At 65.1% G+C, this 56,556-nt stretch carries 54 protein-coding genes and 2 tRNA genes (1 of these 56 only partly in view); 35 read left to right on the top strand and 21 right to left on the bottom strand.

Going from position 1 to position 56,556, the window contains the following annotated elements:
• Positions 1-556 precede the first annotated feature (556 nt).
• The 6 genes from QQS38_RS03805 to QQS38_RS03830 all read left to right on the top strand — a co-directional run bounded on the left by QQS38_RS03805 (position 557) and on the right by QQS38_RS03830 (position 7,896).
• Complete coding sequence (locus QQS38_RS03805) at positions 557-3,712, top strand: Rne/Rng family ribonuclease (protein ID WP_479644012.1); 3,156 nt, start codon at positions 557-559, stop codon at positions 3,710-3,712.
• Positions 3,713-3,918: 206 nt separating this feature from the next.
• Positions 3,919-5,034, top strand: coding sequence for a GTP 3',8-cyclase MoaA (moaA, locus tag QQS38_RS03810; RefSeq protein ID WP_479644013.1), 1,116 nt, complete (start codon positions 3,919-3,921; stop codon positions 5,032-5,034).
• Between the two features lie 16 nt (positions 5,035-5,050).
• Positions 5,051-5,677 (top strand): molybdenum cofactor guanylyltransferase MobA, encoded by a 627-nt coding sequence (gene mobA / locus QQS38_RS03815; protein WP_479644014.1) that lies wholly within the window; start codon positions 5,051-5,053, stop codon positions 5,675-5,677.
• 102 nt (positions 5,678-5,779) lie between these two features.
• The gene (gene moeA / locus QQS38_RS03820; RefSeq protein ID WP_479644015.1) at positions 5,780-7,075 is read left to right on the top strand and encodes a molybdopterin molybdotransferase MoeA; all 1,296 of its coding nucleotides are present in this window, start codon (positions 5,780-5,782) and stop codon (positions 7,073-7,075) included.
• A 63-nt stretch (positions 7,076-7,138) separates the two neighbouring features.
• Positions 7,139-7,414 carry a hypothetical protein gene (locus tag QQS38_RS03825; protein ID WP_479644016.1) on the top strand — a complete coding sequence of 92 codons (276 nt, stop codon included), beginning with the start codon at positions 7,139-7,141 and terminating at the stop codon, positions 7,412-7,414.
• On the top strand, positions 7,414-7,896 hold the full coding sequence (locus tag QQS38_RS03830) for an N-acetyltransferase family protein (RefSeq protein ID WP_479644017.1): 483 nt from the start codon (positions 7,414-7,416) through the stop codon (positions 7,894-7,896). Before QQS38_RS03825 ends, QQS38_RS03830 begins: the two co-directional genes overlap by 1 nt.
• An 84-nt stretch (positions 7,897-7,980) precedes the next feature.
• Here QQS38_RS03830 and QQS38_RS03835 read toward each other — a convergent pair whose 3' ends face one another.
• From QQS38_RS03835 to pncB, 5 genes are all read right to left on the bottom strand, one after another.
• On the bottom strand, positions 7,981-9,471 hold the full coding sequence (locus QQS38_RS03835) for a DNA recombination protein RmuC (RefSeq protein WP_479644018.1): 1,491 nt from the start codon (positions 9,469-9,471) through the stop codon (positions 7,981-7,983).
• The gene (locus tag QQS38_RS03840; RefSeq protein WP_479644019.1) at positions 9,468-10,457 is read right to left on the bottom strand and encodes a 2-hydroxyacid dehydrogenase; all 990 of its coding nucleotides are present in this window, start codon (positions 10,455-10,457) and stop codon (positions 9,468-9,470) included. The genes QQS38_RS03835 and QQS38_RS03840 overlap by 4 nt, the downstream gene beginning before the upstream one ends.
• Before the next feature lie 16 nt (positions 10,458-10,473).
• On the bottom strand, positions 10,474-11,931 hold the full coding sequence (locus QQS38_RS03845) for a sodium:proton antiporter (RefSeq protein ID WP_479644101.1): 1,458 nt from the start codon (positions 11,929-11,931) through the stop codon (positions 10,474-10,476).
• Between the two features lie 70 nt (positions 11,932-12,001).
• A complete protein-coding gene (locus QQS38_RS03850) occupies positions 12,002-12,673 on the bottom strand; it encodes a LutC/YkgG family protein (protein ID WP_479644020.1) in 672 nt (223 codons plus the stop codon).
• 87 nt (positions 12,674-12,760) lie between these two features.
• A complete protein-coding gene (gene pncB / locus QQS38_RS03855) occupies positions 12,761-13,957 on the bottom strand; it encodes a nicotinate phosphoribosyltransferase (RefSeq protein WP_479644102.1) in 1,197 nt (398 codons plus the stop codon).
• Positions 13,958-14,208: 251 nt separating this feature from the next.
• Between pncB and fdxA the strand changes: the two genes are divergently transcribed.
• From fdxA to QQS38_RS03895, 8 genes are all read left to right on the top strand, one after another.
• The gene (gene fdxA / locus QQS38_RS03860) at positions 14,209-14,532 is read left to right on the top strand and encodes a ferredoxin FdxA (RefSeq protein ID WP_479644021.1); all 324 of its coding nucleotides are present in this window, start codon (positions 14,209-14,211) and stop codon (positions 14,530-14,532) included.
• Between the two features lie 137 nt (positions 14,533-14,669).
• Positions 14,670-14,745 (top strand) — tRNA-Asn (locus tag QQS38_RS03865).
• A gap of 74 nt (positions 14,746-14,819) precedes the next feature.
• Positions 14,820-14,895, top strand: a tRNA-Asn gene (locus QQS38_RS03870).
• 219 nt (positions 14,896-15,114) lie between these two features.
• A complete protein-coding gene (locus QQS38_RS03875; protein ID WP_479644022.1) occupies positions 15,115-15,606 on the top strand; it encodes a CreA family protein in 492 nt (163 codons plus the stop codon).
• A 30-nt stretch (positions 15,607-15,636) separates the two neighbouring features.
• Positions 15,637-16,533, top strand: a complete 897-nt coding sequence (locus QQS38_RS03880; protein WP_479644023.1) for a helix-turn-helix transcriptional regulator — start codon at positions 15,637-15,639, stop codon at positions 16,531-16,533.
• A 295-nt stretch (positions 16,534-16,828) separates the two neighbouring features.
• Entirely contained in the window at positions 16,829-17,620 is a 792-nt protein-coding gene (locus tag QQS38_RS03885; protein ID WP_479644103.1) for an AzlC family ABC transporter permease, read from the top strand.
• On the top strand, positions 17,617-17,940 hold the full coding sequence (locus tag QQS38_RS03890; RefSeq protein ID WP_479644024.1) for an AzlD domain-containing protein: 324 nt from the start codon (positions 17,617-17,619) through the stop codon (positions 17,938-17,940). Before QQS38_RS03885 ends, QQS38_RS03890 begins: the two co-directional genes overlap by 4 nt.
• 269 nt (positions 17,941-18,209) lie before the next feature.
• On the top strand, positions 18,210-18,983 hold the full coding sequence (locus QQS38_RS03895) for a DUF4088 domain-containing protein (protein ID WP_479644025.1): 774 nt from the start codon (positions 18,210-18,212) through the stop codon (positions 18,981-18,983).
• Between the two features lie 27 nt (positions 18,984-19,010).
• Here QQS38_RS03895 and QQS38_RS03900 read toward each other — a convergent pair whose 3' ends face one another.
• Positions 19,011-21,119: an ATP-dependent helicase gene (locus tag QQS38_RS03900; protein ID WP_479644026.1), complete on the bottom strand. Its 2,109-nt coding sequence runs from the start codon at positions 21,117-21,119 to the stop codon at positions 19,011-19,013.
• A 236-nt stretch (positions 21,120-21,355) separates the two neighbouring features.
• Here QQS38_RS03900 and QQS38_RS03905 point away from each other — a divergent pair, with 236 nt between their 5' ends.
• From QQS38_RS03905 to fumC, 4 genes are all read left to right on the top strand, one after another.
• Positions 21,356-21,577, top strand: a complete 222-nt coding sequence (locus tag QQS38_RS03905; RefSeq protein WP_479644027.1) for an RNA-binding S4 domain-containing protein — start codon at positions 21,356-21,358, stop codon at positions 21,575-21,577.
• Positions 21,578-21,752: 175 nt separating this feature from the next.
• On the top strand, positions 21,753-23,141 hold the full coding sequence (locus QQS38_RS03910; protein WP_479644028.1) for an MATE family efflux transporter: 1,389 nt from the start codon (positions 21,753-21,755) through the stop codon (positions 23,139-23,141).
• 336 nt (positions 23,142-23,477) lie between these two features.
• Positions 23,478-25,052, top strand: a complete 1,575-nt coding sequence (locus tag QQS38_RS03915; RefSeq protein ID WP_479644029.1) for a phospholipase D-like domain-containing protein — start codon at positions 23,478-23,480, stop codon at positions 25,050-25,052.
• 92 nt (positions 25,053-25,144) lie between these two features.
• Positions 25,145-26,542, top strand: coding sequence for a class II fumarate hydratase (gene fumC / locus QQS38_RS03920; protein ID WP_479644030.1), 1,398 nt, complete (start codon positions 25,145-25,147; stop codon positions 26,540-26,542).
• Between the two features lie 125 nt (positions 26,543-26,667).
• Here fumC and QQS38_RS03925 read toward each other — a convergent pair whose 3' ends face one another.
• From QQS38_RS03925 to QQS38_RS03940, 4 genes are all read right to left on the bottom strand, one after another.
• A complete protein-coding gene (locus QQS38_RS03925; RefSeq protein ID WP_479644031.1) occupies positions 26,668-27,171 on the bottom strand; it encodes an acyl-CoA thioesterase in 504 nt (167 codons plus the stop codon).
• A gap of 98 nt (positions 27,172-27,269) precedes the next feature.
• On the bottom strand, positions 27,270-28,322 hold the full coding sequence (locus QQS38_RS03930; protein WP_479644032.1) for a GlxA family transcriptional regulator: 1,053 nt from the start codon (positions 28,320-28,322) through the stop codon (positions 27,270-27,272).
• A gap of 20 nt (positions 28,323-28,342) precedes the next feature.
• Positions 28,343-29,593, bottom strand: coding sequence for an MFS transporter (locus QQS38_RS03935; RefSeq protein WP_479644033.1), 1,251 nt, complete (start codon positions 29,591-29,593; stop codon positions 28,343-28,345).
• Between the two features lie 143 nt (positions 29,594-29,736).
• Entirely contained in the window at positions 29,737-29,877 is a 141-nt protein-coding gene (locus QQS38_RS03940; protein ID WP_479644034.1) for a hypothetical protein, read from the bottom strand.
• A gap of 159 nt (positions 29,878-30,036) precedes the next feature.
• Between QQS38_RS03940 and QQS38_RS03945 the strand changes: the two genes are divergently transcribed.
• Together QQS38_RS03945 and QQS38_RS03950 are read left to right on the top strand one after the other, a co-directional pair.
• The gene (locus tag QQS38_RS03945; RefSeq protein ID WP_479644035.1) at positions 30,037-30,759 is read left to right on the top strand and encodes an ArsR/SmtB family transcription factor; all 723 of its coding nucleotides are present in this window, start codon (positions 30,037-30,039) and stop codon (positions 30,757-30,759) included.
• A 130-nt stretch (positions 30,760-30,889) separates the two neighbouring features.
• On the top strand, positions 30,890-33,406 hold the full coding sequence (locus QQS38_RS03950) for a DUF6600 domain-containing protein (protein WP_479644036.1): 2,517 nt from the start codon (positions 30,890-30,892) through the stop codon (positions 33,404-33,406).
• Between the two features lie 123 nt (positions 33,407-33,529).
• On the opposite strand, the gene QQS38_RS03955 is transcribed toward QQS38_RS03950, so the two are convergent.
• Together QQS38_RS03955 and QQS38_RS03960 are read right to left on the bottom strand one after the other, a co-directional pair.
• Entirely contained in the window at positions 33,530-34,501 is a 972-nt protein-coding gene (locus tag QQS38_RS03955) for a thymidylate synthase (protein WP_479644037.1), read from the bottom strand.
• A 125-nt stretch (positions 34,502-34,626) separates the two neighbouring features.
• A complete protein-coding gene (locus QQS38_RS03960) occupies positions 34,627-35,997 on the bottom strand; it encodes a sigma-54 dependent transcriptional regulator (protein WP_479644038.1) in 1,371 nt (456 codons plus the stop codon).
• A 521-nt stretch (positions 35,998-36,518) separates the two neighbouring features.
• Between QQS38_RS03960 and QQS38_RS03965 the strand changes: the two genes are divergently transcribed.
• The 9 genes from QQS38_RS03965 to QQS38_RS04005 all read left to right on the top strand — a co-directional run bounded on the left by QQS38_RS03965 (position 36,519) and on the right by QQS38_RS04005 (position 45,004).
• Entirely contained in the window at positions 36,519-36,935 is a 417-nt protein-coding gene (locus QQS38_RS03965) for a hypothetical protein (RefSeq protein WP_479644039.1), read from the top strand.
• A 38-nt stretch (positions 36,936-36,973) separates the two neighbouring features.
• Complete coding sequence (locus QQS38_RS03970) at positions 36,974-37,480, top strand: hypothetical protein (protein ID WP_479644040.1); 507 nt, start codon at positions 36,974-36,976, stop codon at positions 37,478-37,480.
• A complete protein-coding gene (locus QQS38_RS03975) occupies positions 37,477-38,106 on the top strand; it encodes a hypothetical protein (RefSeq protein ID WP_479644041.1) in 630 nt (209 codons plus the stop codon). The genes QQS38_RS03970 and QQS38_RS03975 overlap by 4 nt, the downstream gene beginning before the upstream one ends.
• 30 nt (positions 38,107-38,136) lie before the next feature.
• Complete coding sequence (locus QQS38_RS03980) at positions 38,137-39,537, top strand: hypothetical protein (RefSeq protein ID WP_479644042.1); 1,401 nt, start codon at positions 38,137-38,139, stop codon at positions 39,535-39,537.
• A gap of 115 nt (positions 39,538-39,652) precedes the next feature.
• Positions 39,653-40,363 carry a C39 family peptidase gene (locus QQS38_RS03985; protein ID WP_479644043.1) on the top strand — a complete coding sequence of 237 codons (711 nt, stop codon included), beginning with the start codon at positions 39,653-39,655 and terminating at the stop codon, positions 40,361-40,363.
• Between the two features lie 5 nt (positions 40,364-40,368).
• Positions 40,369-41,322, top strand: coding sequence for a peptidase C39 (locus tag QQS38_RS03990; protein WP_479644044.1), 954 nt, complete (start codon positions 40,369-40,371; stop codon positions 41,320-41,322).
• Between the two features lie 135 nt (positions 41,323-41,457).
• On the top strand, positions 41,458-42,891 hold the full coding sequence (locus QQS38_RS03995; RefSeq protein WP_479644045.1) for a hypothetical protein: 1,434 nt from the start codon (positions 41,458-41,460) through the stop codon (positions 42,889-42,891).
• Positions 42,892-42,970: 79 nt separating this feature from the next.
• The gene (locus QQS38_RS04000; RefSeq protein WP_479644104.1) at positions 42,971-44,416 is read left to right on the top strand and encodes a sigma-54 dependent transcriptional regulator; all 1,446 of its coding nucleotides are present in this window, start codon (positions 42,971-42,973) and stop codon (positions 44,414-44,416) included.
• 87 nt (positions 44,417-44,503) lie between these two features.
• On the top strand, positions 44,504-45,004 hold the full coding sequence (locus tag QQS38_RS04005) for a dihydrofolate reductase (protein WP_479644046.1): 501 nt from the start codon (positions 44,504-44,506) through the stop codon (positions 45,002-45,004).
• A 109-nt stretch (positions 45,005-45,113) separates the two neighbouring features.
• Here the strand turns inward: QQS38_RS04005 and pmbA are convergent, their stop codons facing one another.
• Positions 45,114-46,484 (bottom strand): metalloprotease PmbA, encoded by a 1,371-nt coding sequence (pmbA, locus tag QQS38_RS04010; protein WP_479644047.1) that lies wholly within the window; start codon positions 46,482-46,484, stop codon positions 45,114-45,116.
• 141 nt (positions 46,485-46,625) lie between these two features.
• On the opposite strand from pmbA, the gene yjgA reads away from it, so the two are divergent.
• Positions 46,626-47,231: a ribosome biogenesis factor YjgA gene (gene yjgA / locus QQS38_RS04015; RefSeq protein WP_479644048.1), complete on the top strand. Its 606-nt coding sequence runs from the start codon at positions 46,626-46,628 to the stop codon at positions 47,229-47,231.
• Complete coding sequence (gene mog, locus QQS38_RS04020) at positions 47,212-47,835, top strand: molybdopterin adenylyltransferase (RefSeq protein WP_479644049.1); 624 nt, start codon at positions 47,212-47,214, stop codon at positions 47,833-47,835. Before yjgA ends, mog begins: the two co-directional genes overlap by 20 nt.
• Before the next feature lie 49 nt (positions 47,836-47,884).
• Here the strand turns inward: mog and orn are convergent, their stop codons facing one another.
• A complete protein-coding gene (gene orn / locus QQS38_RS04025; protein WP_479644050.1) occupies positions 47,885-48,496 on the bottom strand; it encodes an oligoribonuclease in 612 nt (203 codons plus the stop codon).
• A gap of 116 nt (positions 48,497-48,612) precedes the next feature.
• Between orn and QQS38_RS04030 the strand changes: the two genes are divergently transcribed.
• Genes QQS38_RS04030 through QQS38_RS04040 form a run of 3 tightly spaced genes read left to right on the top strand, consistent with a single transcriptional unit; the run spans position 48,613 to position 51,172 of the window.
• Positions 48,613-49,872 (top strand): M48 family metallopeptidase, encoded by a 1,260-nt coding sequence (locus QQS38_RS04030; RefSeq protein WP_479644051.1) that lies wholly within the window; start codon positions 48,613-48,615, stop codon positions 49,870-49,872.
• The gene (gene rsgA / locus QQS38_RS04035; RefSeq protein ID WP_479644052.1) at positions 49,869-50,804 is read left to right on the top strand and encodes a ribosome small subunit-dependent GTPase A; all 936 of its coding nucleotides are present in this window, start codon (positions 49,869-49,871) and stop codon (positions 50,802-50,804) included. Before QQS38_RS04030 ends, rsgA begins: the two co-directional genes overlap by 4 nt.
• Positions 50,805-50,842: 38 nt before the next feature.
• Positions 50,843-51,172 (top strand): putative signal transducing protein, encoded by a 330-nt coding sequence (locus QQS38_RS04040; RefSeq protein WP_479644105.1) that lies wholly within the window; start codon positions 50,843-50,845, stop codon positions 51,170-51,172.
• A gap of 63 nt (positions 51,173-51,235) precedes the next feature.
• On the opposite strand, the gene QQS38_RS04045 is transcribed toward QQS38_RS04040, so the two are convergent.
• The 6 genes from QQS38_RS04045 to rpsP form a co-directional block, all read right to left on the bottom strand.
• Positions 51,236-52,174 (bottom strand): CobD/CbiB family protein, encoded by a 939-nt coding sequence (locus QQS38_RS04045; protein ID WP_479644053.1) that lies wholly within the window; start codon positions 52,172-52,174, stop codon positions 51,236-51,238.
• 114 nt (positions 52,175-52,288) lie between these two features.
• Positions 52,289-52,969, bottom strand: coding sequence for a CoA pyrophosphatase (locus QQS38_RS04050; RefSeq protein WP_479644054.1), 681 nt, complete (start codon positions 52,967-52,969; stop codon positions 52,289-52,291).
• A 103-nt stretch (positions 52,970-53,072) separates the two neighbouring features.
• Entirely contained in the window at positions 53,073-53,453 is a 381-nt protein-coding gene (gene rplS / locus QQS38_RS04055) for a 50S ribosomal protein L19 (protein WP_277431024.1), read from the bottom strand.
• 144 nt (positions 53,454-53,597) lie between these two features.
• On the bottom strand, positions 53,598-54,389 hold the full coding sequence (trmD, locus tag QQS38_RS04060) for a tRNA (guanosine(37)-N1)-methyltransferase TrmD (RefSeq protein ID WP_479644055.1): 792 nt from the start codon (positions 54,387-54,389) through the stop codon (positions 53,598-53,600).
• Positions 54,390-54,391: 2 nt separating this feature from the next.
• A complete protein-coding gene (rimM, locus tag QQS38_RS04065) occupies positions 54,392-55,084 on the bottom strand; it encodes a ribosome maturation factor RimM (protein WP_479644056.1) in 693 nt (230 codons plus the stop codon).
• Positions 55,085-55,177: 93 nt separating this feature from the next.
• Complete coding sequence (rpsP, locus tag QQS38_RS04070; RefSeq protein ID WP_173258456.1) at positions 55,178-55,432, bottom strand: 30S ribosomal protein S16; 255 nt, start codon at positions 55,430-55,432, stop codon at positions 55,178-55,180.
• Between the two features lie 205 nt (positions 55,433-55,637).
• Between rpsP and QQS38_RS04075 the strand changes: the two genes are divergently transcribed.
• Positions 55,638-56,114 (top strand): NINE protein, encoded by a 477-nt coding sequence (locus tag QQS38_RS04075; protein WP_479644057.1) that lies wholly within the window; start codon positions 55,638-55,640, stop codon positions 56,112-56,114.
• A gap of 25 nt (positions 56,115-56,139) precedes the next feature.
• Here the strand turns inward: QQS38_RS04075 and QQS38_RS04080 are convergent, their stop codons facing one another.
• On the bottom strand, positions 56,140-56,556 hold the 3' end of the coding sequence (locus tag QQS38_RS04080) for a PA0069 family radical SAM protein (RefSeq protein ID WP_479644058.1). Its footprint extends 699 nt past the window's final position; 417 of the gene's 1,116 nt are visible here — the last part of the coding sequence; its start codon lies off the right edge, out of view; it ends in the stop codon at positions 56,140-56,142.

The raw sequence follows: 56,556 nt of genomic DNA on the forward strand, positions 1-56,556 counted from the left end.
TCATTGCGGCAGGGACGTCGCCCACAGGCGCGTTCGGTCCGGTCCATGCCGACGGTAACGGAATTTTGGTAAAAAAGAATTCATCAGGTGAGCCTCGGTGGTATCGCGCGATGTCGAGCGAAACCGGGCTCCCGATTGCGAAACCTACGGCGAGCGCCTCATGCATTCCGCGTAAAGCGGAACTTTCGGCGACGTCAAACATTGGCGAGACACGCCGCGCGGCGGTCGAGCATGCATCGGGCTTCGCGCCGCCACACGCGGCGCGGCTTCCGCGGTCCCGCACCGGCATCGAACGATGCGCCGGGGGCGGCGCGGCCACCCGAGCGCTCGGTGCGCGCCCTGTGCAACGCCGTTATTTGAAGCCGTGTTCGCATGCGCCCATGCGGCTCGCGGCCCCGTTCGGCCATCCCGAGCCCTTCCAGGCAATTCTCCCCGCCATCGTTCCCGCTCCAGCGTGCTGTTAAAAACACAATAAGGACGCGGCGCGCTTCATTGCGTCGCTCGTTCGGCCTACACGCCCGACGAGCGCGCAGCGACGCCGCTCTGGAGCCGTTCAATGAAACGAATGCTGTTCAACGCGACGCAGCAGGAAGAACTGCGCGTCGCCATCGTCGATGGGCAAAAACTCATCGACATCGACATCGAAACCGCCGGGCGCGAACAACGCAAAGGCAATATCTACAAGGGGATCGTGACGCGCATCGAGCCTTCGCTCGAAGCCTGTTTCGTTAACTACGGGGAAGATCGCCACGGCTTTCTGCCGTTCAAGGAAGTCGCCCGCCAGTATTTCAAGGACGGCGTCGACATGCGCTCCGCGCGCATTCAGGACGCGCTGCGCGAAGGCCAGGAACTCATCGTTCAGGTCGAAAAGGAAGAGCGCGGCAACAAGGGCGCGGCGCTCACGACCTTCATCTCGCTCGCGGGCCGCTATCTCGTTCTGATGCCGAACAACCCGCGCGGCGGCGGCGTCTCGCGGCGCATCGAGGGCGACGATCGCCAAGAACTGCGCGAAACGATGGCGCAGTTGCAACTGCCCGACGGCATGAGCATCATCGCGCGCACGGCCGGCATCGGCCGCAGCGCCGAAGAGCTGCAGTGGGATTTGAACTACCTCATGCAGTTGTGGCGTGCGATCGAAGCGGCCTCGCAAAGCGGCCAGCCCGGTCAGCCGATGCTGATCTATCTCGAATCGAGCCTCGTGATTCGCGCGATTCGCGACTACTTCCAGCCCGATATCGGCGAAATCCTGATCGATACCACCGAAATCCATGACCAGGCCCGGGCCTTCATGGATATCGTGATGCCCGACAACGTCGGCAAGGTGAAGCGCTACCACGACGACGTACCGCTGTTCTCGCGCTTTCAGATCGAGCACCAAATCGAGACCGCGTATTCACGCACGGTGCCCCTGCCCTCCGGCGGCGCGATCGTCATCGACCACACCGAAGCGCTCGTCGCCATCGACGTGAACTCGGCGCGCGCCACCAAGGGCGCCGACATCGAGGAAACGGCCACGCGCACCAATCTCGAAGCGGCCGACGAGGTAGCGCGCCAGTTGCGACTGCGCGACCTCGGCGGGCTGATCGTGATCGATTTCATCGATATGGAATCGGCCAAGAGCCAGCGCGAGGTGGAGCAGCGCCTGAAGGACGCGCTCAAACACGACCGCGCGCGCGTGCAAATGGGCAAGATTTCCCGCTTCGGCTTGATGGAGCTGTCGCGCCAGCGTCTGCGCCCCGCCCTGTCCGAAGGCAGCCATGTCACGTGTCCGCGTTGCAACGGCACGGGCCATATCCGCGACACCGAATCGTCCGCGCTGCAAGTGTTGCGGATCATTCAAGAAGAAGCGATGAAGGAAAACACCGCGGCGATCCACTGCCAGGTGCCGGTCGAAGTGACCGCCTTTCTGCTCAACGAAAAACGCCAGGAAATCAACAAGATCGAGTCGCGCTTCAAGGTGGGCGTCGTGCTCATTCCGAATAAGCATCTCGATACGCCGCACTACAAGCTCGAGCGTCTGCGCCATGACGATTCGCGCCTGGACGAGCCGCGCGCTTCATGGAAGATGGCCGAGGAAGCCGCACGCGAACTGGAATCGGAAACCGCATACAGCAAGCGTGCCGAAGACGTGAAGCCCAAGCAGGAAGCGGCCGTCAAGGGCATCACGCCCGAGCGGCCCGCGCCGAGCGCGCCGGTACGGCCGCAAGAGCAAGCCGCGCCGGCCGTGGCCGTCGCAACGCCGCGCAGCGGTGGCTTCTTCGGCTGGCTCAAGAGCCTGTTCGGCGGCGAGAGTGCAGCGCCCGCGCCGGCGCCGGCGCCGATCCAACCCGCGCGCACGGCGCGTGCCGAACGCGGCGAACGCAGCAATGAGCGCGGTGGCGAGCGCAACCGCAATCGCCGTGGCGCAGGCGCCGGCCGCGACGGGGCGGCCCGCGACGGCGCGGGTCGCGTCGAAGCGGCTGTCGGCGGACGTGCCAGCGGCCAACAGCAAACGCAACGCCCAGCGCGCGAGCAGCGCGAGCAGCGCGAGGGGCGTGAGGGCCGGGAAACACGCGAAGGCCGGGAAGGACGCGGCGAACGCCAAGAGCGCGCGGAATCTGTCGAAGCTTCGACGCGCGGTGAACGACGCGAACGTACCGAGCGCCCGGACCGCGCCGAACGCGGCGAGCGTGCGGAACGAGGTGAGCGCCAAGAGCGGGGCGAACGCCCCGAGCGCGGCGAACGGCGCAAACAGCAACCTGAAATCGCAGCCGAAGTCACGGCCCGCGCCGAGACGCAGGCGGCGGAAGACGCGGTGGCAGCCGGCGTGCCGGCCCCCGAGCAGGAAGCGGTCGCTCGTGACGGTGAAGAGCGCCGCCGCCGCCGCCGCGGCCGTCGCGGTGGTCGTCGCGAGCGCGAAGAGGATGGCGTGAACGCGACGCTTGCCGCAGACGTAGCCGAAGCCGAAGGCGCCGCTGCCGCGGTGCAGCCGCAAGCCGCCCCGGCGGTTTCGCAGCCGCCCGAGCACACCGCCGAAGTCGCTCGAGCGCCGCTTGCGCAAGCCCGAGACGAAGATGTCGTCGCGACGCCGGTGCCGATGCACACGCCGGCCGCCGTGCCGTTGCAAGAAGCACCGGTGCAAGAAGCGCCGTTGCACGAAGCACCCGTGAGCGAAACGCCGGCGCCCGAAACTGAAGCACCGGCGACCGCGCCCGCGCAACTCGCGTCGGCCCCGGGCGAAACGATCGCCGCGCCGATCGAACGACCGGCAGCCGTGCCGGCCGCACCGGCAGCGCCCGCTCCGGTGGCGGCTGAGCCCGAGTCGACCGTCGCGCATGCGATTCAAACGGCTCCCGAGGCAGCCGAGGCTATCGAGCCCGCGGTGGCCGTAGAACGCGCGCCGCAAGTTGCCGCCGGAGCGGCCGCGGGCGCCATGCCGGCTCCCGTCGAGGCGGCCAGTGCCGCGACGGAAATTACGCAGCGGCCCGCGGCTTTGGAGGTCACGGCCACTCCGGCGAACGTGCACGGCAACGGCCTGTCGATCGGGCAATTGCAGCCGATGCTCGAATCGGCCGGCCTCGTCTGGGTCAACACCGACGCGGACAAACTGCGAGCCGCGCATGAAGCCGCAGCGCAAGCGCCGGCACCCGTGCGCACGCCCCGCCAACGCAAGCCTTTGCCGCCCGTCGATTCCACGCCGATGCAGCAAGTCGAAACGCGCAAAGACGCTTGATCGAGCACAACCCCGACAACGGGCGCCTCGGCGCCCGTTGTCGGCGAACAGCCCGCCTTCCGGGGCGGGCTTTTTCATGCGCATTTCCCCTCCGTTTTTGACGTGCGTCAGAGTTTCAGGCGTTATCCACACCATCCGCGCAGGCGATGCCGTCACGATGCCCAGCGTTCCGTTAGAATGGGTTTCTGCCTGTTTCTTGCTTCATCATGTCCCGACGCATCATTCCCGTCGCCAATCTCAGCGGAGCGCCCGATATCACGGGAGCGCCGGTCGCAGCACGGGGCACGCTCACCGATACGCTCGCGCGGCCGTTACGCGATCTGCGCATCTCGGTCACGGACCGGTGCAACTTCCGCTGCGTCTATTGCATGCCGCGCACGGTGTTCGGCAAGGACTACCCGTTTTTGCCGCATAGTGCGCTTCTCACGTTCGAGGAGATCGAACGGCTCGCGCGGGTGTTCGTCGCGCACGGCGTCGACAAGATTCGTCTGACGGGCGGCGAGCCGCTGCTGCGCAAGGACATCGAGCGGCTCATCGAACGGCTCGCCGCCTTGACCACGACCGACGGGCGCCCGCTCGACCTCACCCTGACCACGAACGGCTCACTGCTCACCCGTAAGGCCCGCAGCTTGAAGGATGCGGGCTTGACCCGCGTCACGGTGAGCCTCGATGCCCTCGATGAGGCCCTCTTCAAACGCATGAACGACGCCGATTTCGCCCCCGGCGCCGTGCTCGACGGCATCGAGGCGGCCCAAGCCGCAGGCCTTGCGCCCATCAAAGTCAATATGGTCGTCAAGCGCGGAACGAACGACCGCGAGATCGTGCCGATGGCGCGCCATTTCAAAGGGTCGGGTGCCGTCTTGCGGTTCATCGAATATATGGATGTCGGCGCCTCGAACGGCTGGAACATGGCCGAGGTCCTGCCTTCCGCCGAAGTCGTTGCACGCATCGCCGAACACTTTCCGCTCGTTCCACTCGAAGCGCACACCGCGTCCGAAACGGCGCAGCGCTGGGGGTATGCCGACGGCGGGGGCGAAATCGGCGTGATTTCCAGCGTCACGCGCGCGTTTTGCGGCACATGCACGCGTGCGCGCTTGTCCACCGAGGGCAAGGTTTACCTATGCCTGTTCGCGACGACCGGTTACGACCTGCGTGCGCTCGTGCGCGGCGGGGCCAGCGACGCCGACATCGCTACGGCTATTGCACGCATGTGGCAAGCGCGCGGGGACCGCTACTCGCAGTTGCGCGGCAGCGTCACCGCCGATGCCGACGCCGCGCGCAACGGCAATGCACGCGTCGAAATGTCTTACATCGGCGGTTAGCCGCGAGCACCCCGCGATGAATTCCGATCTACGCTCGCGCCTCACCGGCCTCGTGCTCGCCGGCGGCCAGGGTACGCGGATGGGCGGGCTCGACAAAGGGTTGCAACTGCTCGGCGGCGAACCGTTGGCGTTTCATGCCGTCAAGTGCATCGCTGGGCAAGTCGGCCCGTTGCTGTTCAGCGCGAATCGAAACATCGATCGATACCGTCTGCTCGCCGAGCGCTTCGGCGCTGGCGTCGTCCAGGATGCATCGAGCGACTTTCCCGGCCCGCTGGCAGGCATGCTGGCCGGGTTGCGCGAAACGACGACCGAGCTATTGCTTTGTGTTCCGTGCGATACGCCCCGCTTGCCGCACGACTTGGCGGCGCGGCTCGTCTCCGCGCTCGACGACGCCCAGGCCGATGTCGCCGTCGCAGCCACCATCGACGCGCAAGGCAAAACAAGCGTGCATCCCGTGGTCGCGGTCCTACGCGCCACGCTCGCCGACGATTTAGCCGCCTTTCTCGATGCGGGCGAACGAAAGGTCCGCGCGTGGTACGCACGCCACAAGCACGTCGAAGTCGCCTTTGAAGACGAGCACGCGTTTTACAATGCCAACTTCTTGCACGAGCTCACCGATCTCGCACGGACATTCGGCGCCTAGGCGCGAACCATAGACCCGTCCCGATCCGAAGCGTCCGCATTGCCTGCGTGCGTTGCTATGCTCGCAAGGCTTACCGGCGCGCTGGGCCGCGCCCCATCTCCGATGACCACCTCCAACGAACTTTCCGCCTCGAAGCCGCTTCCCGTCGAGACCGCCCGCGCCCTCATCCGCCGTGCAATTGCCCCGGTGACCACGATCGAACGTGTCGCACTGCGCACGGCGCTCGGCCGCGTGCTGGCCGAAGATGTCGAATCGCCGATCGACGTGCCCGCCCATGACAATGCAGCGATGGACGGCTACGCATTCGACGGCGCAACGCTATCGGTGGCCTCGCCGGCGCAGCCCACGCCTGTGTCGCGCACGCTTGCCGTAGCCGGCGAAGCCCGCGCGGGCCATCCGTTCGACCGCGTCTGCCCGGCAGGCGAATGCGTGCGGATCATGACGGGCGCGCCGATGCCGGCCGGCTGCGATACGGTCGTGGCGCAAGAGTTCGTCGCTCGCAGCGGCGCGAACATCACGTTCGACGTCGATCGCATCGAGCGCGGCGCGAACTGCCGCCGCGCCGGAGAAGATTTGGCCCGCGGACAAGCGGCGCTCGCAGCGGGGCGCGTCCTGCGCGCGGCCGATCTCGGGCTGTTGGCGTCGCTCGGTGTCGCCGAAGTTTGCGTGCGCCGGCGCTTGCGCGTCGCGTTCTTCTCCACGGGCGACGAATTGCGCTCGGTCGGAGAGCCGCTCGAAAGCGGGTGCGTCTATGACAGCAACCGCTACACGCTTCACGCCATGCTCACGCGCATGGGCGTAGAAGCGATCGATCTCGGTGTCGTGCGCGACGAGCCCCAAGCGCTCGAAACGGCGTTGCGCGCAGCGGCGGAGAGTGCCGATGTGGTGCTGACATCGGGAGGCGTATCCGTCGGTGACGCCGATTTCACGGCGCGCATGACGCAAACGTTCGGGGACGTCGCATTCTGGCAACTGGCGATGCGCCCAGGGCGTCCGCTGGCGTTCGGTCGCGTATGGCCTGGCGAGCGCGGCGACACCGCACGCAGCGCGCTGTTTTTTGGCCTGCCCGGCAACCCCGTTGCCGTGATGGTCACGTTCTACCAACTCGTGCGCGAAGCGCTAAGTTCCATGTCGGGGGCGGACACGGCGCCGCCGCTGCGATTCGCAGCCGAAAGCGGCGTGCCGATACGCAAGCGCCCCGGCCGGACCGAATACCTGCGCGGCATTGCGACGCGCGACGCCGCCGGAAAGTGGCGCGTGACACCCACGCGCTCACAAGGGTCGGGCGTACTGAGTTCGATGAGCGAAGCGAATTGCTTCATCGTCCTCGCTCATGAGCAGGGCGACATCGCCGTAGGCGCCCCTGTTGAAATCATGCCCTTCGATGGGCTCATTTGACTTGCGTTCGTCGTACGGCATCGATTTTCCGGACCGCACAACGTCTCTTAACGAGGCCTCCCAATGAAAAAACAAATTTTGTCGATCGCGCCGGGGCAAACCGCGAAGGCGCTCATCCTCGTCTATTTGACCTTCAGTATGCCGATCGTATTGCTCGGGATACTCGTGGCGTTCATCCGCCACGGTTCGGTTGAACTCAGCACAATTTTCAGCGCGCTACTGTTGAACGCCATTCTCGGCTTCGTATTGCTCTGGATTGCTTGTCACGCCTACAACTGGGTGGCCGGGCGTTTCGGCGGCATCGAAATCGTCTTGTCGGACGCGCCGGAGGAAGCGTGATGGCCGATCTCATTCGCGATGCCGCACCGGACGATGTCCGCGCAATGCTCGGTCTGATGCGCGAGCTGGCCGAATACGAGAAGCTCACCCATTTGTTCGTCGCGACGGAAGATTCGCTACACGAAGCGTTGTTTTCCGCGCGACCAGCAGCCGAAGCGCTCGTGGCCGAGCGCGAAGGCCGTATCGTGGGTTACGCGCTCTACTTTAACAATTTCTCGACGTTCCTCAGCCGCCGCGGCCTCTATCTCGAAGATCTGTACGTTCAGCCCAGCCTGCGCGGCAGCGGGCTCGGCACCGCGTTGCTGCGCCGGGTTGCAGCGATCGCCGTCGAACGGCAATGCGGGCGCTTCGAATGGTCGGTTCTCGATTGGAATCAAAGCGCCATCGATTTCTATACGAAGATGGGCGCGACCGTCTTGCCCGATTGGCGCATCGTGCGCGTGACCGACGAGGCATTGGCGGCGCTCGCCGGCGCCGCCTGAGGTGTGGTGTGCGTGCGCGGCCTTGCACGATACGCAGGCCGCCGCACTTGCATGCATCACCGACTCCATCACCGATGAAACGACTCAGACGTCGGGCTCCTGCAAGGCCCCGTAAGGATCGCCGAGCATGCCTTCCGTCTGGTCGCCTGGCAGCGCCTCGACCTCGCGCAACTTGGTGCTCATCACGCGCGTGCGGCGCTCGGCCGCTTCGATCGAGCGCGTGACCGTTTCAAGCTGCGATTTCGTCTTCGCCAAGACATCGCCGAACTTGCCGAACTCGGTCTTGACAGCGCCCAGAACCTGCCACACCTCGCTAGAGCGCTTTTCGATCGCGAGCGTGCGAAAGCCCATTTGCAGGCTGTTCAGGAGCGCCGTCAGCGTCGTGGGGCCGGCAATCGTCACGCGATAGTCGCGCTGCAACTGATCGGTTAGCCCCGGACGGCGCAGAATTTCCGCGTACAACCCTTCGGTCGGCAAGAACAGCAATGCGAAATCCGTGGTGTGCGGCGGCGCCACGTATTTTTCCGCGATGGTGCGCGCCTCGCCCCGCACGCGTGTTTCCAGTGCCCGCGAGGCTTCTTCGACGGCAACCGGATCGGCCCGTTCCTGCGCATCGATGAGGCGCTCGTAATCCTCGCGCGGAAATTTCGCATCGATCGGCAGCCAAACCGGAGTCGCCACGCCCTGCCCGCCGCCGCCGTCGAAGCGGCCCGGCAGCTTGATCGCGAACTCCACGCGCTCGCCGCTCTTAGGCACGGTCGCGACGTTCTTCGCATATTGATCGGGCGTCAGCATCTGCTCGAGCAGTGCTTCCAGTTGGACTTCGCCCCAAGTGCCGCGCGTTTTGACGTTCGTCAGCACCTTTTTTAGATCGCCGACGCCGGCCGCCAGCGTCTGCATCTCGCCCAGCCCGCGATGCACTTGCTCGAGCCGATCCGAGACGAGCTTGAAGGATTCTCCGAGCCGCTGCTCCAGCGTGGCGTGCAGCTTTTCATCGACGGTTCGCCGCATTTCTTCGAGCTTCGTCGCGTTGTTCGCTTCGATATCCTTGAGCCGCGCCTCGATCGTCGCGCGCACTTCGCCGAAACGGCGATCGTTCGCCTCCACCAGTTGGGCGAGTTGCTGCGCGAGGGTGTCGCCGAAGCGCTTGAGCGCGGCGGATTGCTCGTCGCGCGATTCGTGCGCGTGCCGCTGCAAGCTCTCGCGCATGGCGTCGAGTTGTGTCGCGTTCGTCTCCGTCAACTGCGCAAGGCGCATGGCGAAGCCGTCGATCTGCTGGTTTTGCACGGTGGCTACGCTGGTCAATTGCGCGGCAAGGGTTTGCTGAAACTGAGCGAAGCCACCGCCGAGTTCGGCGCGCGATAGACGCGAAGTTTCCGCGATCTCGCCGCGCAACTCGCGCTCGAGCCGCTCGTACGCACGAGCCTGCGCCTGCGCGGCCGTCTCGATGCACTCGCCCAATTCGCCGAGCGCGGCGCGATCGTTCGCACGGGTCGCGCTTCTAACGGCCAGCGCCAGTGCGAAGGCCAACACGACGACCGCCAGCGCGAGCGCCGCAATGAGAATGGTGGTCATGAACGCGTGCGTGCCAGTACTTCAGGGTTGATCGGATTGCTCGGCCGGCCGGCGCTGGGCCCTTCGCCGAGCGCTGCAATGAGGTTGTCGGCCGCGAGGTTGGCCATCGCCCGCCTCGTGGATTCGGTCGCGCTCGCAATGTGCGGCGTGAGCACGACGCTCGGCGCCGACAAAAGCCGCGGATGCACCTTCGGTTCGCCCTCGAAGACGTCCAGTCCCGCCGCCGCGATGCGCCGCTCGTGCAGCGCATCGGCCAGCGCCGCGTCGTCGACGACGCCACCGCGCGCGATATTCGTCAGCGTGGCCGTTCGCTTCATCAGCGAGAGTTCCGCCGCGCCGATCGTATGATGGCTCTGAGCGCTGTACGGCACCACGAGCACGACGTGATCGGCCTGCCGCAGCAAGTCCTCCTTGGACAGATACTGCGCCCCCAGTTCGGCCTCGATCTGCGGCGCAACGCGCGAGCGGTTGTGATAGACGACGCGCATGGCGAACCCGCGCGCGCGGCGCGCCAGCGCCTGGCCTATGCGCCCCATGCCGATGATGCCCAGCGTGGAGCCGCACACGTCGGCGCCGAGAAAGCCGTCGTAACGCCACGCGCCCCACTTGCCCGCACGCAGCCAGTGCTCGCTCTCCGTCACGCGCCGGGCCGCCGCCATCAGCAGCGCCCACCCGAAATCGGCCGTCGCCTCGTTGAGCACGTCGGGCGTATTCGTCGCGATCACGCCCGCGGCGTTGAACGCTTCGATATCGAAATTGTTGTAGCCGACTGCCATATTCGCGACCGCGCGCAACCGCGGAGCGGCCGCGACGATCGATGCGCCGATCGGATCGCCGGCCGTAAGCGCGCCGTCTTTGTCGGCCAGCCTGCGCGCGAGTTCCTCCGGCGGCAGCGCGGGCCCGTCATTCCAATCGACGTCGAAGTACTGCTCGAGACGCTCGACGACATCGGGAAAGATCGGACGCGCGACGAGGATTTTCTGCATGAAATGTCTCCCGCAATCAAAAGAACAGCCACGTGGTGAGCGCAAACACCGGAATCAACACGGCGCCGGCCCACCCGAGGTAGCCGAAAAAACTGGGCATACGCACCCCGCGCGACTCGGCGATCGCTTTCACCATGAAGTTCGGCGCGTTGCCGATATAGCTGTTGGCGCCCATGAAGACGGCGCCGGCCGAAATGGCCGCGAGTGTCGTCGCGCCCGTGCTCATCAGCGCGTGCGCGTCGCCGCCCATGAGATTGAAAAATACGAGGTACGTGGGTGCATTGTCGAGAAACGAAGACAGCATACCCGTTGCCCAAAAATACATGGCGTCGATGGGCTGGCCGTGCGCATCGGTGACCCAATGCAGCACGGCGGCGAAGGCGCCGCGCTCGCCCGCGCGCAGCATCATGACCACCGGGGCGATCGTGACGAAGATAGCCGCGAACAGCTTCGCGACCTCCTCGATCGGCGCCCAAGTGAACGCGTTGCCCGTGCGTGCGGTGCGCGGCGTGATGGCCAAAGAAACGAGCGCCAATACGACGAGCGCCGCATCGCGCACGAGGTTTTGCAATTCCAGATGCGTGCCGAGCACGTCGAAGACGATGCCGGGCTTCCAAAGCCCGCTCATGAGCACCAGTGCGATCACGAGCGCAAGCAGCACGAAGTTGCGCTTTCCTTCGATCGCGATGCCGATCGAATCGGGCGACGGGTCGAGCGCCTGCGCGCGCTCTTCGTCGCCGCGCCGGTAGAAGTGGGTGTCGAGTGCATAAAAGAGGACGAGTAACAGCGTGCAGACGAACAGCATCGGCAGCGCGAGATGGCGCGTCGTCCAAAAGAAGCTCACACCGTTCAGAAACCCGAGGAACAGCGGCGGATCGCCCAGCGGCGAGAGCGAACCGCCCACATTCGCCACCAAAAAGATGAAGAACACGAATACGTGGACGACATGCTTGCGATTGTCGTTCGCGCGCAAGAGCGGCCGGATCAGCAACATCGCCGCGCCCGTCGTGCCCATGACGCTCGCCAGCACCGTGCCGAGGGCAAGCAGCGCCGTATTGACGCGCGGCGAGCCATGCAGGTTGCCGCGCACGCAAATGCCGCCCGCTATCGTGTACAACGCCGCCAGCAACACGATGAAGGGAATGTATTCGGCGACGATCGCATGCGAAAAAGCGTGTGCTGCCGCACCCGGCCCGAATAGATAGGCGAACGGCGCAAGGAAGGCGATCGCCCAAGCGCCGGCCACCTTGCCGAAATGACGATGCCAGAAGCCCGGCGCGATCAATGGAAACAGCGCGATCGACAACAAGATGCCGGCGAACGGGACGATCCACTGCGCCCCGAGCGCCGCGCCATCCGGCATGGCTATCGTGGCGGCCGATGCGCCGGCGGACCAGATCGCTATCGTGAAGGCGAAGACAGAAGATGCAAAAGCGCTCGCCGCCCGTCGAGCGCGGGCGGCACGTCGTTCAATCATTAACTTCCTCTTTTTTGTGCTAGCGAAGATGCCCGGCTTGCAACCCGAGCCGCGACTCGAGCGCGGCTCAAGCGCCGCGCACGACGATCACATGGACACGATACGGGCCATGGGCGCCGAGCACGATGGTTTGCTCGATGTCGCCGGTGCGCGAAGGCCCCGACACGAAGTTGACCGCGCGCGGCAGCTCGCCGCGCTCGGTGCGCATTAGCGCGAACGCCTCCTCGTGACCCGCCACGATGCGCGAGGCGGGTACGACGGCGATGTGGGTCTCCGGCAGCAACGCCATCGACGCTTCCGTGTCAGGCCCCGACAGCAGCACGAGCGAGCCCGTTTCGGCGGTGGCGCAAAAGCACCCGGTGATACCGACGAGATCGCTGCTCTCCGGCTTGCGGAACTCGACCGCGAGCCCCGCCTGCGCCCACGGCAACGCGCCGAGCGCCGCCCAAGCGACGGCGCTCGGCGCCACGCCCAATTGAGCGAGATAGCGCGCCGCGGCCGCCGGGACGTGATCCAGCGATTCGACCTGTTCGACCGTGCTGGCCATGAGCCGCGCTTCGTCGATGAAGCGCGCCGTGAGACCTTCGAGGTCGGTGGGCATGGCCGGGCGCGGCCCCGGCGGGCGACGCTCGAGATAATCGGCGACCGCCTCGCGCTCGCCTGGCTGCGGCTCGGCCGGCCGCCCGGACGCCGCGCGAATGCGCGCCAAGATATTGCGTCGCGCCGCCGATGTATCCATTGCGCCCCCATCAAGAATGCGAGTGAATCACCGATTATACGGACGTTCTTTTTCGGGATACATCGGCCGTTCGGCCGAAGGAACCGCTCAGTCGGCGCCGTTCTCAGCAGGGGTTTGAATGCCGAAGACTTGCCGCAGATAAGCGAGATAAGCCTTGTCGTCGCACATGTTCTTGCCAGGCGAATCGGACAGCTTGGCGACGGGCTGCCCGTTGCAGCGGACCATTTTGATGACGATCTGCAGCGGGCTATAGCCGAGGTCGTTGGTGAGGTTGGTGCCCACTCCGAACGCCAGCTTGCAACGGCTGCGGAAGCGCTCGTAGAGCTGCAGCACCTTCGGGATATCGAGCGCGTCGGAAAAAACGAGCACTTTCGTGCGCGGGTCGCAGCGGTTTTCCTCGTAGTGGCGAAGCAGCTGCTCTCCCCAGTCGAAAGGATCGCCCGAGTCGTGGCGCGCGCCGTCGAACAGCTTGCAGAAATACATGTCGAAGTCGTTCAGAAACGCCTTCATGCCGTAGACATCGGAGAGCGCGATGCCCAAGTCGCCGCGGTATTCCTTGGCCCAGACCTCGAAGCCGTACGTCTGCGAATCGCGCAAACGAGGACCGAGCGCCTGGCAAGCCTGCAGGTATTCGTGCGCCATCGTGCCGAGCGGCGTCAAACCATGCTTTTGCGCATAGAAGACGTTGCTCGTGCCCGCGAATTGTTCGCCGATGCCCGACATCAGCGTGAGAATCACTTCCTCGTGCCAGCGTTTCGAGAAGCGCCGGCGGGTGCCGTAATCGGCGATCTTGCAATCGGCGAACTCGGGCCGCGCACCGAGCAACTGAATCTTCTCGCCGAGCCGCTCGCGCCCGCTCGCGTAGTCGGGCTCGCGCTGGGTATTGCGAAAATACACTTCGTTGACGATCGCGAGCACCGGAATTTCGAACAGAATCGTATGCAGCCACGGCCCCACGATCGAAATCTCGATTTCGCCGTTGCCCTTCGCCGAGGCCTCGATCGAGATGTACTTCTCGTTCAAGTGAAACAGAGCGAGAAAATCGACGAAATCGCTCTTGATGAAACGCATGCGCCGCAGATAGTCGAGTTCGTCGTCCGTGAAGCGCAGCTCGCACAACTGGCGCACTTCGTCGCGAATCTCCTCGACGTAAGGTGCGAGGTTCACGTTCGGCGTGCGGCAGCGAAAGCGGTATTCGACGTTGGCGGCGGGAAACTGATGCAGCACGACCTGCATCATCGTGAACTTGTAGAGATCGGTGTCGAGCAGCGAAGTGATGATCATGATGTCGATCGAGACGCGCGAGCGGGGGGACATGCTCGCGCCGCCTTCAAGGATGACGGATCGCCGCATGTTACCGCAACGGCCGCGCCAGGAGGCGCGCGCGGGCGCGGCGGCGCGCGGGTTTCCATAAACTAATCACCAATCGATCTAAACGACGCCAAGACCCTCGGCGCATCGGGGCCAGGACGTTCAGTTACAATACATGCTTTGCCAATTAGGCGTTTTCGCCCGATATCCCTGCAGGAGTTTGAATGACTCACGTTGTGACCGAAAGCTGCATCAAATGCCGCTATACCGACTGCGTCGACGTCTGCCCGGTGGACTGCTTTCGCGAAGGTCCCAACTTCCTCGCGATCGACCCCGATGAATGCATCGACTGCGCCGTCTGCGTGGCCGAATGCCCGGTGAACGCCATCTACGCCGAGGAAGACGTGCCCGGCGATCAGCAACAGTTCACGGCGCTCAATGCCGAATTGGCAAAAAGCTGGCCGAGCATCACCAAAACGAAGGCGCCGCTACCCGAAGCCGACGAATTCAAAGACATCCAAGACAAGATCCAATACCTCGAACGGTAAGCTAGAGGTGCCGTCCACGCCCGGCGGGCCGAGCACGAACGGCGGGCCGCCTGCGTCCGGGGGCGTCGCCAACACGCCTTAGGGTATTGACAGGTCTGGAGCCGGCCCATAGAATCTCGCTTCTCTGCTGTTGTTGTTCCCCGATAGCTCAGTCGGTAGAGCGCCGGACTGTTAATCCGTAGGTCCCTGGTTCGAGCCCAGGTCGGGGAGCCAAAGAATGAATGGAAAAGCCCGTTCGTCATAACGGGCTTTTTTACGCAGTAGCGATTTTCACCGTAGCACGTTGTTCCCCGATAGCTCAGTCGGTAGAGCGCCGGACTGTTAATCCGTAGGTCCCTGGTTCGAGCCCAGGTCGGGGAGCCAAGAGCTTCATGCAAAAGGGCCCGTCGCGTCGTCGACGGGCCCTTTTTGCGTTTGCCTTTGGAATTTTTCCCTTTCGTCGCGGCCAGTCACCCGCTTCAGCGCGAGATTCGGGGACACGTCCGATCATCGATTCCGGCTCGGCCGTTCGTGCGGAACCTTGTGATACCGTGTCGCTTTACCCCTTCGCGTGACCCATCGCCGCATGATCACCACTTCGCCATGAGCCGCTTCGCCCCTTCGCCGTTGCCGATCGTCGCGCTGGCCTGCGCCGCGCTTGCCTGCGCTCCTGCGCCCGCCCGTGCGCAGGAGATCGCCAGTGTCAACACGAATTTCCACGTCACGGGTTCCGATCGCGTGGTCGTCGAGGCCTATGACGATCCGGCGGTGGCCGGCGTGACCTGCTACGTCTCGCGCGCCCGCACCGGCGGGATCAAGGGCACGCTCGGCCTTGCCGAAGACCCGACCGAAGCATCGATCGCCTGCCGCCAAGTCGGCCCGATCAAGTTCGCCGAACCGCTGAAGCGCCAGGCCGATGTCTTCACCGAGCGTATGTCGTTGATCTTCAAAACGCTGCACGTGGTGCGCATCGTCGACCAAAAACGCAACGCGCTCGTCTATCTGACCTACAGCGATCGCGTCGTCTCAGGCAGCGCCAAAAATAGCGTCAGCGCCGTTGCTCTGCCGGAAGGCGCCCCGATCCCGCTGCGCTGACGCGCCGGCGCACCGTTGGCTATGATGTCGATGCCGCCCCTCGACCCACCCCGCTTTCGCGATTGCGCGCGTTACTGGCGCTCGCCGTTGCTGCCGGGCGCCGACATGCTCACGGCCGAGTACCGCGAACACGAGTTCTCGCCCCATTGGCACGAAGCCTATGCGGTGCCGGTGATCGAAGCGGGCGCGGAGATGTACGCTTACCAAGGCGCTCGGCACGTGGCCGAAGCGGGAACCGTCCCCGTGATCAATCCGGGCGAGGTCCACACGGGCTCGCGCGCGATGGAAGCAGGCTGGCGCTATCGAGTCTTCTACGTCCCCGTCGATTTCATGCAGCAGCTGGCCGGCGAGATCGCCTCGGCGCCGCAGCCAATGCCATGGTTTCCGGTCGATGTCATCCGCGATCCCGATCTCGCCGTTCGCATCGCCCGCGCTCACCGGCTGCTCGAAGGGCATGTCGATGGATCCCCGGGCGACGGCGCGGATGCACGCGGCCCTGGCGGCGACCCGCTCGCAGCCGAAATGGCGCTCATCGATGCCTTCTCGACGCTGATTACGCGGCACGCGCTCAGCCATCCGGATGCATACCGCCCCAGCGCCGATCCGCCGCGCGTCGCATTGATGAAAGCGCGCCTCGCGGCCGATTTGATCGAACCGCTGAGTCTGACCGAACTTGCCGCGCAGGTCGGCCTATCGGCGTTCCACGCCGCGCGCCTATTCACGCAGGCGACGCGCATGCCGCCCCACGCGTGGCGCAATCAATTGCGGCTGCAGCGCGCGCTGGGCCGCCTGCGCGAAGGCACGCCGGTCGCCGATGTCGCCGCGGCCTGCGGCTTCACCGATCAAAGCCATTTCACGCGCCACTTCCGGCGCATGTTCGGCGTACCGCCGGGCCGCTGGCAAAGCGGGGAGCGCGGCGCACGCTGAGCGGCGCACGGCGCTTGGTGCAGCGAGGACGCACGCGTCGAGACGAACCGTGCATGAAACCTCCGCCCGTAGCATGCACGAGCGCCGTTCATCCGTCCCGGCCGAGCAGCGTTTGGGCCAGGGCATCCCGAGAACGGCTCCACCGCTCCCGTCGCCGCTGCGCGCAAGGCAAAGCAAGAACGTACAAGCGCCGTGCATCGCACGGCCGCTATCCTGCGCCTAGCTGGAGGACTTCCCTTTGAAACCGCGCACCCCTTCAAACGAATTCATCGACGGCGCCCGCGACACGATCCCCATGATGGTGGGCGCGGCGCCCTTCGGCGTGATCTTCGGCACGCTGGTCACGGCCGGGCCGCTGCACCCGTGGCATGGGCAATTGATGTCGCTCGCCGTCTTCGCCGGCTCGTCGCAGTTCATCGCCCTCGGCCTGATCGCCTCGCATGCCGGCTTTGCGGTGATCTGGGCGACGACGCTGATCGTCAACGTGCGCCATGTCCTCTACAGCGCGACGTTGGCGCCCTACGTCGCCCGCTTGCCCCTGCGCTGGCGGCTCGCGCTCGCCGCGCTGCTGACCGACGAGGTGTTCGCCGTGGCCTATGCGCACTACCGCCACGCGCCGCCGGGGAAAATCGGTCCCCACTATTTCTTGGGTTCCGGCGTCGCCATGTACGTGAACTGGCAGATCTGGACCTTGGCCGGCCTGCTGTTCGGCGCGGCCTTTCCGCGACTGCAGTCGCTCGGGCTCGATTTTGCGATGGTAGCCACCTTCATCGCGATCGTGGTGCCGCAGCTCGTATCGCTGCGCTACCTCGCGTCGGCCGCTACCGCGGGCATCGTCGCGCTGGCCTGCGCCGGCTTGCCGTACAAGCTCGGCTTGCTGGCGGCCGTGGCGGCCGGCGTCGCCGTCGGCGTGATGCTGTCGCGGCCTTGGTCAACGCGCGGCGGCGAGTCGCAGGGAGCCAACGAAAGCGAACGGACCAACAACGGCGCGCGAGCGCAGCGAACCCACAGTGCGGCACCTGCCGATACCGTCGAGCGAAAGACGGCCGTACGCGCCGCCGATCGCGGTGCGGAGGTCGCACGATGAACTATGTTCTGCTGATCTTCGGCATGGCCGTCGTCACGTTCCTCATCCGCTCGACGGTCTTCATGCTCGGCGAGCGCTTGGCCTTTGCGCCGATCGTGCGCACGGCGCTCGCCTTCGTGCCCGTGACCGTGCTCACGGCCATCATCGTGCCGATGGCGGTCACGCCCCACGGCGGTGCGCTCGAGCTCACCTGGCGCAACCCTCAGCTCATCGGGGCGTTGGCCGCCTGCGTCGTGTCTGCGCTGACGCGCCGGCCGCTTCTGACGATCGCCGCCGGCTTGGCGGTCTTCTTCTTGTGGCAGGGCTTGATCGTTCGCTAATTGCCCAATCGTCTGACGACTTGCTCCCGACACCCCTAAAGTTCCGCGTCCGTTCGCCGTTATTCAGTCGAAGCGCGTTTTTTGGCCGCGCGGCGCGGGGGCGCGCCGGCGCCCGTCGTCGGTAGCGGTCCAAATCACGCATGCGAAAACCGTAAAGCCGATTTCGCGCCGGGCCACCCACTCGCACGTCGAACCGGCCGGGCGGGCAGGCGGCTCGCGCGGATGCTGCTGCAGCGTGCGGCCGGCCGGACGAGCGATCAGGACAAGCCATGGGTCAAATCACCCTTTCTCTTCGAGACGAGACGATCTCTTCGCTGCACAAGGACTTCGAGGCCTTCGTGCGCGTGTCGCTCAAGCTCGATCCCCAGTTCGCGACGCCCTCGTTCGAAGATTTCCTGCGTGCCAAGCTGCTCGACAACATGGTGCCGTTGACCGAGCACGCGGTGCAGCGGATGTTGCAGGGAGGCCAGTACGCGTGGGCCAAGCGCACGCTCGAAAAGGAATTTCCGGACGTGGTCGCCATCCTCATGCGCCAAGCCGAGGAGTTCGGCTTCAGCTTCGCCGTGCGCTCCGAATGGACCCCGGAGGAGCTCGCCAAAGCGGCGCGAGACTGGGCGTCGGCCATCGTCAAGGAAGCCGGCGGCGAACCCGAATTGGTCGATCCGCTCGCCGCACAGATCAAGTCGACAGCGCGCGACATTCAATCGCTCGAAGAGAAGATGCAGACGCCGGCTTGGCGGCTGGCCGAATCCCTTCGTCAGCGGGTGTACGAAGCGAAAATTGCCTGCGAGACGAGCATCGGCAGCACGGCGCGCGAAAAGCTCGGCGAACTGCGCGGCCTGCTCAAGCTCGGCCTTGCGCACGGCTCGTTCCAAAAGCAGGAAGCGCAGCAAATCATGGAGTACATGCGTTTGCTCAAGCCCGAGATTTTCGTCGAAGAGCCGTACGATATCTTCACGCGCATGGCAGCCTGGATGCGCAACTTCTTCATGCCGCCCCCCCGGCCCGCCCAGCCTCGCGTCGAACCTCGCCGGCCCCGCTAGCGCCGTCACGCCCGCTGGAACCCGAGGTCAGTCCCACATCGCCTTCAGTTGCGCGGCGATGTCCACGCGCGCTTTCGCGGCGGCCGCGAGCCCCGTCGCCGTCGGCGGCGCTGCCGGCGCAACCCGCGGCCACGCGTGGGCATCGAACAGCGGGAGCAGCGACGCGGGAATGAACCGCGTGCGCGAGGCCCAAACGTGCCGGTCGCCCTGCGCGCTCTGATTGTGGACGTAAAAGCGTTGCGGCACGACGATGTGCAGGTCTTCCTTCGCTCTCGTCATCGCCACGTAAAGCAGGCGGCGCTCTTCGTCGATTTCCTCTTGGCTGCCGGTACCTAGGTCGGACGGAATGCAGCCGTCGACACCGTTCAGAACGAACACGTTGCGCCATTCTTGACCCTTGGCCGAATGGATCGTCGAGAGGATCAGGTAGTCCTCGTCCACGAGCGGCACCCCCGCCTCGCCGCTCGTCGCATCGGGCGGGTCGAGCGTCAGCTCGGTCAAGAAACGCTCGCGCGAAGGAAACGTTGCGGCGAGGCTTTCCATCTGCAGGATATCGGCGTGGCGCATGGCGGCGTCTTCGTGATTGCGCTCCAGATGCGGCTCGTACCAACGCCGCACTTGCTCGAATTCGGCCGGCCAGGGCGTGCGCAATGCGCCGATCGCGCCCATCAGCAGCGCGAAATCCGGCCATTCGGCGTGGGCACGCGCCGGCATGTCATATGCGAGCAACGGGGCCGGCAGCTCGCCTGCCGCGGCCACCGCATCGAGCACGCGCGCGGCCGTCGCCGGTCCGACGCCAGGCAAGAGTTGCAGCACGCGAAAGCCCGCCACGCGGTCGCGCGGGTTTTGCGCCCAGCGCAGCACCGCGAGCACATCCTTCACATGCACTGAATCGAGAAAACGCAGGCCGCCGAACTTGACGAACGGGATGTTGCGCCGAGCGAGCTCGATCTCCAGCGCGGCGCTATGATGCGCGGCCCGAAACAAGACCGCTTGCGCCTTCAGCTTCATTCCCGCTTCGCGCGCCTCCAGCACCGCCTCCACCACGTAGCGCGCCTGCTCGATCTCTCCGGCCACCGATACGAGCCGCGGCCGCTGCGCGCCGGCCTTATCGGTCCATAAGTCCTTCGTGAAGCGCTCGGCAGCCAAACCGATCACGGCGTTCGACGCCGCCAAGATCGGCGCGGTGGAGCGGTAATTGCGCTCCAGCGTCACGCGCATGGCGTTCGGCTCGAATTGGGACGGGAAATCGAGAATGTTGCGCACGGTTGCGCCGCGGAACGCGTAAATCGATTGCGCGTCGTCGCCCACGACGGTGAGCCCGCGCCCCTCGGGCTTCATCGCGAATAGGATCGCGGCCTGCAAGCGGTTCGTGTCTTGGTACTCGTCGACGAGCACGTGATCGAAGCGCTGCTCGAGGTCGGAGGCGATCGACGGCTCCGACGCCATGCGCGACCAATACAACAGCAAATCGTCGTAATCGAGAATGTTCTGCGCCTGTTTCGCGGCGACGTAAGCGGCAAACAACGCGCGCAGGTCGCGCTCCCATTCGCGGCACCACGGAAACGCCTGTTCCAGCACCTGCGCGAGCGTGGCGCCGGTATTGACGACACGCGAATAAATGGCCAGGCACGTGCCCTTCGTGGGGAAGCGCCGTTCTTTCGCCGACAGCCCAAGCTCGTGCCGGACGACGTTGAGCAAATCCGTGCAGTCTTCTCGATCGTTGATCGTGAAAACGGGAGAGAGTCCGATCGATTCGGCATATTCGCGCAGCAATCGCGCTCCGACGCTGTGAAACGTCCCGCTCCATGTCAGCGCCTGCGCCAAATCGGCGCGCGTGCCGAGCGCCTGTGCGGCGATGCGCGTCGCGCGCCGGGTCATGTCTTGCGCTGCGCGGCGCGAGAACGTGAGCAGCAATAGCCGCCTCGGATCGGCGCCTTTGACGAGCAGATGCGCGACCCGGTGCGCGAGCGTATTGGTTTTGCCCGAACCCGCGCCGGCGATCACGAGCAGCGGGCCACCGGGGCTCGCATGCTCGCCCACGCCGTACTCGACCGCAGCGCGCTGGGCGTCGTTGAGCTTGTCGAGGTAAGGCGCTTGCGCCTGGGGCGCACCGGAGAGGACGGCGGTAGACATCGAGGACACGGCGCGATCATGCATCTTCAAAACCACTGGGCAATGTGCCGAGCGCCGCACTATCTCAAAAGCGAAGGCGGCGGCCATGCGTACTGTATAGGCATACATATGCCCCGTGCAAGCCCTGCGCAAAGGGCGACATCGACAAAATACGGGGCTTTATCTTCTCGCCCGGTAGCTCGGTGACTTATGATGCCTGCCCTAGTCGCTCATTTGCCGCACTGCCGGCTATCACCATGGCCAATCTCAATTTCACGCTCACGGGCGACCACGTCGAATTGCACAATCTGCTCAAACTCCTGGGCCTCGCGGACAGCGGCGGCACGGCGAAGTTGCTCGTCGCCTCCGGCGCGGTCACTGTCGACGGCCGCGTCGAATTGCGAAAGACTTGCAAAATCCGAGCGGGCCAAGTCGTGATGCTGGGCGACACGCGCATCGCGGTTCACGAGCCCGGATGAACCGAGGCTGGCTGCGGCCAGCGCGCCAAGCGCCGCCCCCGGCGCGTGAGATCCCCACGAACTTGCATCATCGACAGCCGCGCGCGGAAGCAATAAGCTCTTTCTTTCCGACGAAAACAACATGGGCCGCGCGCCTTGCGCGCCAACACGCCCGCTGCGCCTCGATCGCCTCGCCATGTCCGAATCCGCCGTTTCCGGGGCCGCCGCCAAATCGCCCCCGCCGCCTCTGTCGCGCCACGCCGCCGATACCGCTCGCCTGGCCGCGCCGCTCGCCATCGCGCAACTGTCGCAGATGGCGATGGGCGTCACCGACACGATCCTGCTCGGCTCGCTGAGCGCGGATGCGCTCGCCGCCGGCGGCCTCGGCGCGGGCATGTTCTTCGTCATCGTCACGCTGCTGCAAGGCGTGCTCAGCTCCGTGAGCGTGACCGTCGCCAATGCGCGCGGGGCCCAAGCCGAGCATCGCGTTCCGCACATTTATTGGACGGGGCTTGCCTTGTCGGTGCTGCTCGCCGTGCCCGCGTTCCTGCTTTTGTCGTACACCGAACCCATCCTGCTAGCCTTCGGCGAGCCGCCCAATCTTGCGCGCGACGTCGCGGCCTACACGGGCGTGCTGCGCTTCGCCTCGCTCGGCAGCCTGATCGGCATCGGCATGATGCGCGCGTTTTTGCCCGCCATCGGCGCGGCCAAGCGCCTGCTGTGGGTTTCGCTCATCGGCGTCGTGTTCAACGGCGTGCTCAACTACGGGCTCATCCACGGCGTGCACGGTCTGCCCAGGCTCGGCATGCTCGGCTCGGCTGCGGCCACGACGATCACGATTTGGCTCAGCGCCATCACGCTCGTGGCGCTGCTGCATGGGCGGCCGCGTTTCCGGCATTTCGTGGCCGCGAAACGGCCGACGATGCCGCTCATGGGCGAACTTTTCGCCATAGGCTGGCCCGTCGCGATCACCTACGGCGTCGAATCGATGCTGTTTCTTTGCACGGGCCTCTTCATCGGTTTGATCGGAGAAAAGCCGCTCGCTGCACATCAAGTCGCGATGAGCGTGAGCTCCGTCACGTTCATGGTGCCGCTCGCGATCGGCCAGGCCGCCAACGTGCGAGTCGGCTATTGGATGGGCGCAGGCGATCGCGTCGCCGCGCGCCATGCGGGCTTCGTCGCGCTCGCGCTCGGCGTCGTCTACATGTCGATGACGGGGTTGCTGTTCATCGTCGCACCGCACGCCATCATCGGCCTGTACCTGCGGTTGGACGATCCCGCCAACGCGCAAACGATCTCGATCGCGGCCTCGTTGCTCGGCGTCGCGGCCGTTTTCCAGATCGTCGACGGCATGCAGACGATCGGCTCGGGGTGCCTGCGCGGGCTCAAAGACACGCGCATCCCGATGCTCGCGGCCGCCTTCGGCTATTGGGGCGTCGGTTTTCCCACGGGCTATGTGCTCGCGTTTCACGCCGGGCTCGGCCCCCGCGGGCTCTGGTGGGGGCTGGCGGCGGGCTTGGCCAGCGTCGCCGTGTTGATGACCCTGCGCTTCGAACGCCGCACACGCCACCGTCCCGATCTCTAGCAGGCCGGCGGAGTATCCGGGCGCCAGCCCGCGCCGGCCCTATTTTTGGCTGCTCGCTCATCGCAAGCGCTAGAGCGCTTGGCCGTGTGCATGCGCAGCGGGTAATTCGCCCCGGCTTCCCATAAAATGCCCGTATCGGTGCCGGTACACGCGTCCGCCGGCCGCGGTCCGCCCCGGAGTGAGGATGAGTCCGACGTGTTCCATGAGCCATGCCTGAGGCTTCGGGCCGCATCGCGTCATTCGCTGCGCCGCTCGTTCGCCAGCTCGCCTCCTGCACGCCTGCGATCGTCCACGCGCACAGCAGCCTTCGACCTGGTGCGCTGGGCGGTGCTCGTCATGGCTGCGTGCCTCGCCGCCTGCACCACCCTGCCGCCTGCCACATCCCTCGAGCGTCCGGCCTCGCATGCGCTCGACCATCCCGAAGCCACGCCGCTCGGGCAAGCGCTCGCCCCGCTCGTTGCGGCGCATGCCGGCCAATCGGGCTTTCGTCTGCTCACCGATGGCACCGACGCGCTGCAAATGCGGATTGCTCTGGCACGCGCGGCGACCAAGACGCTCGATCTGCAGTACTACATCGCCGCGGAAGACACCACGGGCCGGTTGCTGCTCGCAGCAGCGCTCTATGCCGCCGATCGCGGCGTGCGAGTGCGCATGCTCGTCGACGATCTGAATTTCAACGACGTCAAACGGTTGATGGCGGCGCTCTCGACCCACCCGAAGATCGAAGTGCGTGTCTTCAATCCCTTTGGCAGCACGCGCTCGAGCGTTTTCGCGCGCACCGAGACGTTCGTCACTCGGCTCGATCGCTTCACTCACCGCATGCATAACAAGGCGATGATCGCCGACGGCGAAGTGGCGATCGTAGGCGGGCGCAATCTCGGCGACGAATACTTCAGCGCAAGCCCCAAACTGCAATTCCGCGATTTGGACGTGGTGGCCGCAGGCCCCATCGTCGAGGCGGTATCCAAGAGCTTCGATGCGTTCTGGAATAGCGCCGGCGCATATCCGCTCAGCGCGGTCGACAAGCAGCACTTCGCCGAGACCGACCTGCATGCGGCCCGCGAAGCGCTCCGTGCGCATTGGCGCGCGCAAGCGGACGCCGTCGGCGCAAAGCCGTTGCGCGGCGCCCCGCTCGCGGAGCAGATCGGCAAGGGGCAAATGAACCTCGTGTGGGCGCATGCGACCTTCCTCGTCGATTCACCGAGCAAAGTCACCGCCCCCAACGACGACTACCGAAGCCCGCCAATGCACCGGCTGGTCGACTTGCTGCGCGGCGCACAACACGAAGTGCTGCTGCTTTCGCCCTACTTCGTTCCCCATGAGGCGGGCGTCAAGTTGCTCGCGGACCTCACGCATCGGGGCGTGCGTGTGGCCGTCGTGACGAACTCCATGGCGTCGACGGACGCCGTCGCCGTTCAAGCCGGCTACAACCCTTATCGCATCCCGCTACTGCAGAACGGTGTCGAGCTCTATGAATATCAACCGCTGCAGCGGCAGACCCCCCGCTTCTTCTCCGGCTCGCAGTCACGCGCCAGTTTGCATGCGAAGGCCTATGTCATCGATCGCCGCATGCTCGTGATCGGGTCGCTGAACTTGGATCCGCGCTCGGCGCATTTGAACAGCGAACTCGCGCTGTTCATCGATAGTCCCGTCCTTGCCGATGCCGTCGCCAAGTTGATCGTTCAGTCGATGGCGCCCAGCGTCAGCTATCGCGTTCGGCTCGCCACGCCCAGCGAAGAGGCGCAATTGCGTGCGCTGGGCGCGCCCGTCTCCGGCCTCATCTGGACCGGCGAAGCGCCGGGCGCCGCCGGGCCCTATTTGCGTACCTGGTCGCTCGATCCCGACTCGGGGTTCGTACGGAATTTGCTCACCGGTCTATTCTCGTTCCTGCCCATCGATTCGCAACTGTAGCGGCTCCGCCGTCGGCGCTGCATGGGGCCGCAGCGCCAAAAAGGCGTGCCAACCGTTCAATCGCATCATTTCCGCACCGGAGTCCGAACACCATGACCGAAGACCATCGCATCGAGCGCGACACATTTGGCGAAATTGCCGTGCCGGCGGCGCGCTTGTGGGGCGCTCAAACGCAACGCTCGTTGCAGAACTTCAAGATATCGACGGAAAAGCAACCGCCCGAACTCGTCACCGCGCTTGCGCTCGTGAAGCGGGCGGCGGCCGAAGTCAATCTCGAGCTCGGCGTCCTGCCCGAGGACAAAGCACGCGCGATCATGCAGGCGGCCGACGAGATCATCGACGGTCTACACGCGGGCGAATTTCCGCTTGCCGTCTGGCAGACCGGATCGGGCACGCAAACGAACATGAATTTGAACGAGGTGATCGCCAACCGCGCGAGCGAGCTGCTCGGGGGCGAGCGCGGCGAAGCGCGCAAAGTTCATCCGAACGACGACGTCAATCGCGGCCAGTCGTCCAACGACGTGTTTCCGACGGCGATGCACGTGGCCGCGGCGAACGGCATCGTCAAGCATCTGCTGCCGGCGCTCGCTACGTTGCGCGCGACGCTCGAAGCGAAATCCCGAGCGTTTGCCGACGTCGTCAAGATCGGCCGCACGCATCTGCAGGATGCGACGCCGCTCACGCTCGGGCAAGAATTCTCCGGTTACGCGGCGCAACTGTCGCACGGCATCGCGCATATCGAATCGGCGCTGCCGCATCTTTACGAACTCGCGCAAGGCGGCACGGCGGTGGGCACCGGTTTGAACGCGCACCCGCAGTTCGCAGAGCGCGTCGCGGCGGCGATCGGCCGCTTGACTGGCCTGCCGTTCGTCACCGCGCCCAACAAATTCGAGGTGATGGCGGCGGCTGACGCGCTCGTCTTCGCACATGGCGCGCTCAAGACGCTTGCGGCCAGCCTCATGAAAATCGCCAACGACATCCGCTGGCTCGCAAGCGGTCCGCGCTGCGGCTTGGGCGAAATCACGATCCCGGAAAACGAGCCGGGCAGCTCGATCATGCCGGGCAAAGTCAACCCGACGCAGTCAGAGGCGGTGACCATGTTGTGTTGCCAAGTATTCGGCAACGACGTAGCGATCAACTTCGGCGGTGCGAGCGGCAACTTCGAGCTCAACGTTTTCCGGCCGATGATCGCGCACAACGTGCTGCAGTCGATTCGACTGCTGGCAGACGGCGCACAAAGCTTCAACGACCACTGCGCGGCGGGCATCGAACCGAATCGCACGCGCATCGATACCTTGCTGAACGAATCGCTGATGCTGGTTACCGCGCTCAATCCGCACATCGGCTACGACAAAGCCGCGCAGATCGCGAAGAAGGCGCATAAGGAAGGCACGACGTTGAAAGCGGCCGCGCTCGCGCTGGGGTATGTGACCGAGGCGCAGTTCGACGAGTGGGTGCGGCCCGAAGATATGACGGGAAGGCAGCAATAACCGGCTAAGGAAGGTCGATAGGCTCGCCGTATGGGCTTATTCGCACTAATGCAAGGCCCGTTTGCTATTCCGTATTCGCTCGCTCGGCCCCTAGCCGAACGAGCGGGCGAGCCCGTCGCAAGGTTTTAGATATTGCCCCTGGCCACTTCCTCCGGCTTGAGCTCGACGATCGCATCCAGCGCGGCTTTGACATCCATCGCGTACTTGGCCACGCGTTTTTGCTCGTCGGTTTGCGGCACGAACGCCGGCACCGGGATCGGTGTGTTGTTCTCGTCGACAGCGACGAATACGACGAGGCAGTCCGTCGTCAAACGAAGCTGCCCGCTCTTGGGGTCGCCCGCATGGACAGTCACGTGAATATGCATGCTCGTGCGGCCCGTTGCGACGACGCGCGCCCGCAATTCGACGAGATTGCCCACGAGAATCGGCCGGCGAAAGCGGATATTGCCGACGCTCACCGTTACGCAATAGCGCCCCGACCAGACCGCCGCGCAGGCGTAAGCCGTCTCGTCGATCCACTTCATCAGCGCGCCGCCGTGCACCTTGCCGCCGAAGTTGACGGAAGTGGGCTCGGCGAGAAAGCGAAAGGTGGTTTCCGAACGATCCAAGGGGGTCGAGGGCGTACTCATCGTGGCTCCGGTGGCGCGTTCGCGCGGCAAGAAAAGGGAAGAAAACGAAGAAAAGGAGCCGATTATACGGGCGCAATATTCGACGTGCGCGAGATGGATCACCCGGCGCTCAGCGACGCGAAGCGCGCTCGATAGTCGAACGGCGGCACGCCGTAACGTCTAAGAAATGCCCGTCGTAGGTTCTGTTCGGTGCCAAAGCCGCAATCGAGCGCAATCCGTTTCATGGGCCGTCGCGATTGCGCGAGCGAACGCGCGGCCGCCTCGAGCCGCAACGCCTCGACGGTTTTCGCCGGCGTGCGGCCGACCGCTTCGACATAGCGCCGCGCGAACGTGCGCGGCGACATGTGCGCACGCTCCGCGAGCCGCTCCACCGACAAATCCGCATGCAGGTTCGCGGCCATCCACGCATGCAGCTCGGCGAATTCGCCGCCCGCACAGTGTTGCGCATCGAGCGTGGCGCTGAACTGCGACTGCCCGCCCGGACGCTTCATGAACACCACCAGGCGGCGCGCGGCTTGCATCGCCACCGCGTGGCCCAAGTCCTCTTCGATCAGAGCAAGCGCCAAGTCGATGCCCGCCGTCACCCCTGCCGAGGTCCATACCGCGCGACCGCCGCGCTCGTCGCGCACGAAAATCGGATCGGCATCGACCTGGACCGAAGGGAAGGAACGAGCAAACGCGTCGACGCTGCGCCAGTGCGTCGTTGCACGCCGGCCTTCGAGCAAACCGGCCGCGCCTAGATAGAACGCACCGACGCAAACCGAACACACGCGGCGGATGCGCGGCGCCGAGCGCTCGAGCCACGCCACGAGCTTCTCGTCGAGCACCATTTGGTCCGCCACGAACGTGCCGGCAACGATGACCGTATCGATCGTCTCGTCGTCCAGCGCATCGAGCCGCTCCACGACGACAGGCAGGCCGACATGCGTGGCGAGCGTGCCGCCTTCGACAGAGGCCACTCGCGTTCGATAGGCCACGGGTTCGTCGCCCGTGCTGCCGCGGGCGCTGCGCATTTCGAGTTCCGCGCGCCAGAACGCCTCGAGCGGGCCGCAAGTGTCGAGCAGCACGAGGTGCGGGGCCACGGCGAACACGATTTGACGAACGCGAGGCGTAGCGAGCGTGGGGGCTGTCAACGAAGACGAATGCGTCATGGCGAATCTCTCAATTCCAATTACAGCGCCCCGGCCGCGGCCGGGGCGCTCGTGCGCGCACGCGTCCACGCATATCCGAGCGTCGCGCACGCGGCAACCGCGAGCGCGGGGAAAATCGAAGCGTTGACGACATGCCAACCGAAACGCGCGAGCAACTGCCCTGCGCTGAGCGAAGCGAGCGCGGTGCACGCAAAGGTCGTGAACTCGCTCGTGGCCTGCGTTTTTGCTCGCTCGCTCGAACGATACGATTGCGCCAACAGCGTCGTGCCGCCCACGAACATGAAGTTCCAGCCGACGCCAAGACACGCGAGCGCCGCATAGAAGTGCGGCAGATCGGTAGCGGCCAGCGCAATGGCCCCGCAGGCCGCGGACAAAACGATGCCCGCGCCGATGATGCGCAGCACGCCGAATCGCGCGATCAAGCGGGCCGCGAAGAACGACGGCGCGTACATGCCCACGAGATGCCATTGAATGATGCGTGCGCCGTCGCCGATCGTATGGCCGCATGCCACTGCCGCGATCGGCGTGGCCGTCATCACGAACATCATGACCATGTAGCCGATCGCGTTGTTGGCGAGCGCGGCAAGGAAGATCGGTTGCGTGACGATCCGTGCGAGCGGACGCGGATGCACGTCGTCGGCGTGCCGTGCGGGGCTCGCACCCGCCGGCGCGGTATTTCGGTAGGCAAGCAGCACGAGCGCGAGCGAACAGATGCCGAGCAACGTCACGAGCACGTAAGAACCCGCAAACGTGATCGGCGCGAGCCAGTCGCGGCTCCACGCCGCGAGGGCCGGCCCGAGGACTGCGGCGATCACGCCCCCAGTCAGCACCGTGGAGATGGCTCGCCCCTTCGACGGCGCATCGACAGCGTCGGCTGCAGCGAGTCGATAGTACTGGGCGAACGCTTGGAATACGCCCACCGTCGCCGTGCCGCAGCAAAACCACCAAAAGCTATGGATGAAAATCGCATGGACGGACATAGCGCCGCCGGCCGCGCCGACGGCCGCCCCCAGCGCGAACCCGGCTCGGCGGCCGATGCGCGCCATGAGAAAGGACGCGAAGATCGTCGTGAGCGCAGCCGCCACGGTGATCAGCGAGAACGGCAATGTGGCAAGCGCCTTGTCGTCGGCGAGCGTGTACCCGACGAGGCCGGTCAGTGTGAGGTCGATGGAGACCGAAGACGTATAAAGGGCTTGGCAGAGCGCGAGGATGCGCGCATTGCGGCGCCCAGCGCGATCGATACGCGGTTCGGCAGATGGCGTGGCATGCATCGGTGACCTTGACGAGGTGAGGAGGTAGAAACGGATACCGCTATCCTCACCCGAACGGAAATGGCAGAAATGACAATGATGCATCAATTTCTGCCATCAACTGCGTCGCCTCCGCAGCGCTCACGCAGCGATCGGCCCACCGCTCACTTGCGGAACGTGACGCCCTGATCGAGCGTGCCGTACATCGTGATGCTGCCGCCCTCGGTGTGCGGCGTCGGCGTCCCATGCTGGGCGCACCCGACCCCCAACCATGCGGCCAGAACGGCCGCCATCCACGCTTTCATCGAAGCCCTCTCTCCCGGATCGCGCATCGCGTCATTCTAGCGCGCGGTGCCGATGCGGCCGCGCCCTCGGAATTTCACGTTTTGCTTATCGCTGAAACATCGAATTCAGCTAACGATTAAAGTACGACCATACGCAGTTCGACGTAATGAGGACATCTTATGGCTACTTCCGCTTCCGCTGCCGAGCGCGACGTCGTGCACTTCCCCGGCCTATCGCGCATCGGCGCCCTGTTGGCCGACCCCGGTCGCGCGGCCATGCTTTGGTCGCTGATGGACGGCAGCGCCCGGCCCGCCGGCGAACTGACGATGATTGCCGGGCTGTCCCCCTCGGCCGCGAGCGGCCACCTCGCGAAACTGACGGAGGGCGGCCTATTGACGCTCGAAGTGCGCGGGCGCCATCGTTACTACCGAATCGCGACCGCCGAGATCGCCGTCGCGATCGAAGGGCTCGCGCATTTGGCTCAAGCCAGTGCGTCTGCGCGGCCCAAACCGGTGGCTGCACGCACCGTGCCGCTCGAAATGCGCTATGCGCGCACTTGCTACGATCACATGGCCGGCGAACTCGCTGTCCGCGTGTTCGACCGTCTGCTGGAAAAAGGCTGGCTCGTGGAACGAGACGGCGACGTCCAGGCCACGGAAACGGGCGCGGCGATGCTGGCCCAGTGGGGCATCGACGTGGGCGCGCAACGCGCGCGCAAGCGTCGTTTCGCCTGCACCTGCCTCGATTGGAGCGAGCGGCGGGCGCACCTTGCCGGCGCCCTTGGCGCGGCGCTGCTCGATCACTGGCGCGCGCAGCGGTGGGTGGAGCGAACCGAGCGGCCGCGCGCGCTGCGCATCACGCCCGTCGGCCGGGAGCGGTTCGAGGCCTTGCTCGCCGCCTAGCCGCAGAGGGTCGTCATTTTTGGTTACAGCGCGGAACGCAACGCTACAAAACAGAGCGCATTGATACATGCCGTCGGGCTACAGTGCTGTCACGTACCGCGTACGATCCGGCACCAAAACGAGACGCTCTATGACCACCGCTATCTCTTCCCCGCTACTGACCTTCCGGCGCGCGGCCGCCTACGCCTTGATCGCGGTTGCGCCGCTGGCCTTCGCCGCGCGCGCCGCATTCGCGCAGTCCGCGCCCTACCCCGGCGCCGCACCCGCCGCGCAGTCAGCCGATCCGCCCGGCCGCGTCGCCCGTCTGAATTACGCCGCCGGCACGGTGACGACGGAGCCGGCGGGCGCGAACGACTGGTCTTATGCATCGGTCAACCGGCCGCTGACCACGGGCGATCAATTGTGGAACGACGCCAACGCGCGCTCCGAGCTGCACATCGGATCGACGGCCGTGCGGCTCGGAGCGTCGACGAGCCTGGACGTGATGAACCTCGACGACTCGAACGCGCAACTGAAGGTCGCGCAAGGCACGCTCTCGACGCGCGTGCGCTCGATACCGAGCGGCTCGTCGTACGAAATCGATACGCCCAATGTCGCACTCGGCGTGACGCGCCCCGGTGATTACCGTGTCGATGTGGCGCCCGACGGCAGCACGACGACCGTGACGGTGCGCAGTGGCGCGCTGACCGCCTATGGCGACAACGGGCAAGTGCCCGTCGAGGCAGGGCAGCAGATCACGTTTGCCGGGACGAACCTGCAAGAGGCATCGGTTACGCAAGCGCCGGAGCCCGATCCCTTCGACGTGTGGGCGGCCAATCGCGACGCCGCCGAAGACCGCTCGGTTTCGGCCCGCTATGTCTCGCGCGACATTCCAGGGTACCAAGACCTCGATGCCAATGGGAGGTGGAGCGACGATCCGCAGTACGGGGCCGTCTGGGTCCCGAACGAAGAACCCGCGGGTTGGGCGCCCTACCACGACGGCCACTGGGCATGGATCGCCCCGTGGGGATGGACCTGGGTCGACGATGCGCCTTGGGGCTTTGCACCCTACCACTATGGCAGGTGGGCCTATCTTCATTCGTCGTGGTGCTGGGTGCCGGGGCCGCTCGTCGTGAGTGCGCCGCCTGTCTATGCGCCTGCGCTAGTCGCGTTCGTCGGCGGCGGGGGCGGCGGGCCGGGCTGGAGCGTGAGCCTCTCGATCGGGGGGGCTGCGACCCCGGGCATGGCGTGGTTCCCGCTCGGTCCCGGCGAAGTGTGGCACCCGGGATGGGGCGGCTGGAGCCCGCGCTATTACGAGCGTGTGAATCAAACGGTCATCGTGAATCAAAACGTCAATATCACGAACATCCACAACACCTACATCAACTATCGCGCGCCGGGCGCGGTCACGGCGGTGCCGGCGACGGCCTTCGTGCATGGCAAGCCCGTCGCTCACTTTGCGCAGCGCGTCGACCCGGCGCAGTGGGGCCGAAACGTGCGGATCAACCCGGGCGCGGCAGGCGTCGCGCCGGTGCGCGAAAGCATGCAGTCGGGCTTGCGGCCTGCGACCTATCATCCGCCGCAAACTCTAGCCGCGCGTCCTGTCGTCGCGACGCGCGGGCCAGCCACGCCGGCAGTTTATCGAGACCATTTGGCCGAGCACCTCGCGCAAACGGGCGGTCGCGTGCCGGGCGCGGGAGCGCCCCTCGTGCGGCCGGCGGCGCCTGCGCAATTCATGGGGCAAGCCGCGCATGGCGCCGCGGGCACGGCTCCGGCGATGCCGCGCAACGTGCACGTCGTCGATTCGCATTCGCCGGTCATCGCGCCTATGCACGGGCCGGCCGCAAGCGCTCAACGCCTCGCCGAGCCGGGCCGAAACGCCGGCGAGCCGCGGCCCGAAGCGAATGTCCGCCAAGCGCCCCAACGCGAGGCCGCAGGCGCGCAACCGCAACCTGGACTGCACTCGCCCGCCGCAACGGAGCGCGTGCAGCCGAGCAACGGCGTACCACGGCCACCCGCAGCAATGAACGGTGCGGCCGAGCACGGTGTGCAACCCGGCGCGCGCCAAGCGCCGGCTTGGACCCAACCGCACGCCCCCGTTACGCAGCACCCGCCAGCCGCCGAGCCGCGCTCGGTGACGGGCGGGGTACCGGGGCCTGCGCAGCCGATGCAGCACGGCGAAGCGCAGCGGGTGCAGCCGCAACCTGCCGAGCCGAGAGTGCAGACGCGCGAAGCGGCCGGCTCGCGAATGGAGAACGGCGCGCAAGCGCAAGCCCCGTCGCAACCCCGCTTCGAACAGCCGCGGGTCCCAGCGCAGCCGCAGCCTCATTTGGAACAGCCACGTCCGCAACCGCACTTCGAACAGCCACGTCCGCAACCGCAGTCCCAACCGCACTTCGAACAGCCGCGCCCGCAACCGCAGCCCCAACCGCACTTCGAACAGCCGCGCCCGCAACCGCAGCCCCAACCGCACTTCGAGCAACCGCGCCCGCAACCGCAGCCCCAACCGCACTTCGAGCAGCCGCGCCCGCAACCGCAGCCCCAACCGCACTTCGAGCAGCCGCGCCCGCAACCGCAGCCCCAACCACGGCCAGAGCCTGCGCCGCACCCCCAACACGAGCCGCAGCATGCCGCCGGCCCGTCGCAGCAAGGCCAGCATCGAGGGTGAGCGCGGCGAGCGCAGAGATGAGCGAGCGCTCGTTCGGCGACTTCACGGCAAGCCGAAACGGGAAGCCGTGGAGGCTCGGCTTGCCGCGCGAGATGGATCGCGTGACCGGACCCAAAGCGCCGGCTAAACGGCCATCGGCGCGGTCAGCGGCTCGTGGTGACGATAACCGACGAGCGAGAAATCGCCCGGCTCGACCTGTTCGAGCCATTCGGGCGCATACACCCCTGTTTGCGCATAAGCGGGCACGCGATCGGCAATCTGAAGCCGCGGGCTTTCATACGGTTCGCGCTCGAGTTGGCGCTTGAGCATATCGAGCTGGTTTTCGTAGATGTGCGCGTCGCCGATGAAGTACGTGAACCACCGCGGCGTGTAGCCCGTCAAACGGCCGACCAGAGATAGCAGCGCCGCGCCTTCGACCAAATTGAACGGCGTGCCGAGACCGACATCGTTGCTGCGAATGTAGAGGCACAGCGAAATTTCACGGCGAGCGGCATTAGGCAAGAACTGATAGAGCAGATGGCAGGCGGGCAACGCGATTTGGTCGAGCATGGCCGGATTCCAGCCGTGAAACAAGATCCGGCGATCCCCGGGGTTCGTCATGATCGTATCTAGGCACTGCCGCAATTGATCGATCGCCTTGTAGAGCAGCACCTTGCGCACGCCGTCTTCCTCGAACTGCGTGACGGTCCGATAACCACGCTCTGCGGCGTCGGCCAAACGTGCATCGGCGGACGCCTCGATGACCTTGTAGCCCGGCCACTTGCGCCACTGCACGCCGTACACGTCGCCGAGATCGTCCGGGCCCTCGCGGTACGGATTGGCGAGCCACTGCGCGTTCTCGTTCGCGTTCGCATCCCACACCTTACAGCCGAGCGCGCGGAAATCGGCTGCGCTGCGCGAGGCACGCAAAAATCCGATCATTTCGCCGATGGCGGACTTGAACGCGAGCTTTTTGGTGGTAACGGCCGGAAAACCCTCTTGTAGATCGAAGCGCATCATGGCGCCCGGCATCGTGATGGTGCGGATGCCCGTACGGTTTTCCTGCCAACTGCCCGTATCGAGAATGGCGCGGACGAGGTCGAGGTATTGTTTCATGCGAGGGGATGTCCTTCGGCTCGAGGCGCGCGGGCTCGTGGGTCGAGCACCGCGCAAACCTCGATTTTATCAAGCGCGAAGAATTTCGCCCCGAAGCATGCTTTGCGCCGAGCCGCACCGGCGCATCAACTCGTCATGCGATGCTCGCCCGGCACGATTTCCGGATGACGCATGTCGTGCGCACAGAGCAAGCGGTACAGCGTCACGCGCGAGATGCCGAGGTCTTGCGCGGCGTCGCCGAGCCGCCCGCGGTGCCGCAGCAGCGCCAATTCGATCGCCTGCCGCTCCGCGGCCTCGCGCGCCTGGGCAAGCGAGATGGGCGCGATCTCGACGTAGTCGGCCAATTCGAGATCGTGCGCCGTGATGAGCCGTCCTTCCGACATCACGATCGCCCGCCGGACACGGTTGATGAGCTCGCGCACGTTGCCGGGCCACGGGTAATTGTGGAGCGCGGCGATCGCGTCGGCCGAAAAACCGCGCCGCCGGCGCGCGCCATCTTTGCCGAAACGCTCGAGCATGTGGCGCGCGAGCAGCTCGATATCCCTCCCGCGCGCGCGCAGCGGCGGCTCGTCGATCTGCAGCACGCAGAGCCGATGATAGAGATCCGGGCGGAAACGCCCTTCCTGCATCGCGCGCTGCATGTCGACGTGCGTGGCCGAGATGACACGCACGTCGACGGCGATCGACTCCTGCCCCCCCAGCCGCTCGATTCGCCCCTCTTGCAAGAACCGCAACAGGCTCGCTTGGCTCTCGAGCGGCAGATCGCCGATTTCGTCGAGGAACAAGGTCCCGCCGTGGGCTGCCTCGATCCGGCCGATTTTGCGGTGGCTCGCACCCGTGAACGCGCCGCGCTCGTAGCCGAACAACTCCGACTGCAGCAAATGCGGCGGAATCGCGCCGCAGTTGATCGCCACCAAGGCCGCTGCGCGCCGCGCCGATCGCTCGTGTATGGCGACGGCCGTCAGTTCCTTGCCGGTGCCCGATTCGCCTGAAATGAAGACGGGCGCGTCGGTCATCGCCACCTTGCGGATGGCGCGGAACAAGGCGCGCATGGCGTCGCACGAGCCCACCATTTCGCCGTCGCCCGAGCGCACGGCATCGCCGTCTTCCGCTGCGCCGAGCACCACCATGCCATAGGCGTGCCCGACCGAATCGACGATGCGCGGGGCGTCGTAGGGCATCGTGACGTAGTCGTAGCAGTAGTCGCGCACGAGCCGGCGCAACGCGCTCTCTTGCAGTTGGCCGGGGGCGGTCGCCGCGACCCAACCGATATTGGGCAGAGTCAAGCACGACTCGAGCGCCGCGATTTCATGGGAATCGAATCGACTGGATAAATCGAGCAGACCGCCGGCCGCCGCGTCATTGCGCAACGCTCGGCGCGCATCACGCGCGCTCGCGGCCACCGACACCTGCCAGCCGCGCGCATTGAAATGCGCGCTCAATTGGGAATTGACCTCGCGAGTAACGTAAATCAGTGGCCGACTTGCGGGTTCCATTGTTCAGACCTCTTATTCATGAACATGAAGCAAGACGTCATGCACGACAAACGCGCCAGCGCATGCCTACCCCGACTCTCTCAAAGGCGTGGAGCCCGCTGCGGTCCTTGGCGACAACCCAGATCAACGCGCTCGCAAACGCATTATTAATAGCAATTGCCGTTTGTTCGGCGATTTTGCTGAGATGAAACTGTTCCCACAGCTTACTATATGGGCCGTTCCAGAAGCACTTACATTCGCCGTAAACTTGCAATAAGCCCGCGCGTCCCCTGCGCCGCCGGCATTCCCGCTGTTGCCGCCGCGCGATTTTGGCCGCCCTGCGTGGCCCTTTTGCGACACCGACTCTTCCCCGTGACAACGCGAACCGGCAGCTTTTCTGGTTCGCAGTTTCAGCGCTGAAACGCTTTCTCGCGATTTAGCCTCGTTTATCGCATCCGATTTTGCAAGAAGCCCATTCCCGCAACGTTTTTGGGGCCATGGCACGGCTTTCGCGTTGAGTGTCCGCACAACGGAGAGACCCCATGCCATTCGTTCAGCACATCACCTTGCGTTCCTGTGTCGCGATCGCCGCGCTGGCGATCGCGGCGGCGGCCGCGGTGTCCGGCAATGCATGCGCCGATACATTCGATACGTTCGATGCGCAGCCGCAGCAGCAAGCGCTGCAACACGAACCCACCTCGGCGCAACCCGAGGACGCCAGCCTCATTGCGAACGATCAAACAAGCGCAACCGTGAGCATGGCGCTCGACGACCGAGTGCTTGCGAATCAGCGCGGAACCGGGCTCGGGCTCATGACGATCGCGGCATCGGCGCAAACGGTTAGAGGCCGCTCGTCAGTGACGCTGTGGGACGAAATCGCGCCCCCTGCGCCCGTCCCCGTGCCGGTGGATACGTCCCACGTCGCGCAGAGCAACGCCGTCAGCTATTTCCGCAAGTAACCGTGCACCTGCACCAGGCGTTCGCCGGAGAACTCGTCATGCCCTTCATCGTCCTTGCCTCGCCCCCTCGCCGCGCCTGGGTTGCGCTGCTGCCGGGTTTGGCCGCCGTGCTCGTCGCCGCACCGGCGCCGAACGCGTTCGCGCAATACGCCGGCAATCCGGGCGACATCATCGTCGAGCGCGCCGTCATGCCGCGCGATGCATTCAACGCGATTCCCCGAAACGAGAATCCCGTAGCCGTGCGGGCCACGACCTTCCCCGCTCCCGCATTCGACGCGACGGTCGGCTCGCTCGTATCCGACGCTGACCTGACGCAGGCGCACGGCTCGCAAGGCGTCGCAAGCAATGGCGTAGCTGGCGGCGCGGCCAGTTTGCAAGCGCTGACCAAACTCTTGGGCGGCTCGGCAACGGGCAATAACGTCGCGATGGGTCCGACCGGCGCACCGTCGGCCACGGTCGGCGTCGGAGGAACGATCGCCACCTCCGTCACCGGCGCGCTCGCGCCGCTCACCACCGGACTAGCCGGCCTCGGGGGGTTCAGATGAACACGTCGAGCCATCGAGGCCGCGCACGGGCGGCCGGGATGTTCGCCGCGTGCTGTTGCGCACTCGCGGCGACATCGCCGGTCCTGGCGCAAACGATACCTGTCGTCACCGGCGAGGCCGCGATCGCGAGCGATGCGCTCGCCGGCATCAAGGGCGTCGTGAGCGTGAACGAAGCGGCCGGCCTGAGCAACGCGCAAAGCAACCAAGCCGCGATCGTGTTGGCGCCCAACGGCCTCGCCGATGTGAGCAGCGCGCAAAGCGCCCAGGCGAGCGCGCTCGTGCCCAGCGCGCGAGCCAGCATCGAGAGCGGCGCTTTGGCGAACGTGTCCGGCATGACGATGGTGAATCAAGCGGCCGGCGCGGCCAATCTTCAACGCAACAGCGTCGTGCTCGGCGCTGCGGCGACAGGAGTGGAAAGCGTCGCGGACAGCGTGCTGTCCGCGGCCTCTCCCAAGCAAGGACGTGTGGATGTATCGGCGATGGCTCAGGGCGAGCGCGCGGTGCGCATTGGCAACGATGTGCTCAAGAACGCAAGCGGCATCGCGCAAATCAACCAGACGGCCGGCGCCGGTAACGCCACGGCGAATAGTTTTGTGCTCCGTCCCCCGGCGGGCACTTTTTTCTAACGTAGTCCCTTTCCTCATCGGAGCGTCATCATGAAACGCACACTCATCGCCGCAGCAGTGCTCGCAGTCGCCTCGGGCAGCGCGTTCGCGCACAACGTCAAGAACCCCTTCATCTACAACGAAACGGGCGTGACCGAGAACGTCCATCTGGATGGTTTCGTGCGTCTGTTCGGCTGCGTCACCGTATCGAGCTCGGTCGGCGCCGTCGTCAACAACAACCAAGTGCTGGCGGCGAATGCAAGGCTCGATCCGATGGCCCAAAGCTACTCGATGGGCCAAGTGACGACGGCATTGAACAACAACTATCGCTCGGTGACGGGAAGCGGCTATGCGAAGGGGTCGAGCACGAGCAGCGAGTCGGGCGCCAGATCGTTTGCGCAAAGCTTTGGCGAATCCTCCGCCTACGCATACCGGAACCAGAGCAGCTCGATCTCGGGCGGCGGCTACGAATACAGCAACCAGCAATCGAGCAGCGCGAGCAGCGAATCGCACAACTCGCAGGACGCCAGCGCCACTTTGACCGCAAGCGGCTCGGCGAACCTGAACTACAGCGTTTCGCATCACCATCATCACGGCTCCAGCTCGGGCAGCGCCAGCGTGAGCGGCAACATTAGCGTCAACGCGTTCGAAGGCACCGCCGCCGACAAGTATGCGTCGCAAAAGCAACAGAGCGCCGCGCAGGGGTCGGGGCAAGGCGCCGTGTGGCAGTTCCACGCGGACCAGGGCTCCGGCGGGCAAGCCTTCGCCGAGCAATCGTCGGGCTCCGCATCGTGGAGCGAGTCGCACAGCAGGAGCCATGACGCATCGTGGGCCTTCGGCGAATCCGTCGATTCGAAGAACGTGACGGTGACGGGTTCGGTGACGGACTACATCAACACGCAACACCCGGGTGTCCTGACGGCCACGACGGGCGCGAACGCGGGCAACGGCTCCTCGGGCAACATCGGCATCAACGTGGCCGAAGGCGTCAGCAACGGTCAAAGCAACGATGCCTCGCTGGCCTCCGTCGATACCGGCAATGTGTTCGGCAACGCACAAATCTTCAGCTCGCAAGTGTCGGGCGGCACCGCGACCGTGAACAACTTCATGCTCAATGCTTCGCTGGGCGACAACTCGCTGAGCAACGTCTCGGGCAACTTGGGCGTGAATATCGCCGCCGGCGTGGCCAATGGGCAAAACAACAGCCTCGCCGCATCGACGACGAATCTGAAAGACGGCGCGATCCCGCTCGCGGTCGCCATGGTCGCCACCGACGACAACAGCCAATCGACGGCGCTCTCGTTCCAAGGTTCGATCAGCGGCACCGCAAGCATCGGCGCCGGAGCGTTGCGGAACTCGACCGGCAACATCGGCGTGAACATCGCCGGCGGCGCCGGGAATCTGCAGCACAACGGCCTGGCCATCGCAGCGACGAACATGAGCGGCCATTGAGCGTCGCGCTCGACGGCTAGCCGGCGCCCACGGCTAGCCGTGCGCCGCAGATCACAGCGCTTACGCATACCGGTGCTCGACAGCGGCCGGTATGCGCTCTACGAGGGGAGTCAGCATGTCACGACGTGCCAGCTTCGCGGCATGGCGGCAGATCGCCGCGCTCGTTTGCGCCGCGATATGTGCGCCAAGCAACGCGCAGTCGACCATCGATACGTCTAACCTTGCTGGCGTGCCACTCACCAAGACGGTGCGCTCGATGCGGGACATTCGATACGGTCATATCGTCGGCCAGCGCTACGACTACAGTTGCGGCTCGGCCGCGCTCGCGACGCTGCTCAAGTACGGCTACGGCATCGACATCGCCGAGCCCGAATTGATCCGCCGCATGATGGCCTTCTCGAGCCCGGAAGTCGTCGTCAAGAACGGCTTTTCGATGCTCGACATGAAGCACTTCGTCGAGACGATCGGCCTGCGCGGCCGCGGCTTTCGCGTGAACCTCGATGCGCTCTACCACCTGCAAATTCCCGTGCTCGTGCTGATGAATATCGGCGGCTACGAGCACTTCGTCATCGTCAAGCATGCCGAGCATGGGCGCATCTTCATCGCCGATCCCGCACTCGGCAATCGCATCGTGCTCGACGAGGACTTCGTCGCGAGCTGGAACGGGCTCGTGTTCGCGGTCCTCGGCAAGCCATTCCGGGAGGACTCCCCTTTATTGCAGGACAACGTGTCGCTGGCGTTGCAACTGCGCGAGCGCGCGCTCGCCGCGAGCACCGCCGCGACACCCTTCGTGGATTACGGATTGTCTAGGGCAGACTGGTTCTGAACCTCATGAGACACCTACTTCTATCCCCTCTCACGCTCGCGCTTGCACTGGCTACCGGTGGACTCGCAAGCGCCGCGCAGGCCGCGCCGCGGCTTGCGGCGCCGCCCGAGTTTCTCTCGGCATCGGCAGGCGCGCGCTGGCAAGCCGTCGACGACGACGTGCTTGCGCAGCAAAGCGGCAAAGGCCCCGGCGGCACGACGGTGTCGGGGCTCGTGCTCGAACTGCTCTCGCAATGGCAAATGCCCAACGGCGCGTCCGCCAGCGCGCAAGGCACGCTCACGATCTCGACCCATCTGAACAACGCCCTCTCCGCCCAGGTGACGACCTCGGCGCAAGCGAGCGACGGCGTCGGACATGGAAATGGCAATGCCAACGGTCTCGGCGTCGGCAACGGCAGGTCGCCGCAAACCGGCCTGCCAAGCGCGAATGCCGCCGGCGCTTCGAACGGCAACGCAGGGCCGATCGCGAGCGGCGGCCACACGTCGGCAATGGCCCCCGCCGGTTCCGGTGCGAACCCGCAAGCGAGCGCGACGGGCGGGCAAAACGTCTCCGTGAGCGGCGTCTCCCAGATCACGCAAGTCGCAGGCAACGGCAACGTCGGCGCGAATTCGACCGTGATCGACTTCAACGGCTCGGGCCCGGCACCGACCGTGACCACGACGAGTCCGACCGCCGCGGCCACGAGCGCGTCGGGCAACGTCAAAGCCGGCATCAGCTTCGCCAACGGCGGCGTTGCCGTGTCGGTGCAGACGCCGGCCGGGATCGCGACACAAACCATCGCGCCTGCGGGCGCGCAACGCGGCGGCTCGATCGCCCAGTTGCTGCAGATCGCGGGCAACGGGCAGGGGGTCGTCAATCAATTGAAGCTGAGCATCCAGACACAGCCGATGTCCGCCGCGCTATTGCGGCAGCTCGGCGTGCAGCAGGCGTTGCGCAACGCTGCCGCGCTCAGGCGCTGACCCGCAAGGTCGCGCAAGGGCGCCGCATCGAAAAGAGGACCAAGACCAAGCAAGCAGTCGGCTAACGAGGGAGACGTGAAGCGCAAGCGGCGACTAAGCCGCGCTTCACGCCGAAGCAAAACCGGGGGAACAACAATGTCCAAGTTGTCAACGAGGGGCGCATGCCAGGCTTGCCGCATCAAGCTTGCAGCGATACCGGCGGCGGTGCTCGTCATGGGGCTGCCGCAGGGCGCAGCGGCGCAGGCGCTGTCCGCGCAATCGATCGAAGAGCGGCTGACCACGATGATGCGCGTGGTCGACGAACAGCAGCGTCAAATCCAGTCGCTCGAGGCTCAGGTGACGCGCCTCGAAATGGCGCAGCGCGGGCGAGGCTTGACGGGCGCAGCGCAAGGGGATGCGGCAACTGTCCCGCCGCCCGGGGCCGACGGCTTGCCCGTGCAGTTGCCGCCGCTCGCGCAAGTCGATCCGGGGTCGACCGGCCCGACGAGCGGCGCCTCCACCGCCGCTGGCGTACCGACCACCACCACGTTGTCCCAACCGGGAACCGGCACGGCAGGCACGGGCGCGCAAGGCTCGGCGATCGGCACCACGCAAAAGGCGGCGCAACCGGTTCGCACCGAGGCGGAAAACGCCGTGGTTCAACGCGAGCACGCGCCGTTGTTCGATCGCAAGCTCACCCTGGATTGGGGCTTGAGCGATACCTACTACGATCGGCGCCAGTTGCAGTTGTCCGGGTTCTTGGCGCTGGACGCCATCTTCCTCGGCAACATCAACCTCGGCCAGACGAAGTCGCACCAAGTGATGGAGGACCTCGACGTGCGCTACGGCCTGACGGACCGCATCAGCTTCGACGTCGACGTCCCCTACGTCTATCGCCACAGCAACTTCATCGTCGGCGGCGCGGGCGGCGCGGCGGGCGCCCTGTCGGATGCATCGGGCTCCTCTAGCGCAATCGGCGACGTCAACTTCGGCATCTACTACCAATTGCTCAAGGAAAGCGGCGACTGGCCCGACATCGTCGGGAGCGTGCGCGTGAAAGCGCCGACGGGGACCTCACCCTTCGGCATCAAGCTCGTGCAGGTCGACCCGAACAACACGAGTCTCGTTGCGCCCACCAAGCTGCCCACGGGCACCGGCTTCTGGAACATCACGGCCGGCGTATCGGTGCTCAAAACCTACGATCCGGTCGTGTTGTTCGGTAGCCTGTCCTACACGTACAACCTCGCACGCTCGTTCTCGGATGTCTCTTCCGTCGAGGGGCAAACCTCGCCGGCAAAAGTCAAGCTAGGCGATGTGATTCAGTGGGGCGCCGGCGTCGCCCTCGCCTTCTCCGAGAAAGATTCCGCGAGCGTGTCCTACACGATGGCGATCGAGCCCGAGAGCGAAACGCAAGCGCCCGGCCAGGGCTGGCAGAAAGTGCCGGGCAGCGAGACCGTGGCGGCCGCGGTGAATTTTGGACTGAACCACGTCGTGAACAAGCACTTGACGATCAACGGATCGGTATCGATCGGGCTCACGCCCGATGCACCGAACTTCGTCGTCGGCGTGCGGTTCCCGTACACCTTTTGATGCGTGACCATACGGGTGCATCGTGCGTGATACTTCTCATTTGACCTCCCTCGCTCCGCTCTCGGCGCTCGGGCCGAAGTTGGCGCTCGCGCACGGCAAATGCAGCCGCGAGCAACAACACGAATCCGAACCGCGTGCCCTCGTCTATTTGTCGCGCACGCCCGACGACGGGCTCGTCGATCATTTGAAGAGCCGCGGCTGGAGCGTTTCGATCGCGCGCACGAGCGCCGATTGCGCCCGCCTCGTGCGGCCCGACATGCCCTACGCGGGCATCGTCGACCTATCGCGCCTGAGTGCGCGCGAGCTGTGCGCACTCGAGACGGGCTTGCGTCAGCCGCTCGTCGGATGGGTGGCGCTCGCCAGCCCCGACCGCCTGGCCGAACCCGACGTGCGCCGCTTGATTCGTAGTTATTGCTTCGATTACGTGAAGCTGCCGGCCGCCGCCCCTACCGTGGACTATCTGCTCGGTCATGCGTTCGGCATGGTGTCGCTGACGGACCTCGACCTCGCCACCGGCGTGGCGAGCGCGGGCGACGACGAAATGGTCGGAACCTGCGAGGCCATGCAGCAATTGTTCCGCACGATCCGCAAGATCGCGAACACCGACGCCTCGGTCTTCATTGCCGGCGAATCGGGCACGGGCAAAGAACTCACGGCGGTCGCCATTCACGAGCGTTCGCCGCGCCGCAAGGAACCGTTCGTCGCGATCAATTGCGGCGCGATCCCGCAACACTTGCTTCAGTCGGAATTGTTCGGCTATGAGCGCGGCGCATTCACCGGCGCCAACCAACGCAAGATCGGTCGTGTCGAAGCCGCGAACGGCGGCACGTTGTTCCTCGACGAGATCGGCGATCTGCCGCTGGAAAGCCAAGCCAGCCTGCTGCGCTTTCTGCAGGAAGGCAAGATCGAGCGGCTCGGGGGCCGCGAATCGATCCCCGTCGACGTACGCGTGATTTCAGCCACGCACGTCGATCTCGATGGCGCAATGCGCGACGGGCGTTTCCGGGCGGACTTGTTTCACCGGCTGTGCGTGCTGCGCATCGACGAGCCGCCGCTGCGCGCGCGTGGCAAAGACATCGAGATCTTGGCGCACCACGTCTTGCATAAGTTCAAGACCGACAGTGCGCGCAAGATTCGGGGGTTCGCGCCATCCGCGATCGAGGCGATGCACAAGTACGGCTGGCCCGGGAACGTGCGCGAACTCATCAATCGAGTGCGGCGCGCGATCGTGATGGCCGAGGGCAAGCTGATCAATGCGGACGACCTCGATCTCGCTCAGTTCACGCGACAGGAAACAATGACGCTCGCGCAAGCGCGCGAGGCCGCGGAAAAACGCGCTATCGAAGCCGCGTTGCTGCGCCATCGGCACCGGCTCAACGAAGCGGCCATGGATCTGGGTATCTCGCGCGTGACGCTTTACCGATTGATGGGCTCGCATGGACTGCGGGACCCCTCGGCATCGGAGGAGAAGACCAGCGCGGCAGACGACGAAGACCGCGGCGACGGCAAGATGGCGACGGAGTGAAGCGACGGCGAAAGCGGCATTCGATGCGCGCTCGCGTAAAATCGTGGTCGATTCCGACCGCTTCCTCGAACGCACTCGCTTTTCGCCATGACGACATTGACGATAATCGTCGCCCGCGCCCGCAACGGCGTGATCGGCCGCAATAACCAACTGCCCTGGCACCTGCCCGAAGACCTCGCCTTCTTCAAGCGCGCGACGATGGGCGCGCCGATCATCATGGGCCGCAAAACCCACGAATCGATCGGTCGGCCGCTGCCGGGGCGTCGCAATATCGTCGTCACGCGCGACGCGCAGCGCCGCTTCGAAGGCTGCGAGATCGCGACGAGCATCGAGAGCGCGCTGGCCTTGGCAGCCAAGGACGGCGCAACGCAAGCCTTCCTGATCGGCGGCACCCAGCTTTATGGCGAGGGCATCGCGTTGGCGGACAAGCTCGTCATCACGGAGATCGACGCCGACTTCGACGGAGACGCCACGTTTCCCGCCCCCGACGCCCGCGAGTGGGAAGCCGTGTCGCGCGAGACGCACCAGGGGCCCGACTTCGACTACGCGCGGGTGGTCTACCAGCGAATCGACAGCGCCCGCCGCTGAGCACGCTTGGGGGCTTCGCGCGCGCGTGGACCACTGACGGCCCGCGATCGCGCAGGCGACGCGCCCGTTCTATTCGCGCGGGGCGTGGCACCCCGCCGCATCTCCGCGCTCACTGTCCCGCGATGGTCATCCGTTCGATCAACACCGAACCGGTTTGCTTCGTACCCCGCACGATGGAATCGGCGCCGATTGCGACGATATGATTGAACATCTCCTGCAGCGTACCGGCGACGGTGATCTCCTCGACGGCATACTGAATCTCTCCGTTCTCGACCCAAAAGCCGGACGCACCGCGAGAATAGTCGCCGGTGACGTAATTGACGCCCTGCCCCATCAGCTCGGTTAGCAACAACCCCGTTCCAAGCTTCTTGAGCATTGCCTTGAAATCGTCTTCAGGCCGCGTCTCGCTGCTCATGAGCGTGAGATTGTGCGAACCGCCGGCATTGCCGGTCGTCTGCATGCCCAGCTTGCGCGCGGAGTAAGTGGACAGAAAGTAACCCTCGACGACTCCGTCTTTCACCACCGAGCGCTGTTTCGTGCGCACGCCTTCCTCGTCGAACGGCGCGCTGCCCATCGCGCGCGGCACATGCGGATCTTCCACGATCTGCACGTGCGGCGCGAAGACGCGCTTGCCCAGGCTATCGACGAGAAACGACGTCTTGCGATAGAGCGCGCCGCCGCTCGTCGCCTGCACGAACGCTCCGAGCAACCCGGCGGCAAGCGGCGCCTCGAACAGCACCGGCACCTTGCGCGTATCGAGCCGGCGCGCACCGAGCCGCGCGAGCGCCCGTTCGGCCGCGTAACGGCCGACGGCTTCGGGCTGCGCGAGCGAAAGCGCATCGCGCTTGGACGAATACCAATCGTCGCGCTGCATGTTGCGGCCGCTGCCCGCGATCGGCGCGCAGGCAACGTAGTGCCGCGAATACGGGTAACCGGCCAAAAAGCCGCGCGTGGTGGCGAGCACGAACTGCGAGTGCTGGGCCGATACGCTTGCGCCTTCCGAGTTGCGGATCTGCGGACCGGTGGCGAAGGCGGCGTCCTCGGCCCGGCGCGCGATCTCGACGGCCTCGTCGGCCGACAAATGCCATGGGTGATAGAGATCGAGGTCGCGCGGGTCCGTCTCGAGCAATTCGGCTTCGGCCAGCCCCGCGCATTCGTCCTCGGCCGTGAAGCGCGCGATGTTGTAGGCCGCCGCCACGGTGTCGCGCAGCGCCTCCTTCGAAAAATCCGACGTGCTCGCGTTGCCGCGCTTGGCCCCGATGAAGACGGTCACGCCGACCATCTTGTCGCGGTTGTGCTCGATCGTCTCGACTTCGCCGCGCCGCACGGATACCGATAGGCCGTCGCCCTCCGAAATTTCGGTGGCGGCGTCGGTGGCGCCCAGCGACTTCGCATGCTTGAGAATGTCGGACGCGATCTCCTTCAATTCATCTTGAGTATGCGGGAAGAAGCGTTGTGAGGTTTCGGTGTCCGCTGCCATCGTGATTGCCGTCCGGTATAGAACTGTCTGTTGAGCACGGCTCGGGCCGCCGGCCGACGTGCTGGCCGGGCATGCTCGATCGTTCGCATCCCGCGATCATAGCAAGGCTTGCGCGGATGGTCGCGCGCTACAATAACGCCCATGACACGCAAAACCCGTATTCAACCGATCGAGCACGATGATTCGGCCGATCAGGATCTGGCCGACGAGCGTCCCAGCAAATCGCAATTGAAGCGCGAAATGCACGCGCTGCAAGCCTTGGGCGTCGATCTGGTCGAGCTGCCGAAAGACGCGCTCAAGCGCATGCCGATGCCCGACAATTTGGCCGATGCCGTGCGCGACGCGCGCCGCATCACCGATCATGAAGGCAAACGCCGCCAAATCCAGTACATCGGGCGCGTCATGCGCTCGCTCACCGAAGACGAGATCGGGGCCTTGCGCACGGCCCTCGAAACGTACCGCGGCGTGAACAAAGCCGAAACGGCACGGCTGCATTGGATCGAGCAAACCCGCGAGCAACTGATCGCCCACGACGACGCGTTCACGGCATTTCTGCGCGCGCATCCCGGCGCCGACGCCCAGGAAGGCCGCACGCTGATCCGCAACGCGCGCAAGGAAGCGCAGCAAGGCAAGCCGCCGCGCTATTTCCGCGAACTGTTTCAGTGGATCAAGTCCGCGAGCGGCGGCGGCGAAGGCGAGGACCCTACGGATTCGACGGAAGACGACGATGACCAAAACGACGCGTAACCATCCCGACGAGATCGTCATCGGGCTCGTTTCGATCAGCGATCGCGCCTCGAGCGGCGTCTATGAAGACAAAGGACTGCCTGCGCTGGAAACGTGGCTGGGCGGCGCATTGGCTTCTCCGTGGCGCGTCGAGAAACGGCTCATCGCCGACGACCTCGAGCGAATTTCGGCCACGCTGATCGAACTCGTCGACACGTTCGGCTGCGATCTGGTGCTGACGACGGGCGGCACCGGCCCGGCGCGGCGAGACGTCACGCCCGAGGCGACGCTCGCCGTCGCCACGAAAGAAATGCCGGGATTCGGCGAGCAAATGCGCCAAATCAGCCTCAATTTCGTGCCCACGGCGATTCTCTCGCGCCAAGTGGCGGTGATTCGCGAAACCGGCGACCATGCGGCGCTGATCATCAATCTGCCGGGCCAGCCGAAGTCGATTCAGGAAACGCTCGAGGGGCTGCGCGACGAAAGCGGCGCGGTGAAAACGCCGGGCATCTTTGCGGCGGTGCCGTACTGCATCGATCTCATCGGCGGCCCGTACGTGAGCACGAACGATCGGGTCGTCGCGGCATTCCGGCCGAAGAGCGCCCGGCGCGCCCCTTCCGTTTGACGCGCCCGGCGGCGCCGGTCGGGGCCGTCGAGCGCGACGCGATGCCGCGTCAATTGCCTGCGCTCGGCACGGCGCTCGGCGATGGGATCAAGAAATGCGCTCGGTAGTATTTGAGCTCGTCGATCGACTCGTGAATGTCGGCGAGCGCCGTATGCATGGCGCGCTTTTGGAAACCCTTGTAGATGGCGGGTTGCCAGCGGCGGCAAAGCTCCTTGAGCGTGCTCACGTCGAGATTGCGGTAATGGAAGAAGCGCTCGAGTTCCGGCATCCACCGCGCCATGAAGCGCCGGTCCTGGCAAATCGAGTTGCCGCACATCGGCGATTTGCCCGGCGGCACGTAGTTGCCGAGGAACGCACGAATCAGTTCGGTGGCTTGCGCTTCGTCCACGGTGGACGCGCGCACCCGATCGATGAGACCCGAGCGGCCGTGTGTATTCTTGTTCCAATCATCCATTTTGCCGAGCGTTTCATCGCTCTGGTGAATGGCGAGCACAGGGCCTTCGACGACTTTATCGAGCGTCGAGTTCGTCACGACCACGGCGATCTCGATGATGCGGTCGGTATCGGGCTCGAGCCCCGTCATTTCCATATCGAGCCAGACGAGGTTCATCTCGCTGCGCACGAGCGTCGGCTCACCGACGGGTTCGAGTAAATCAGTCATGAAAGCAATCCGGTCGTTGATGCAAAGGGAAGCGAAACGGCGCCGCGCGGGGTCGGGCACGCTCGCCCGCGCCCGCGAAACTTTATAATTCTCGCATAGATACTTTGGACTTCCCGATGCCCGCTATCGACTTCACCGTCTTGTTCGCCGTCATGGTGGTCGCGATGGTCGCCACGAAACTGTGGCTGGCCTCCCGGCAAATCCGCTTCGTCGCGGCGCACCGAGACGCGGTGCCCAGGCAGTTCGCCGAAACGATCAAGCTCGAGGCGCATCGGCGCGCCGCCGACTACACCGTCGTTCGCACGCGCTTGTCGATGCTCGAAATCGTCGTCGGCGCCATGCTCGTCGTCGCGCTCACGCTGCTCGGCGGCGTGCAAGCACTCGATCGGGCCGTCTCTGCCTGGTTCGGCCAAGGCTATGCGGGCCAGATCGCGCTCGTGGCCGCCGTCGTCGTCATCACCAGCGTCGTCGATTTGCCGTTCGACTATTACCGGCAATTCGTCGTGGAGGAGCGATTCGGCTTCAACCGCATGACGCGAGCGATTTTCTTTGCGGATCTGGCCAAAGGCGCGGCGCTCGGCGCGGCGTTCGGCCTGCCGTTGCTGTTCGTCGTGCTGTGGCTGATGGGCCGCGCCGGCGCGCTGTGGTGGTTGTGGGCGTGGGCCGTTATCGTCGCCTTCCAAATGCTCGTGCTCGTCCTGTATCCAACGCTGATCGCGCCGCTGTTCAACAAGTTCGAACCGCTCGCGGACGAAGCGCTCAGCCACCGCATCGACGCGCTGATGAAACGCTGCGGCTTCGCCGCCAAGGGCTTGTTCGTGATGGACGGCAGCCGCCGCTCAGCGCATGGCAACGCCTATTTCACCGGTTTCGGCTCGGCCAAGCGCATCGTCTTTTTCGATACGCTGCTTGCCCGCCTCAGCGCCAGCGAGATCGAAGCCGTGCTCGCGCATGAGTTGGGACATTTCAAGCGACGCCACGTGCTCAAGCGCATGCTCGTCACGTTTGCGATCAGCCTCGGCCTGTTCGCGCTGCTCGGCTGGCTGGGCCAGCGCACGTGGTTTTACGAGGGTCTGGGCGTGCGCCCTTCGATGAGCGGCAGCAACGACGCTTTGGCGCTGGTCCTTTTCTTTCTAGCGCTGCCGGTGTTCATGTTCTTCGTCACGCCGCTCGGCAGCTTGAGTTCGCGCAAGCACGAGTTCGAAGCCGACGCCTTCGCGGCAAGCCAGACCGATGCCAACGAGCTCGTCAATGCCCTGGTGAAGCTCTACGAGGACAACGCGGCCACGCTGACCCCCGATCCTGTCTACACAGCGTTCTACTATTCGCACCCGCCCGCGTCGCAGCGGATCGAACGGCTGCTGCGGCACGCATGAGCGCCCCCTCCCACTCGGTAAAACGCAGCGGCGCCGAGCGCTTGGCCGGCCTCGTGATCGCCGCCCACGGCCGGCATTATCTCGTTGCGCCCGAGCACGAGCCTCATGCACTCTTGCAATGTTTTCCGCGGGGTAAAAAAAGCGAAGTGGCCGTGGGCGATCGCGTCGTCTACGAGCAAAGCTCGGCCGATCAAGGTGTCATCGTCGAAATCGGCGAACGCCGCAACCTCCTGTATCGGTCGGATCAATTCAAGTCGAAGCTGTTTGCGGCGAACCTCGATCAACTGCTGATCGTGTTGGCCACCGAGCCGCACTTCAGCGAAGACCTCCTCGGCCGTGCACTGGTGGCCGCCGAAGCCAACGAATTGAAGCCGCTGATCGTTCTGAACAAAACCGACGTGACCGCGGCACTGCCCGCTGCGCGCGAGCGCTTGGCGCGCTATCGCGCACTCGGTTACGAAGTGCTCGAGTTGTCGATCAAGACGCAGCCGGAGGAAGCGCTCACCGCACTACGGACGCGTTTGCAGGGCCATGCGACGCTGTTGCTTGGCCAATCGGGCATGGGCAAATCGACGCTCGTCAATCTCGTCGTGCCCAACGCCGATGTCGCCACGCGCGAAATTTCGACGGCGCTCAACAGCGGTCGCCACACGACGACGTTCACGCGCCTGTACCCGCTGCCCGAGGGTGGTGCATTGATCGATTCGCCCGGCTTTCAGGAGTTCGGGCTCTATCACTTGACCGAAGGCAGGCTCGAGCGCGCGTTCCCCGAATTTCGCCCTTTGCTTGCGCACTGTCGTTTTTACAATTGCCATCATCTGCACGAGCCAGGGTGCGCGATTCTGGAAGCGCTGGCGGACGGGCGCGTCGCGCGCGAGAGGCATGCGCTATACGCGCAGCTCGTTCATGAGGCCAGCCAGGTCGTGAGATAGCGCGGGCGCCGCATTGCGCTCTTTTAGGACGCCGCATGATCAAGCTGACCCAAGCCCCGAATCCCGTCATCGGCCAACATTGGGTCAACTTGCTCGAAGCGGCGGGAATCGGCTGCGAACTGCACAATCGCTACCTAAATGGTGCACTCGGCGAGATCCCCGCAGATCAGTGCGCACCCGAGCTATGGCTCGTCGACGAGCGCGATGAAATGTTGGCGAGGCGGATCCTGCAAGCCGCACAAAACGGCCCCCCGCCCGGCGCGCGACGTTGGCGCTGCAGCGCCTGCGGCGAAACCTTGGAGCCGCAATTCACCGCCTGCTGGCGTTGCGGCGCGGCGCGCGAAGCTGGCGAAGACGATGAGGTCTAGCTCAGCGCCAGCTAGCGCAATTTGCCGAGGCGATGGCTAGTGCGGTTGCGGCTGCCTAGAGGTCTAGCCGACCCAAACAGCGATGGTGAGCATCAGCAGCAGAATCATCCAGAGGATGACGGCGCGCCAAACCAGTCCCACGGCCGATTGGAGGGTGCGCGGCGTGCAATCGTCGCCGACCGGCATGGGCCCGCCATCGGGCGCACCTAGCGCATCGAGGCTCGACGGCTCCGCCAAGGGCCCCGCGAGCCGTGCGCCCAGTGCCCCGCTGCCGGCAGCGAGCAACACGCCGTCGTTCGCATCGGGCCACTGACGCGCGTGATTGCGCCACGCGTAAATGGCATCTTCGAAATTTCCGACAATCGCGAAACCGAGCGCCGTCAATCGCGCGGGCAGCCAGTCGATCACAAAAAAGGCACTGCGCGCGAACGCGCCGAAAGCGGCCGTACGTTCGCCGACCGACACGCCCCAGGTTCGGGCGAGGTATTCCGAGATCCGATAAAGCACGGCGCCGGCGGGGCCGATCGGCACCAAAAACCAGAAGAAGACGCCGAATACATGCCGATGCGAGGCGACGACCGCATGAATCAAGGTATGGCGCACGATCTCGCCCACCGGCATGTCGACGGTGTCCATGCCCGTCCATTCGCCCAGAATCTCTCGTGCTCTTGGGACATCGTCGTTATTGAGCGCGAGGTGAATATCGGTGAAGTAATGGCTGAACTGGCGAAAACCGAGCGTGAAATAAACGATGACCACGTTCCAAAGGAACGCCAGCACAAAGCTGATTCGATACAGGACGTAATAGATGGCCGCAACGGCTAGCGTCCATGGCAGCACTACCACGAGCCAGGCGAGCATGCCGTGTTTTTTCTTGCCCGCGTCGAAGCCTTGCGCGGCCGATTCCGCGTGATACTGCAGCAACGCAAAGATGGGGTTGCTTTGCGACAGCGCACGCAGTTGTTCGAAAACAAGGGCCAACAATACGGAGAAAAAGGTCATGCGAAGGGCCGTGGCAATTCGAGTTTGTTCAATTGTCGCGTAACGATAGCACAGGGCGCGATACTCGAATGCGCTCGTCTCGACGTGACGGCTCGCGCGCCGCGCGCTATGCGTTCAGGCAGCTAGAAAACGATAGAAATTGCGCAGCATGCCGGCCGTCGCGCCCCAGATGAAATAGTGCCCCCCTGCGCCCGAGCGCGGGTACGGCATCGCGAAGAACCGGCGCTCGCCCCCCTCCCAATGCAATACGCGTACCTCGTGATTGGCCGGGTTCATCAAAAACGGCAGTGGCACCTCGAAGATGTCGGCGACTTCGAGTGTATCGGCGCGCACGCTAAACGGCGGATGCACCAGGCCTACGACAGGCGTGACGCGAAAACCGGTGCCGGTCAGGTAATCGGGCAGCGCGCCGAGCACTTCGACGCGCTCGGGCGCAAGCGCCACCTCCTCTTGCGCCTCACGCAGGGCTGTCGCCACCGCATCCGGGTCGGACGGCTCCCGCCGACCGCCTGGGAAACTGATCTGTCCGGCGTGATCGCTGAGATGATCGGCGCGTTGCGTGAGCAGGACGGAAAGCCCTGTCTCGCGCGCGATCAATGGGACGAGCACAGCGGCCGCCCGCGGATCACTTAGCTCCTGCGACAAAACCTCGAAGGGCTCGGGCGCCCACGCAAGGCGCTGCTCGAAGCGCTCGCGCAACCCCGGTGGTGTGAGGCGATATGCCGCCACACCGGGCAAGCCGGCGCCGGTTGCTTCGATCGGAAGCACTTCGGGTTCGAAGACGGGGCGAATCAAAGTTGCACTCGGGAGGTCATGAGCGGATAACCGCCATTTTGATCCTGCTGCCGGGAAACAAAAAAGCACCCATTACGGGTGCTTTTTCTTACAGCTTTCACGCTTAGGAAGCCGCGCGGTCCTTCGAGACCAGCTTTTCCTTGATGCGTGCCGACTTGCCCGAACGTTCGCGCAGGTAGTACAGCTTCGCGCGACGCACGTCACCGCGACGCTTCACGACGATGCTGGCCAACAGCGGCGAATACGTTTGGAACGTACGCTCGACGCCTTCGCCCGACGAGATCTTGCGGACGATGAACGACGAGTTCAAGCCACGGTTGCGCTTGGCGATCACCACGCCTTCATAGGCCTGGACACGCTTGCGGGTACCTTCGACCACGTTGACGTTCACGATCACCGTATCGCCCGGGGCGAACTCGGGAATCGATTTGCCGGCGAGCACGCGCTCGATTTCTTCCTGCTCGAGTTTTGCAATCAGATCCATCACAGACTCCTTATGCCATCTTGTCGGCGTTCTGCCTGCCGCGTGTCACCTGGACGGTTTGGCTCGGCCCCGATAGAGGATGGGTTCAACATCTGGCGCCGCATACGCGGCGCCGCCTGCGCCCTGCGTTCGGGAAGAAGACCGCTAGGCCTTCGACGCCGCTTTCGCAAGACTTGCGAGCCATGCCTCATCGGCACGGCTCAACATCTTGTTGCGCCTAGCGCGCTCGATCAGATCGGGCCGCTTGGCGAGCGTATTTCTCAGCGCCTCTTTGCGCCGCCATTGCTCGATTTCGGCATGATGCCCGCCGAGCAGCACGTCGGGCACGCGCACGCCCTCGTATTCCTCGGGGCGCGTGTAATGCGGGCAATCGAGCAAGCCATCGACGAAGCTGTCTTGCACGGCCGACTGAGCGTCGCCCAGCACGCCCGGCAACTGCCGCACCACCGCGTCCATCAGCGCCATCGCCGGCAACTCACCGCCCGACAGCACGAAATCGCCGAGACTCACTTCTTCGTCTACGCAACGATCGATGAGCCGCTGATCGATCGCTTCATACCTGCCGCAGAGCAACACCAGCCCGGGCTCTTGAGCGAAACGCATGACGCGCTCGTGATCGAGGGTGGCGCCTTGCGGCGACATCATCACGACGCGCGTAACCGCGACACCCTGGGCCGCCTGCGCGGCCTTCGCCGCACCGATGGCCGCTTCGAGCGGCTTGGCTAGCATGACCATACCGGGGCCGCCGCCATAGGGCCGATCGTCGACGGTCCGGTAGTTGTCCGACGTGAAATCGCGTGGATTCCACGTTCTCAACCCAAACCGCCCTTGTTTCGCCGCTCGGCTCGTAATGCCCCACTCGGTAACCGCGCGGAACATTTCGGGAAAGAGCGTGACGACATCGAACTGCATCGTGCGCTCCCTAGCGTCGACCATGCTCAGTAATCGGCCTGCCAATCGACGACGATGCGCTTCGCCGCTTGATCCACCGTTTTCACATACACCCCGACGAACGGAATCAACCGCTCGCCGGTCACGAGCTGCCCATCCTTGCCCTGGGCGGGGTATTCGACGCGCAGCACGGCGTGCGCGCCGTTGTCGATCATATCGGCAACGGCGCCTAGCGCCACACCTTCCTCGTTGACGACGTGAAGGCCGATCAAATCGACCCAGTAGAACTCGTCAGCATCGAGCGCTGGAAAATCGCTCCGGCGTACATAGACCCGCCAGCCTTTCAGCGCTAAAGCCTGATCGCGATCGGCCGGGCCGCTCAATTGCGCGACCACGCTGTCGCTATGAATCTTCGCCGCAACGACAGGCGCGACTTTCAACTCGCGCCCTTTCTCGAGCCACCAGCGCTTGGCGCTGGTCAGCGCGTCGCCGCCTTTGCTCGTACCGGCGTGCGCCGCCACCTTGACCCAGCCTTTTAGGCCGTAGGCGTCGACGATGGCGCCGACTTCGACGGCATCGTCGGGCAACGTGTCGACCGGCTCGATACCCGACGCTCGACCGGCGGCTGCAGGCGCCACAGCATTGCGCTCGACCGGCTTGCGCGCGAACGCGCCAAACGACACAGACGCTCGGGAAGCTGTCTTCGCTCGCCCCGAACCGCCCGAATCACGAACGGACATCGATAAACCTCACAGTTGGCCGATTGCCCCGACCTGTGGCCGACCGGCGCGCCGCTATCGGCCAAACAGCGCCCGACGGCGCCGCAACGGCAATCAAGCAGCCGGCTGCGCCTTTTGCGCTTGCTTCACGAGGCGCTCGACGGTAGGCGAAAGCTGTGCGCCCACGCCTTGCCAGTACGTCAGACGATCCTGAGCGATACGCAGCGATTCACCCTTCGTGGCGACCGGGTTGTAGAAGCCGACACGCTCGATGAAACGGCCGTCGCGACGGCTGCGCGAATCGGTGGCGACGATGTTGTAGAACGGGCGCTTCTTCGAGCCGCCACGTGCCAAGCGGATGATGACCATACTGTAATCCTTGAAAACCGGGGGTTCGGAACCACTGAAACGCTCGATTATAGCGGGAAACTGAAACCATAACAAACACTTACCGCCCCAGTGTGCAAGCAGGGCGATTGCCGCCCGGCCCGCCGGGCAAACGCGGCCGTACAATGCGCGCTGCGGCGTCTCACGGGCGCAAGCTTTCCCCTCACGAACCCACGCAATCACCTCGATGGTCATGCCCACCAGTATTTCCCACGCCCCCGTTCGATTTCGCTCCAAAACCATCACCGCCCTACTGGCTTTTCTGCTCGGTAGCCTAGGCGCGCATCGCTTCTATCTATACGGCTGGCGCGACTCGTTCGGATGGGCGCACCTGGCCGGTACCGCGCTCGGCATTCCTGGCGTGCTCCTGCTCGTCGCCAGCGAACGTGCGTCGGCGCTTGGCTGGGCGCTGGCAATACCGGGCGCGGTGTCGCTCCTGGCCGCGTTTCTAGCCGCAATCGTTTACGGACTTCGCCCCGATCAAAAATGGGATGCGCAATTCAACCCCGGGCAGTCATCGCACAGCCGATCCGGTTGGGGTGTGATCTTCGTCGTGATATTTTCACTGCTGATCGGGGCCTTCCTGCTCATGAGCGGGCTCGCCGTGACGTTTCAAACCTATTTCGAGTCGCAAAGCAGCGTGGTCAATTCACTGTCGCGTTGAGGCGCCAAAGGGTAGCGCGCCAGCGTCAAAAGAGGCTCATCTGCGGGCTCGACGGCCGGACGATGATAGGCCGCCGGAAGTGTGACATATCGAGAATGCCGTGCCGGCGCGGGTTGAGGCCGAGCCGTTTCACGGCTTTTTCGAAACGCTGGCGGAGCAAATCCGCCCATGCGCCCTCGCCTTTCATGCGCCGCCCGAACGACGCGTCGTAATCCTTGCCGCCCCGCATGTCGCGCACGCGAGCCATAACCCGCTCGGCACGTTGCGGAAAGTGCGCGGCCAACCAATCTTTGAAAAGCGGCGCGACTTCCCACGGCAGACGCAGAACGATGTAGCTGGCGCTCGTCGCCCCGGCCTGCGCGCAAGCTTCCAACACGCGCTCGAGGTCGGGCTCCGTCACGAAAGGGATCACCGGCGCGATACTGACGCCGACGGGAATACC

This window comes from Trinickia sp. Z7 (assembly GCF_056498045.1).

Bases quoted from the DNA above. Each gene is read 5' to 3' on its own strand.
- QQS38_RS03805 (WP_479644012.1), top strand. From the start codon at position 557: ATGAAACGAATGCTGTTCAACGCGACGCAGCAGGAAGAACTGCGCGTC.
- moaA (WP_479644013.1), top strand. From the start codon at position 3,919: ATGTCCCGACGCATCATTCCCGTCGCCAATCTCAGCGGAGCGCCCGAT.
- mobA (WP_479644014.1), top strand. From the start codon at position 5,051: ATGAATTCCGATCTACGCTCGCGCCTCACCGGCCTCGTGCTCGCCGGC.
- moeA (WP_479644015.1), top strand. From the start codon at position 5,780: ATGACCACCTCCAACGAACTTTCCGCCTCGAAGCCGCTTCCCGTCGAG.
- QQS38_RS03825 (WP_479644016.1), top strand. From the start codon at position 7,139: ATGAAAAAACAAATTTTGTCGATCGCGCCGGGGCAAACCGCGAAGGCG.
- QQS38_RS03830 (WP_479644017.1), top strand. From the start codon at position 7,414: ATGGCCGATCTCATTCGCGATGCCGCACCGGACGATGTCCGCGCAATG.
- QQS38_RS03835 (WP_479644018.1), bottom strand. From the start codon at position 9,471: ATGACCACCATTCTCATTGCGGCGCTCGCGCTGGCGGTCGTCGTGTTG.
- QQS38_RS03840 (WP_479644019.1), bottom strand. From the start codon at position 10,457: ATGCAGAAAATCCTCGTCGCGCGTCCGATCTTTCCCGATGTCGTCGAG.
- QQS38_RS03850 (WP_479644020.1), bottom strand. From the start codon at position 12,673: ATGGATACATCGGCGGCGCGACGCAATATCTTGGCGCGCATTCGCGCG.
- pncB (WP_479644102.1), bottom strand. From the start codon at position 13,957: ATGATCATCACTTCGCTGCTCGACACCGATCTCTACAAGTTCACGATG.
- fdxA (WP_479644021.1), top strand. From the start codon at position 14,209: ATGACTCACGTTGTGACCGAAAGCTGCATCAAATGCCGCTATACCGAC.
- QQS38_RS03875 (WP_479644022.1), top strand. From the start codon at position 15,115: ATGAGCCGCTTCGCCCCTTCGCCGTTGCCGATCGTCGCGCTGGCCTGC.
- QQS38_RS03880 (WP_479644023.1), top strand. From the start codon at position 15,637: ATGCCGCCCCTCGACCCACCCCGCTTTCGCGATTGCGCGCGTTACTGG.
- QQS38_RS03885 (WP_479644103.1), top strand. From the start codon at position 16,829: ATGATGGTGGGCGCGGCGCCCTTCGGCGTGATCTTCGGCACGCTGGTC.
- QQS38_RS03890 (WP_479644024.1), top strand. From the start codon at position 17,617: ATGAACTATGTTCTGCTGATCTTCGGCATGGCCGTCGTCACGTTCCTC.
- QQS38_RS03895 (WP_479644025.1), top strand. From the start codon at position 18,210: ATGGGTCAAATCACCCTTTCTCTTCGAGACGAGACGATCTCTTCGCTG.
- QQS38_RS03900 (WP_479644026.1), bottom strand. From the start codon at position 21,119: ATGTCTACCGCCGTCCTCTCCGGTGCGCCCCAGGCGCAAGCGCCTTAC.
- QQS38_RS03905 (WP_479644027.1), top strand. From the start codon at position 21,356: ATGGCCAATCTCAATTTCACGCTCACGGGCGACCACGTCGAATTGCAC.
- QQS38_RS03910 (WP_479644028.1), top strand. From the start codon at position 21,753: ATGTCCGAATCCGCCGTTTCCGGGGCCGCCGCCAAATCGCCCCCGCCG.
- QQS38_RS03915 (WP_479644029.1), top strand. From the start codon at position 23,478: ATGGCTGCGTGCCTCGCCGCCTGCACCACCCTGCCGCCTGCCACATCC.
- fumC (WP_479644030.1), top strand. From the start codon at position 25,145: ATGACCGAAGACCATCGCATCGAGCGCGACACATTTGGCGAAATTGCC.
- QQS38_RS03925 (WP_479644031.1), bottom strand. From the start codon at position 27,171: ATGAGTACGCCCTCGACCCCCTTGGATCGTTCGGAAACCACCTTTCGC.
- QQS38_RS03930 (WP_479644032.1), bottom strand. From the start codon at position 28,322: ATGACGCATTCGTCTTCGTTGACAGCCCCCACGCTCGCTACGCCTCGC.
- QQS38_RS03935 (WP_479644033.1), bottom strand. From the start codon at position 29,593: ATGCATGCCACGCCATCTGCCGAACCGCGTATCGATCGCGCTGGGCGC.
- QQS38_RS03940 (WP_479644034.1), bottom strand. From the start codon at position 29,877: ATGAAAGCGTGGATGGCGGCCGTTCTGGCCGCATGGTTGGGGGTCGGG.
- QQS38_RS03945 (WP_479644035.1), top strand. From the start codon at position 30,037: ATGGCTACTTCCGCTTCCGCTGCCGAGCGCGACGTCGTGCACTTCCCC.
- QQS38_RS03950 (WP_479644036.1), top strand. From the start codon at position 30,890: ATGACCACCGCTATCTCTTCCCCGCTACTGACCTTCCGGCGCGCGGCC.
- QQS38_RS03955 (WP_479644037.1), bottom strand. From the start codon at position 34,501: ATGAAACAATACCTCGACCTCGTCCGCGCCATTCTCGATACGGGCAGT.
- QQS38_RS03960 (WP_479644038.1), bottom strand. From the start codon at position 35,997: ATGGAACCCGCAAGTCGGCCACTGATTTACGTTACTCGCGAGGTCAAT.
- QQS38_RS03965 (WP_479644039.1), top strand. From the start codon at position 36,519: ATGCCATTCGTTCAGCACATCACCTTGCGTTCCTGTGTCGCGATCGCC.
- QQS38_RS03970 (WP_479644040.1), top strand. From the start codon at position 36,974: ATGCCCTTCATCGTCCTTGCCTCGCCCCCTCGCCGCGCCTGGGTTGCG.
- QQS38_RS03975 (WP_479644041.1), top strand. From the start codon at position 37,477: ATGAACACGTCGAGCCATCGAGGCCGCGCACGGGCGGCCGGGATGTTC.
- QQS38_RS03980 (WP_479644042.1), top strand. From the start codon at position 38,137: ATGAAACGCACACTCATCGCCGCAGCAGTGCTCGCAGTCGCCTCGGGC.
- QQS38_RS03985 (WP_479644043.1), top strand. From the start codon at position 39,653: ATGTCACGACGTGCCAGCTTCGCGGCATGGCGGCAGATCGCCGCGCTC.
- QQS38_RS03990 (WP_479644044.1), top strand. From the start codon at position 40,369: ATGAGACACCTACTTCTATCCCCTCTCACGCTCGCGCTTGCACTGGCT.
- QQS38_RS03995 (WP_479644045.1), top strand. From the start codon at position 41,458: ATGTCCAAGTTGTCAACGAGGGGCGCATGCCAGGCTTGCCGCATCAAG.
- QQS38_RS04005 (WP_479644046.1), top strand. From the start codon at position 44,504: ATGACGACATTGACGATAATCGTCGCCCGCGCCCGCAACGGCGTGATC.
- pmbA (WP_479644047.1), bottom strand. From the start codon at position 46,484: ATGGCAGCGGACACCGAAACCTCACAACGCTTCTTCCCGCATACTCAA.
- yjgA (WP_479644048.1), top strand. From the start codon at position 46,626: ATGACACGCAAAACCCGTATTCAACCGATCGAGCACGATGATTCGGCC.
- mog (WP_479644049.1), top strand. From the start codon at position 47,212: ATGACCAAAACGACGCGTAACCATCCCGACGAGATCGTCATCGGGCTC.
- orn (WP_479644050.1), bottom strand. From the start codon at position 48,496: ATGACTGATTTACTCGAACCCGTCGGTGAGCCGACGCTCGTGCGCAGC.
- QQS38_RS04030 (WP_479644051.1), top strand. From the start codon at position 48,613: ATGCCCGCTATCGACTTCACCGTCTTGTTCGCCGTCATGGTGGTCGCG.
- rsgA (WP_479644052.1), top strand. From the start codon at position 49,869: ATGAGCGCCCCCTCCCACTCGGTAAAACGCAGCGGCGCCGAGCGCTTG.
- QQS38_RS04045 (WP_479644053.1), bottom strand. From the start codon at position 52,174: ATGACCTTTTTCTCCGTATTGTTGGCCCTTGTTTTCGAACAACTGCGT.
- rplS (WP_277431024.1), bottom strand. From the start codon at position 53,453: ATGGATCTGATTGCAAAACTCGAGCAGGAAGAAATCGAGCGCGTGCTC.
- trmD (WP_479644055.1), bottom strand. From the start codon at position 54,389: ATGGTCGACGCTAGGGAGCGCACGATGCAGTTCGATGTCGTCACGCTC.
- rimM (WP_479644056.1), bottom strand. From the start codon at position 55,084: ATGTCCGTTCGTGATTCGGGCGGTTCGGGGCGAGCGAAGACAGCTTCC.
- rpsP (WP_173258456.1), bottom strand. From the start codon at position 55,432: ATGGTCATCATCCGCTTGGCACGTGGCGGCTCGAAGAAGCGCCCGTTC.
- QQS38_RS04075 (WP_479644057.1), top strand. From the start codon at position 55,638: ATGGTCATGCCCACCAGTATTTCCCACGCCCCCGTTCGATTTCGCTCC.